The following is a 57,671-nucleotide window of genomic DNA, read 5'->3' on the forward strand; positions in this document are numbered from 1 at the left end:
TGTATTGAAACAATAAGAAAATCATATTTAAATTTCTAGAAATACATTAGATTTCTTGCACAACCTGTTTATTTACGCGATTACTATGTTAGAAGGTTTTCTCCGAGGCTCATTTATTCTATGAAAACTCTGCTCCTCAAAACCCTTGCGCCTTGCATCCAACTAAAATAAACAGGTTATGCGAGAGGCCTATTGTTATCCTTTAACATCGCTGATTCAAATGAACTGCTTGGCTATATATTACTTTACCTAAGTTTAAAATAATTTTTTCCAAAGCTTTAAATTTCTTAATCTTTCCTTAAGGTTTAACCATTATACTCCTAACAACAATTAAAAGGAGTTCTCATGCGAGTGTTAGTTGTTGAGGATAGTACTTTCAATGCGTTTTGCCTAACTCGCTTATTACAAGTGTTGTATACGCAAATCAATGTTACTGTAGTTAATGATAGTTTACAGGCATTAGCTTACTTACAAAATAGCATTCCTACCCTTATTATTTTAGATGGTGATTTAAAAGCATCCGATGGATTAGAGTGTAACGGTCCAGCTTTAGCTCATACGATTTGGTCTAATTATAAATATATTCCTATTATTGCTTGGACAAATTCAGAATCTATGCGTCAGGCATTTGCAGATGTTTTCCGCCAGCATAATAAACCCTTCCATGCTTATCATTGTTGGCAAAAAATTGTAAGTCCTGAACGTATTGCTCGGTCATTATCTTACTTAATTAAAGAAGACCAGAATTTTAGTAAAGAACAGATAAACGTCGATCATTTATATATTTAATATTGATCACCTAGATAGTAGAGCGCATTAAACTTAATGTGCTTCATCCCAATTTTTTCCCATCCCAATTGAAACTTGTAAAGGTACTACAAGCTCGACAGCATGTTCCATTAAGTGGTGAATTTCATTTTTTGCCCATTCTATAGCATCCTGCTGAATCTCAAACACTAATTCATCATGGACTTGCATGATCATACGTACACTTTTAGGATTAGATAGTGATGCGTGCCATTTAAAAACCGCAATCATGGCTTTTTTTATAATATCTGCCGCAGTACCTTGCATAGGCGCATTAATAGCCATACGTTCGGCAGCTCGTTGTCTACCTAAATTCCGTACATTAATATCAGGTAAGTATAAACGGCGGCCAAAAATTGTTTCTACATATCCTTGCGTATGTGCTTGCTGGCGCGTTCTTTCCATATAATCTAAAACGCCTGGATACCGCTGAAAATAACGCTCCATATAAAACTGAGCATCTTGTCGATCAATACCTAGCTGCTTAGCTAAGCCAAAGGCAGACATACCATATATTAATCCAAAGTTAACGGCCTTTGCTCGCCGTCTTTGTTCAGAGGTGACATCATCAAGTTTCACTTGAAAGATTTCACTGGCTGTAGCTGTATGAATATCCCAACCACTTGCAAATGCTTTTAAAAGGTTAGGATCTGCTGATAAATGCGCCATAATACGCAGCTCAATTTGTGAATAATCAGCTGCTAAAATAGTGTATTGCGGTGGCGCTATAAAAGCAGTACGAATTAGACGGCCTTCCTCACTTCTGATTGGAATGTTTTGTAAATTGGGCTCACTCGATGAAAGACGACCTGTTGCTGTAATGGCCTGGTTATAACAGGTATGAACACGCATAGTTTCGAGCTTAACTCGTTTAGGTAATGCATCAATATAAGTCGATACAAGTTTGCTTAAGCTACGATACTCTAAAATAATAGCGGGTAGCTTATAATTGTAAGCAAGTTCCTGTAATACTGATTCAGCTGTTGATGGTTGACCAGTAGGCGTTTTTGCCAGAATTGGTAAATTTAATTCATCGAAAAGAATTTCTTGTAATTGCTTAGGTGAATTTAAATTAAATGTACGCCCAGCAAGTTCAGTCGCTTCTTGTTCTAAAGTGACTAGCCTAGATTTAAGCCGTTGCCCATGTTTCTCTAAAGTAGGGATATCGATAAACACGCCTTGTCGTTCCATCTCAGCAAGTACTTGCAGTAAAGGCATTTCAATATCTTTAAATACAGTATCGAAAGGTGATTCTAATAGGGAACTAAGTTTATTATGAAGCGCTACAATGGTTATAATTTGACTTATTGAATAGGTAGCAGCTTTATTAAGGCTAATATAATTTAGTTGCTGTTGCTTGACTCCTTTCCCTACCACCTCTTCATAAGTAACTGTATTGCAACCTAAATACTTTAAAGCCAAGGTATTCAAATCGTGTTGCCCAATACTATTTAAAATATAGGATGCAAGCATAGTATCGAACTGGATACCGGATAAATGTATTCCATAATTTTTTAAAATATTATAATCATATTTTAAATTGTGCCCAATTTTACTTACTTTTTCATTCTCCAAAATAGATTTTAAAGAATTAAGAGTGGTATGCGGATTTAATTTTATCTCATTATCTTGATGAAGAAAGGGGATATATACGTTTTGCTTTTCATCTATAGCGAGCGATAAACCCACTATATCTGCATGAATAGAATTTGGATCAGTGGTTTCTGTTTTTATGTAAATTTGCGAACTAGATGCTAATAATTTTAAAAAATTATTTAATTCTGTTTCATTGTTAATGATATTTAAATCAGGCTGAAGGGTTTCTTGAGTAGGCTCTTGCAATTCCTTCGTTTCTAATAATTCTTTTAACCAAGATTTAAATTCTAACTCCTGTACCAGGCTAATTAACCTTTCCTTATCTTCTTCTTTAATTTTTAAATCGGTCAAGGTTAAAGGTAATTCTACATCTGTTTTTATAGTGACTAATTGTTTTGATAGAGGTAAGAAATCTAGACTTTTACGTAAATATTCCCCTATTTTACCAGTAATAAGATGGGAGTTTGCACATAAGTTATCTAAGTTTTCATATTGCTCCAGCCATTTAATGGCTGTCTTAGGTCCACATTTGGTAACACCCGGTATATTATCAGAGGTATCACCCACTAAGGTTAAGTAATCGATAAACTGCTCAGGCAGGACGCCAAATTTTTCCTTAATAGCGGCGCTGTCCATGACTTGGTTAGTCATGGTATTTATAATAGTTACATGTTCATTCACTAATTGCGCCATATCTTTATCACTTGTGGAAATGATAACTGGCTGACCTTGCTCTGTAGCTATCCGGGATAAAGTCCCAATAACATCATCAGCTTCAACGCCTTCAATGATTAATAGAGGCAATCCCATGGCGGTTAAAAGCTCAATTAACGGCGCAAATTGAACATATAAGTCAGGCGGCATTGCAATGCGATGCGCCTTGTATTCAGGGTATAAATCATTACGAAACGTTTTACCTTTGGCATCAAAAACAACCGCAACTTGTTCACATTGGTGATCTTTTATCAGGCGCCTAATCATGCTAACAACACCGTAAATAGCACCTGTTGGCTGACCCTTTGAGTTTGTTAAAAGAGGTAAGGCATGAAAAGCGCGAAAAAAGTAAGAAGACCCATCTATTAAAAGCAAAGAACTAGACATTATTCAGCAGCCTCATATTGCTCTAGGCGAGTACTTAGTTCATTTATTTTATCATTAAGTTGACGCAAATTCTTACGCATACTGGCAATACGAGTTACGCCTAATTCGTGTTCAATAGCTTTTTCTTTAGGTCTTGCCGGATTGCCTAAATATACATTACCTGCTTTAAGGTGTTTTTTAGGGGGTACACCAGCGCGTGCGCCGAGTATAACACCATCATCGATATGAACATGATCACTAACACCTACATTAGCTGCAAAAATAACATGATTACCGCTTACTGTACTACCAGCAATACCTGTAAAAGCACATAAAATATTATGTTGGCCAAGTTTAACAGAGTGTGCAACTTGAACAAGATTATCTATCTTTGTTCCTAAACCAATAACTGTTGCACCTAAAGTCGCGCGATCAATGACAGTATTTGCACCAATTTCCACATCATTTTCAATAATAACTTTACCTTTATGAGGAACTTTTAAATGATGGCCATTTATAAAGGTATAACCAAAACCATCTGAACCTACAACACTAGATGCATGAATAGATACACGCTCGCCAATTTCTGTTTCATCATAGATAGTAACATGAGAGTGTATAGTACTATCTTTACCAACAATCACATTTTTTCCAATACTTACATGACTTTTTAAAATACACTGATCACCAATGGTGGTACCTGATTCAATAGTTACATAAGGACCAATAAAAATATCTTTTCCAAGCTTAACATCTGGAGCAATGATGGCAGTAGGATGAATGCTTGCTACAGGTTTAGAATGAGGATAAAAGAAATCTAATAATTGAATAAACGCTTGAAAAGGATGCGCAACCTGAATAATAGGTTTGGCTGAATGTTGAACTTCAGGGTTAGTAAGGATTGCTACTGCTTCAGATTGCTCAGCTCGACGTAAATTATCAAAGCCATCAGCAAAAACGAGTGAGCCAGCAGTAATATTTTCAATTGGTGATAAAGAAGATACAATAATATCCTCACTACCAATAACTCTACCTTGCACTATATTCGCTATTTCATATAGAGAAATACTCATTCATTAACCTTCTAGTTTGCGCAAATGGATCGATTATAACGCGTTGCGGGATGACTTGCGAACCATGTTTTTAGATTTTTGTTTACTACATTAGGTATAAGACGCCTTTGACAGTTTAGAAGGAGGTCTAATGGTCTAATGTAAGAGACCTAATGTGGTTTTTAAATACCTCGCCTTAGTAACAAAGCAACATTAGCGCCTCCGAAAGCAAAATGATTGGATAAGGCTATATCAATTAACTTTCTTCTTGAATAATTAGCAACATAATCTAGATCGCAAGCTGGATCAGTTTCCGTTAAATTAATGGTGGGCAATAGAGTATCGTGTTGCAAACTCAGTGCTGTGGCAATAATTTCCATTGCTCCTGCAGCACCAATAGCGTGCCCTGTCATTGACTTTTGCGCTGTGATTGGAATTTCATAAGCTCGTTGGCCAAATACATTTTTTATTGTTTCTGTTTCTGTTAGATCATTTAATTGCGTCCCAGTGCCATGAGCATTGATATACTGAACATCATTTATTGAGAGTTTGGCATCATCAAGTGCTGAATGGATGGCTCTGACTTGGCCTTGACTACTTGGTGCTGTAACATGATAAGCATCACAGCTTGCTCCAAAGCCAATAATTTCTGCATAAATTTTAGCGCCTCTCGCTTTAGCATGCTTAAATTCTTCTAAGACTAAAACTCCTGCACCATCAGCCATTACCATACCACTGCGATGTTTAGAAAATGGGCTACAAGCGAGCTCTGGTTGCTCATTTTTAACAGACATTACTCGTAACTTACACCACGCTGCCATAATAGCTTCCCACAAAAGTGATTCTGTTCCTCCGCATATTGCAACGGCCATTCGGCCTTGCGCAATATGCTGATAAGCACTACCTATGGCTTCTGCTGAAGAAACACAAGCATTAGATATAGTAGAATTATGGCCACCTAAACCAAAAGCAATTGCAATATGATTTGCAATGGAATTAGGCATAGCACGTAAAACGCTTAAAGCTGGAATTTTTTTCCAACTTTGATTGAAAAAAAAGTCATAAGCCGCTGACTCTATTTCTGGTGTACCACCTAAACTTGTACCTATAAAAGTGCCTGCAGTTTGCAATTCTGTTGGAGTAAGGCCAGCTTGTATAAGGGCATTGTAAGCACAATAAAGAGCATACTGAATAGCTCGTGGATAACGCTTATATTTCTCTAGGGTTTCTATTCCTTCTAAAGAAAAATCAGTAATTTCTCCCCCAATTTGTGTAGGATAGGGGCTGGGATCATACCTCTGAATCCGTTTAATACCAGATTTTCCTTCAATAGCTGATTGCCAGAATGGCTGTAGACCATTGCCAATAGAAGATACAATGTCCATCCCCGTGATTACCACCCTTTTTTTCATTCCTTACCCTTAAGCTATACATGCAAGATAGAGGTTAGTGAGCTTAGCCAAATTAACAAAATAAATACTGCTATTTGGACATAACCTATTTTATTTAGCTCCCATTAAAACGCTTAAGCATTTACGGGCTAATATCCGTTTAATGACATCGTCAAGAGTTCATCTTCTGGATGTCAAAATCAAATTAAATTATGTACTTGCTAGATTTTGAAAGCAATACTCAGCAATTGTAATTACCATTCATTTAATATTTATAACTGCTATCTAAAAATAGACCTCTTTCCAAACTCGCTGCAAAGGCCAATTGCCGGGCTGCGGTAGTGCTCGAATCCTCATGTACTCTGTACACTGCGGTTCTGCGCGCTGGCGCAACCTGACACTTGACTCTCTGCAGCGAGTTTGGAAAGAGGTCTAATGAAATAAGAGGTCTAATAAAGCAAGGAAGGTAACAAATTTTGTAATTTAACTACGCTAATTGCCCAATAATCTTGTTTTTCTTGCACTTTAAAATGATACTTCTGATATAATTTTAGAGCTTTTTGATTACTTGCTTCAACACTTAGATCGATAGTTATTCTTCCCTTACTTAAGGCCTCATTAATACAATGCGCTAGTAATTCACTACCTAGCCCTTTTCTTTGATAAGAGGGAAGAATGGCGATATCTGAGAAATGAGCTATATCTGGCTTCCATTGAATATGTGCTTTGCCTATAGGTGTTTTATTCTTTAAAGCCAGTAATATAGTGTTTTTATTATCATTTAATAAGAGAGTAAAACGCTCAGTCATATTTTGATGGACAGAAAAGCAGGATGCGTCAATCGCACATAAGTCATTTAAGTCTGCTAAAGCTGCTTTACGTATAAATAATCGAGGATTATTAATTGATAGTAATTCATCACTGTGCCTTATCATACCGTATTCACTATGATGATAATTAAATCCTGATGCTTCCAACCATGGGAGTGCTGCAGATGCTGGAAAGGAAATAATAATATCATTCATATTCTTTTGTTTCAGCAATGACATAATTTGAGTGAAAAGCTTCGTTGCTATCCGTTGATTGCGGTAAGCAGGATCAATGAGTAAGCTTGCCTCACAAGCATGCTCATAAAAAAAATATAAAGCTAAAAATCCAATTAATTTATCGTTTTCATATAAAAGAATATTGCTTTCAGTTTCTCTTTTTTTTATTAAAATATCCTGATATAGCGTTGGCAATCCACCATCTTGAATTGCGCAAAGCAGAGCTAATTTATTTACATGTTCTAACTGGGTTGTACTTAGCTGACTATTACGTTTAAGCATAACAACTCTTAATGCAATTTAATTTAATTTAGCCTCTTTATCGAGTTCACGTATAAAAATTACTTTACAGATAACATTCGTTTAGCGACATAAAAGAGTCGTTGTCTCTTTCATGTCGAACTCATGTTAATTATATTTTCTTATTCAAAGATTAGGGGAAGATAATTATAATTTCCAGAAAAAACAGGATTTAATTTAAAAATGAAAATTAAGTACGGCAAAAATTATCTCAATTGTAATAAGTATAATAATAATAATTTCTAGATTATGGGAGTGGCGATTTTCTAAATAACTATTAAACATCTCAAAAATCTCATTGAGGGTATCTAAGCGATGATTAATAGCATTAACTCGGCGTTGAATATGTAAATAACGCTCAAGCATTGTATAATATTCTTCTAGAGTAGGGTGTTGCCAGAAATATTTAGGATGGTATAAAAAGTTGCTAATTAAGTTCATTTCACTTTTAGCACCTAAAATCTCACCAATAATTTGCCGAATCTGCATACGTGGTATTTGCATTTGTCCTGTTGTGGATAATGCTTGAATAACCGGCGAATATTTTTCAATTAATGCCTCAATAATTGTTTCAAAATATTGTAACTTTACTGACTGTGAAAAACCGTAAGATAAACTTAATTTAAGCTCATCACTATCCATATCTGCATCAAGAGATATGCAATCGACATCAAAAAAGCCGTGAGGTTCAATAGACGTTTTATCACTTACCCTGTAAGTAAATTCATCTCGCACCAAAACAGAAATTGGCCTAATTGCAAACTGACGAACCTTATCTAGATAAGGATCAACTTGATAGCGTTTAATCCCCCAAGTAACTACTGTTCCATTCTTAAAAGCGAAAATGGTTGAATTAGGTAGTTTGACTGGAGAAATTCTTAAAACATCTCGTGATCTAGTCGTCGGATAATAATTGGCTGAGGATTTGAAATAATGATCAAGACGAGTTAAATCAATTGAATTGGCAATGCAATAACTTAAGCACTCCATAACGACAAAAACCTTACACAATTTGACTCCTGATAAATACCTATTTATCAGGAGTAGTTTAAACTATCAAAATTATAGCTTAATTTATAATTAGCTACACGCTTTCTTCTTCTCTTACCGAAAAAGCCTTTTTTCTATCGGTAGCACCACTTAACCACTGAGGACAAACTTCTAGTACTTCAGCGATTTTATTTAACTGTTCGGAAGAAGGTAAAATTTGGCCAAAAATCATGCCGTTAGCAAGATGGCGAGTAACACCAAAGACTTTTGCAACTGCTTTTGTCTTTTCTGATATTTCTTCCGGAAAACCTAATAACGATAATTCCCGATTAAATCGCTGCGAGAACACTTTAGTATTCATTATTTCGCTCCATGAAATTAATTAATGATTACATCTACACCGGGTTAGTCCTAAACCGCCAATCCTTGACGTAATTAAAACTGTTATAACTTATTTTTTTTTTTAAGAAAAGGCTTTTCAATAAGCGTCAGTAAATATTTATTTATAGACGAAGAATAGAGAAAGCTACAAATTTAAAATTTAAACTAGTAATTAGCGGTATAATTGGTCGAATAGACTTCTTTCACAACTTTACTGCGAAAGAAGTCTATTATAGCCTAGCCGCTCAATAAAGATTTATTCTTCTTGGTACTATAAGCTAAAATAATTTAAATCTAGCTCTCTAGCTGCCTTAACGTCATCTAATCGTTTAACAGGTAATTGTACTGGTGCTTCTTTTAATAGTTGGGGTTGTTCTTCCGCTTCTCTGCGAATTGTTTTCATGCTGTTAACGAAAGCATCTAACTCTTCTTTGGACTCTGTTTCTGTTGGCTCAATGAGTAAGCATTCAGGTACAAGCAGAGGAAAGTAGGTGGTTGGCGCATGGAATCCATAATCTAATAAGCGCTTTGCCAAATCCATAGCAGTAATATTAAAGGACTTTTTCTCTTGACTTAAAGTTAAGACAAATTCATGGCTAGCTCGTCTTTGAGGATAAGCTGGGTTAAAGCCTACTTTGGTTAATGCTGCTAATAAATAATTAGCATTTAAAGTAGCAAATTCTGATACGCGTAATAATCCTTCTTTACCTAAAAGTCGAATATAAAAATAGGCACGTAGTAAAATACCTGCATTACCCATAAAACATGATAATCTACCAATACTTTGAGGATAATCTGCTTTAGTAGCCCATCGATAAGTTTCATTTTCCTTGATAACGACGGGTTGCGGTAGATAAGGTAATAAACGCTTACTTACTGCGACAGGCCCAGCGCCAGGCCCGCCACTTCCATGAGGGGTTGCGAAGGTTTTATGTAAATTTAAATGCATCACATCAAAACCCATATCGCCTGGACGTACACGCCCTAAAATAGCGTTTAAATTAGCACCGTCATAATAAAGTAAGCCACCTGCCTGATGCACAATCGCAGCAATTTCGGTAATTTGCCGCATAAATAGGCCTAAGGTCGATGGATTTGTTAGCATGATTCCAGCAGTTTTAGGACCAACTTTTTCTTTTAGTTGCTCTAAGTCAATATCACCATCTTTAGCAGTAGGAATTTCAACAATTTTAAAACCGCACATAACCGCTGAGGCTGGATTGGTACCATGTGCTGCATCAGGAATAATCATTTCATTACGCTGAGTATCGCCTCGAGATTGGTGATACGCTTTAATCATAGCAACACCTGCAAACTCGCCTTGTGAACCTGCCATCGGCGTTAAAGAGACACCACTCATGCCTGTAATTTCAAGTAAATAAGATTGCAATTGATAAATAATTCTTAAATAACCTTGACTGTCTTTTTCTGGCGCTAAAGGATGACGATTCACAAATCCTGCGATCGAGGCCGCTTTGTGCACCCCGCGTGGATTATATTTCATTGTGCAAGAGCCTAGCGGAATGAAGGTTGTGTCAATGGCATAATTTTTCTGTGATAAGCCCGTATAATGACGCACAACTTGTAATTCAGAACAACTAGGCAGCCGTGGAGGTGCTTTACGTAAAAACTGTTCTGGTATAGTTAGCGGCTGCTCTGCATTGGGTTTTGGGGCTTGGCTTAGTGCTTGTCGCCCAGCCTGAGAACGTTCAAATATTAACATAATATGCTCTCCGCTTCCTCAATAAATGGTTTCAAGCTTTCGCAATACATGACAGGCGAGAATTCTAAAAATTCATAATCCGCAATTTCAGCTAAATAATAGGGATCTTTCTTAAACACAGATTCAAGGTAGTCTTTGTTATTCGTTGCAGCGATAATAATACCACCTACGCGAGGTTTTATTGGTCCAGAGGCAATTAGCAAGCCTTGTTTATAATAATAATCTAGGAACTCACGGTGTGCTTGAAGATATTTATCAACTTCAGTTAAAGACGTTTTATAAGTTAATTGAATAATAAACATACAGTCTCACTTTAAAATGCTTTTTAATTCATCAATATAAAAATTAATCTCTTGTTCTGTGCGCATTTCTGTAGCACAGACAAGTAAGGTATTATTAAGTTCGGGGTAATGCGCTTGTATAGGATAGCCGCCATCAATACCACACGCTTTTAATTTATCCAGAATATTTTCTACGGGCGATTCAAATTGTAGTAATACCTCATGGAAATAAGGGGCTGTAAAAGCTTGCTTAACACCCTTTATTTGGGTAAGTCCTTTTACTAAGTTTAGGGTATTTCGATGACATTGTTCTGCAACTTGTTGTAGGCCAACAGGTCCAAGTAAACTCATATGAATTGTAGCTGCCGTTACTAATAGACCTTGGTTTGTACAAATATTAGAAGTGGCTTTTGCACGGCGAATGTGTTGCTCTCTAGCTTGTAAAGTTAAGCTAAAGCCTGTATTACCTTCTTTATCTAGTGTTTTACCAATTAAACGTCCTGGCATTTGTCGTACATGTTCAAGTCGAGAGCTAAAGAAGCCAAAATAAGGCCCGCCAGAAGCCATAGGTGCGCCTAAAGGTTGGCCTTCACCACAAACTATATCAACACCATGCGAGCCCCATCGGCCAGGTGGTTTTAAAAGGCCTAAGGAAATCGGGTTAACGCAAGCAATAGTAATAGCCTTATTATTTGCTGCCCAATCAGTTAATTCATCAACAGGCTCAAGACAGCCAAAAAAGTTTGGCTGCATAATAACTAGGGCTGTAATATCTTGATTGGTATATTTATCAACGTTAGCTAAAGATGTAGTACCGATTTTATAATCAAAAGGTAAGTTAATAATTTCAATATGTTGGTTACACGCAATTGTTTCAATAGTTGCTCGATAAAAGGGGTTTAGAGTACCTGCAACTAACACACGATTTGTTTTACTATATTTGTTAAGCCTAACAGCCATTAAAATGGCTTCGGCTACTGCAGTTGCTCCATCATATAAGGAGGCATTTGCTACTTCCATGCCTGTCAGCTCAGCAATCATCGTTTGAAATTCATAAAGCAGCTGCAAGGTACCCTGGCTTGCTTCAGCTTGATAGGGCGTGTAAGCAGTTAGAAATTCACCTCTACTTGCTATATCCCATACAGCGGCCGGAATATGATGGTCATAAGAGCCGGCGCCTAAAAAGCAAATACCGTTTTGATTCGCTTGAGCTAACTGAGATGCCTCTTTAAGCATTTGCATCTCATTGATGCCAGCGGGAAGATCTTTGAACCCTTCAAAGTGGAGTTGCTTAGGTATTTCATCAAATAATTCATCTGTACTAGTCACACCAATGGTTTCTAGCATTAGTTTGACATCTTCTTTTGTATGGGGAATGTAAGGCATAACTAATCTTCCTCAGCGATCTCAGTTTCGTATTGGTCTGCATCAAGTAAGTCACTCAAATCACTATTTTCATTTAAACGAAGTTTTACTAGCCAACCAGCGCCATGTGGATCAGTATTTACCAGAGCTGGATCATTAACGATCGCTTGATTAACCTCAATAACAGTCCCACTAACTGGCGCATAAAAATCGGATGCAGCTTTAACAGATTCTACCACACCTAGTTCGTCTCCAGCGCTAACTTCTGCACCTTCTTTGGGAAGATCAACAAAAACTAAATCGCCTAAAAGCGTTTGTGCATGATCGGTAATACCTATTAAGGCTTCATTGCCATCAATTTGGACCCATTCATGTGTGCGCGTAAATTTTAAATCTGACATCAACCTATCCCCTTAATTATAGAATTTAATTAGTATTTATTTTAGTTTGATATAGGCTTACCATTTCGAATAAATCTTGGTTTCGTTACTTGAGCTGAAACCTGTTTTCCTCGAATATCTACAAAGACTTCTTGTTGCGCTTCTATAGGCACCCGAGCAAGGGCAATGGATTTTCCTAATGTTGGCGAATAAGTACCACTAGTTATAATACCTTCATGCTGTGAATCAGGCATTATTACTCGTTGTCCTGTACGCATAATCCCTTTTTCATCAGTAATTAGGCCAACAAATTTACGTTTTATACCTTGTTGTTTTTGAAATAATAAAGCGCCCATGCCAATAAAATCCCGATCTTCGGGTTGCCATTTCACAGTCCAAGCTAGACCTGATTCAAGCGGTGTGGTTGTCTCGTCCATATCTTGGCCATATAAAAGCATGCCTGCTTCAAGCCTTAATGTATCCCGAGCCCCAAGGCCACAGGGTTTAACACCAACGCTTAATAAATCTGACCATAATTGATTAATTTCAGATGCAAGAACAATAATTTCTAGGCCATCCTCTCCTGTATATCCTGTCCGAGCGAAGAAAGAATTATCAACATCAACACATTCAAAATGAGTAAGCGTTGAAACAGCATCACTTTGCGCAGGACTTAAGACACGCATCGTTTTAGCTATAGCTTCAGGCCCTTGTACTGCGAGCATAGCTAGCTCTGTACGTTCTTGTAATCCTACGGCAAATCCTTCACTTTTCTTACGAATCCAGGCGAGATCTCTTTCTCGAGTTGCAGAATTAAGTACGATTCGGTAATTATCGGGAGCACGTTGATAAGCAATAAGATCATCGATAATGCCACCATGCTCATTACACATACAGCTATATAAAGCGCGGCCACTATGCTCTAATTGATCAACATCATTGGTCAGTAATTTGCGCAAGAACTGTCGTCCGCCTGCGCCTAAAATATCAATAATCGTCATGTGTGAGACATCAAACATGCCTGCGTCCGTGCGAACAATATGGTGCTCTTCTAATTGGGAACCATAATGTAAGGGCATTTCCCAGCCATGAAAATTAACCATTCTAGCCCTCGAATCCAAGTGACTAGCATGCAATGGTGTTTTTGCAATCATTTACTCCCTCGCTTCATACAACTTTTTATATTGATTATACCCTGATAGGTGCTTACTACAAGTGCAACATAAGGCTTATGTTAATCAGCTCACAGTGTTTTATTAAGATTGATAAATATATTTTATACAAAAATTATTGTATTTCCTTTAAGGATTTACCTATTAACTGCATAAAACAAGATTATTTGTATAAAACATTACTTCTTTACCTTCTAAATACGGGTAATTTATAAAAAATTTAATTATTGAAGGCTAAAATAGCTTATACTTTATAAATAACCTAACTTTATTAATAATAATCAAATTTTATGAGCCAGAGGCAGACTAAATGAGGTCATTATATGCAAGAGGTTACCGTAAAGTCTTGGGGAAGTCGTCTTAAGGACTCTCTTGCAGGTATTTTGCTTGGTTTTATTCTGATTGGAATTGCTATTTATCTTATTTTTTGGAATGAAAATCATAGCTTGATTATGGCACGTTCTTTATCAGAAGCATGTAAAGTATTAATCAGTGTTCCACCAAGTCCAATTGATAGCAAAAATAATTTAAGGGTGATTCATGTCTCTGGCCTTGCAACGACAAACAATGCCCTTCAAGATCCATTATTAAATACTAATTTAGTCGCTATTGCTTTAATTAGAAAAGTAGAAATGTATCAATGGCAACAAGAAGAAAAAACAAGAACTGAAAAGCAATTAGGTGGGTCTGAGCGTACTATTAAAAGTTATATCTATAATAAGATATGGTCAGAAAATTTAATTAATAGTTCGCAATTTAAAGAAAGCAATTATCAAAACCCAGGAAATATGCCTGTTCACTCTGCACGACAAGTGGCGTCCCATGTAACCCTAGGGGACTTCACTTTACCACCTGATTTAATAGAAAAAATTACTGCAACCACCCCTGTTGATTTATCTCAAGTTGATCTAGACAAGTTAAAAAAGCAATTTAACAAGCCCGTACAGCTCATTAATAATGAATTATATCTTGGACAGGATATGCAAAATCCACAAATAGGTGATTTACGCATTTCACTTTTAGCAGTTCTTCCGCAAGAGGTAAGTATTATTGCGCAGCAAATAGGTACAACATTACAAGCATATCATGCAAAAGCTGGGGAAGATGTATTACTTTTATCCCGTGGGCAAGTATCTCATGCCGGAATGATTAGAGAAGCTCAAGATGAAAATCGTATGACTATGTGGTCAATTAGATTTGTAACATTAGTTATGGTAGTTATAGGATTTGCTCTATTAATGCGTCCATTAGTTGTTTTAGCAGATGTCATCCCTTTTGTAGGAACTCTAATTGGTTTTGGTACAGGTTTAATTGCCTTAGTATTAGGAATTTGTTTATGGACCATTTTTTTAGCTATAGCTTGGTTTGCAACAAGGCCATTTTTTGCCCTAGGCTTATTAATAATTGTTATGCTTGTAATTTATTTACTTTGGAAATCAAGAGCTAATAAAATAAATGATAATGATAAAGCTAGTTCTGATATAAAATAGGACTTGTCAAATTTGTTAATTTAATCCATTGTATTTGATAAATTTTACAATATTTTTATTGGCATCTTTTTATACGATTATTGAGTTAAATTTCCGCTAGTTCTAAGCAGTAAATTGATTTTTAGTAGGTCCAATTTAAATAATCTATACTTATAAGGTAATTAAAAAAATAGATAGGATTAGTCGTTGTGTTAGGTGAATTCATTTCTTGGCGAGGCGCTGCTGATATTACTTGGTTATTATTATTGCTTCTATTACTTAAGCATTTTTGGCATGATAGGCAAACCCTCTTAAAAGCACGGACTTGGTTTTTAACTAAAGGACGGATTACTCGTTTTCTTTGGACTAGAGATGGTTATCACTTATGGCCCAAAATTGAGTACACCTATCAAGTTTATGATAAAGATTTCTTAGGTGAGTACTTCTTTCTCGATACATCTCATAATAATCCTAATAGTAAGTATTCTCGTAGAGTAGCGTATCGGGCCGCAGTGGCTTTTGAAAAAGATGAAGACATTGACGTTTTTTATAATCCAATTGACCCACAACAAGCAGTTTTAGATGTAAAAATCCCAACTAAGCTGAATTTTATTATTGTTTTATTAGCTTGCCTTATTTTGGTGCATTTGGGGATAATTGCCCGTCAGCTTTTTTAGAAGGCTGACATTCGCAAAGTGGCTCTATAACTTTTGCTTGCAATGCATTAATAGCCAATCCTCTTACACCCTGATTACTAGGAACTTGATTAAAATAAATAGTTACTTCAAGCGTTTGCTTTTGTTGAAATTGTGGATTTTTATAAACAACTAACAAAGGCATGGTTGCTTGCCACTGGTTTGTACTTAGCGCTTTAACTTCTGGCGGCATAGTAGCTACCGCACTAACAAAAAAATTATTTTTCATGACTGTTTCGGGGAGTTTAGATGCATTCAGGGCATCACTGTAAGCAGTCCAGCCTTGTGCTGTAAAATACTGAGCTATTTCACGCTGGCGTTGAATAAAGTTATTAAAGCTATAAGTATAAGTAGCTACAATAGCTTCATTTGCCCATACTGCAAGTTGCGTATTATCTGCATAAGTTATTAAAGGGCATAAAAGTAATAAAGTTTTAACGAATTTAAGAAACCGATACATAACTTAATCCTTGCCTTTAAATAAGAGCAGTTAATCAGCATACTCATACATAGATAATCACCAAGTTATTTGTTGATAATTAACTATTTGTGGTATCCTGCGTAAAAATAAGCAGAAAGTAAAATTATTATTCTTTATAAAGAGTATAATAACTAGGTAAATTGGAATTAACTTTAAAAAGTATTTTTTGTAATTGCAAGCAAAGGTCATTACAAATTAGTCTGAATATAATAATTAAATATAGACTTCTGCGAAAACCATTAGTGATAAGATTAGCCGTCAATGGCAGTTTTCGCAGAAGTCTAGTAAATTACTGCAGGATTAGCCACTATATTTATATATTCTTTATAAATGGCATTAAAATCGCTTTCTGAATTTTTATAAGCTTTATAACTGCTTAGAATGAAATTTGTTTGAATCTAATAACATTTGCAAAAAATCCTTCTTAAGGAAAACCATAATTAAACTTGTGTAATTTTGCAGTAAGTCTGTAAGTTAGAGATAATTTCTGTCTAATAATCAACAAGGGAGAAAAGGTTGGTACGCAATAATAACCCTTTTTATTTTGCTAACCGTGAAAATGTTAGCCGTTTTCTCAATCGCTGGGATCTATTATTACTAATTTTAATTTTATCTATTTTATTTTTATTAGGCTGGACTGGCCAACAGATGGCTGTTCCTTATCAACTTGGCGATCCTTTATCTATTTCATTAAGCCCTACTAAATTGCCATTTTATGCTGCGCGAACAGTGTTGCGTATGTTTATTGCTTTAATTTTGTCAATTTTATTCACTTTTATTGTAGGTACTTTAGCAAGTAAAAATAGAAGAGCTGAGCAAATTATCATTCCTGCTATTGATATTTTACAAGCTGTGCCTGTTTTAAGTTTTTTATCCATTACAGTAACAGGTTTTATCCATCTATTTCCTAATAGTTTATTAGGCCCAGAATGTGCGTCTATCTTTGCTATTTTTACAGCGCAAGTATGGAATATTACCTTTAGTTTTTATCAATCATTAAAGACTTTACCGGAAGATTTAAAAGAAGCAGCAGCAATGTTTCAACTATCTGCTTGGCAGCGATTTTGGAAAGTAGAAGTTCCGTTTTCTATGTCAAGTTTACTTTGGAATATGATGATCTCAATGTCGGCCAGTTGGTTTTTCGTTGTATTATCAGAGGCCATTGTCGTTGCTCATCAACAAATTCGCTTACCCGGCGTAGGATCTTATATTGCTGTCGCCATTGAACAACATAATTTAGCAGCTGTTGGTTATGCCATTTTAACCATGATTATTGTTATTTTCTTATATGATCAAATTCTTTTTAGGCCCCTTATTGCTTGGTCTGAAAAATTTAAAATAGAGCAAAGACCCGACGAAGAAGAGTATCAATCCTGGCTTATTGATTTAATTCGTGGTAGCCAATTAATGAAACGTCTAAGAAACAATGCTTCGATTATAAAAGAAAAATTTGTCAACGCGCGTTGGCTTAGTCAGGGGCCGCCTGTAAGTAAAGAAATTGATCTTCATCATCAAAGACGTCTCGATTGGATATGGAATAGTTTTGTTTTGTTAGGGATAGCGAGTGGCAGCTGGTTTTTATTAGAGTTTATTTTAGCTAAATTAAAATTTAGCGACATTTTATATGTTTTTGCTTTAGGCGCTGCGACAGGTACAAGGGTTATTATCTTAATTGTTTTAAGTTCGCTTATTTGGATTCCTGTTGGTGTATGGATTGGACTTAGGCCAAGAATTGCCCAAAAAATTCAACCAATTATTCAATTTGTGGCAGCATTTCCTGCTAATTTATTCTATCCTTTAATTGTTATTGCTATTGTTCGTTTTAATTTAAGTGTAGAAATTTGGGTAACCCCATTAATGATACTTGGTACTCAATGGTACATTTTATTTAATGTAATCGCAGGTGCTTCAGCTATTCCTCGCGATCTTTATCTTGCTGCAAATAATTTTGGTTTATCTGGTTGGCTTTGGTGGAAGCGATTAGCTTTACCAGGTATTTTCCCATTTTATATTACGGGTGCCATTACAGCAGCTGGCGGTGCTTGGAACGCAAGTATTGTTGCTGAATTAGTTAGTTGGGGCAATACTACTTTAAAAGCGACTGGCCTTGGCGAATATATTCAAGCAAGTACCTTAGCCGGTGATTTTCCTAGAATTGCTTTAGGTACTGGTATGATGTGTTTGTATGTACTTGCATTTAATCATTTATTGTGGCGCCCTTTATATCGTTTAGCACATGAGCGTTTTAATTTTAACTGAGGTTTTAATAGGCTTATGCCAAATGTAATTATTGAGTTAGAAAATTGCCGTAAATCATTTAAAAAAGCATCCAATCAAGAACTTTTAGTCCTTGAAGATGTTAATTTTAAATTGCGCGAAGGAGAAATTGTTGCCTTACTTGGTAAATCAGGTTCAGGTAAATCAACATTATTACGTATTATTGCAGGTTTAGTCCCTCCTTCAGCAGGTCGTGTTACTTATCGAGGCCAACCTGTTATTAAACCTGTTGCTGGAATTGCTATGGTTTTCCAATCCTTTGCGTTAATGCCTTGGTTAACGGTGTTGGAAAATGTAGAGCTAGGCTTAGAAGCACAAGGCGTTAATCGAGAAGAGCGCCGAAGACGTGCAATTGAAGCAATTGATATAATTGGTTTAGATGGTTTTGAATCAGCTTTTCCTAAAGAGTTATCAGGCGGTATGCGGCAAAGAGTGGGGTTTGCTAGAGCGCTAGTTATTAATCCAGATGTTTTATTAATGGACGAACCTTTTTCTGCTCTAGATGTTTTAACAGCAGAAAATTTAAAGTCGGATTTACTTAATTTATGGCAAGAAAAAAAGACTAATACTAATGGAATATTATTGGTTACTCATAATATTGAAGAAGCTGCAACGCTTGCTGATCGTATTATAATTTTTGGTAGTGATCCTGGGTACATTCGAGCAGAATTAAAAGTCTCTTTACCACAGCCACGTAACCCTGAGACTGCTGAATTTCAAGAGTTAGTTGATAAAATTTATACGGTAATGACAACAGGCCTACGTGAAAAAGCCAAACGTGCACAACGAGAACGCCAAATTGGTTTAGGTTACCGCTTACCGGATGTAGATCCATCGGAATTATCGGGGTTAATCGAAACAATGACGTCATTTAGCGAGCGCATTGACTTGCCTGAGCTTGCTGATGAATTAATGATGAATATTGATGATTTATTCCCCTTATTAGAGACATTAGAAATTTTAGGCTTTGCAAGAGTCTCAGACGGCGATATTCAACTGACAGAACTTGGCAGAGATTATGCAAATGCTGATCTGCAAACGCGTAAGAAAATATTTACTAAACGTTTATTAGATAAAGTTCCTCTAGCGCGTTATATTCGCCATGTTTTAGATGAAAAAGTTGGCCACCGGGTATCAGAAGAGCGTTTTCTAACTAAATTAGAAGATTACTTTACTGAAAAAGAAGCTGAGCGTGTTTTACGTACTATGATTGATTGGGGACGTTATGGCGAAATCTTCGCTTATGATTTTAACACCGGCGTTTTAAGCTTAGAGAACCCAGGAATATCTGACGAAAGATCAGAGTCAGTACACTAAAATTTATTTTGATTTGAGATAAAAATGGATGATTATAACCCCGTGGGCTTGTCAAAATTTGAACTTGATACCCCTTGCCTGGTAATAGATAAAAATAAGTTATTGTATAACTTACAGCTTATGCAGCAACATGTTTTAGCGCACAATATTCAAGTAAGACCGCATGTAAAAACACATAAATGCTCAAAATTAGCTACACTTCAGCTGCAATATGGGGCTATTGGTGTTAGTGCTGCCAAAGTTGCTGAAGCTGAGGTATTAATTGCTGCAGGTATTCATTCTATTTTAATTACATCGCCCGTTGTAACACCTAACAAAATAACAAGATTACTTAATTGTGTTAAACAAGCACCTGAAACCATGATTGTCGTTGATAATCAAAATAATGTAGCTACTTTAAATGCAGCAGCTCAAGCTCAGCAAATAAAAATTAATGTGTTAATAGATATTGATCCGGGTATAGGACGAACTGGAATAAAACCTGAAAAAGCGCTTGAATTAGGCAAGTATATTCAATCATGTCAAGGGTTAGAATTAAAAGGCTTACAATGCTATGCTGGTAATTTGCAACATATCAAATCTTATGAAGAGCGACGAAAATCCTCCTTAGAAGTGATGCAAATGGCAAGTAATTTAGTTAAAGAATTTAAGCAAAAAGGTCTACCTTGCGAAATTTTAACCGGTAGTGGCACGGGTACTTATGATATAGACATTGAAGCATCTGAGGTTACAGAAATTCAGCCAGGCTCTTATACCGTGATGGACGTAGATTATACTGTAATTGGTTCAAAAAAAGATCCTAATTGCTTCCATACTTTTCAACCAGCCATGACTTTATTAACTACTGTAATTAGTGCTAACAGAGCAGAACATGTTACTGTGGATGCCGGTACTAAATCTATTTATGTCGATAAGCACCAACCCAAAATTATAGTACCAAAAGGATTAAGTTATGACTGGGGCGGCTTTGGTGATGAGCATGGCAAGATAACAGCAATAGATGGCAAGCTTCCTAAGCTAGGTGACGTATTAGAGCTCATAGTGCCACACTGTGATCCGACTATTAATCTATTTGATAAATTTTTTATTTGTGAAAATGATCTAGTAGTCGATTGTTGGGATATTGATTTAAGAGGTAAGTCTCAGTAATAAGCGTAAGCGCAGGATAAGTAGGTTGGGCTAAGCATAGCGCAGCCCAATAGTTTCAATTATAAGGCATGTAGCCCATTCATAATTTGTTGGGCTACACTTCGTTTAGTCCCAACCTACGTTTGCTATGTAGGTGGAAATCTAGCGGAAACCATTAAGTTTAATAATTTAATATCATATTTTCGTGCTATTAATTATAAATGTTCCCTAATTTTTAAATACTATGAAATATTTTTTATTGTTTACAGGTAGTGATCAAAAATCTTATTTTAAAGAAGAATCTGCTCTGCCAGAAACAGAAGAGCCCTTAGGTTCTTATTCATCTAAAATTGAAGTTGATACCATGCGCTTTAGAACCTATCCGGCTGGAAAAGTTTTTCCTATGCATACAGCCCCAACTAAACAATTTATTATTTATCAAGAAGGTGAAGTTGAAGTAGAAGCAAGTGGTGGTGAAACTAAAATATTTAAAGCAGGTGATGTCTTATTTGCAACTGACACTACAGGTACAGGGCATATCTCACGCACGCTAACAGCAGGTCGAGCTATTATTATCACTGTAAAAGACGAATAGAAAAATAAATCTTTAAGGGCACTTCTATCTATTCCCTCTCCCCAAAAGCTTATCATCACTAATTGAATTTCTTGTGCGGGAGAGGAAGTAAATAGAAGTGCCCTTAAAGATTTTAAGGTAGCGCGTACAAAATAACTTAATAAACGTTATCTAGTTTAGTCTTAAATAAGCTAGCATTCGGCAAAAAGCTACTTTAAAGTAGCTTTAGTAATTTAAGAATTAGCTTTTTTGATTTGTTTGATTAACTAAAAAATTAAGAATTTTGACCAGCCTCTCTTCATTTTGTGCCATTTGCAAATCTGTTTTATATTGGCCATTAACGACAAAGGAAGGTACCACGTTAATATGATAAGCTGCCATTTTCGCATTACCTTTATTAATTTTCATATCGACAGTAGGCGAATGCATAAATGCACTTTCAGCGGTTTCTTTGTCTACCCCTTGCTTAACAAAGAAATTAATCATTGCTTGATTATTATTCAGAGAAGCTTTATCTACTTGAATCGCTTTAAATAAAAGAGGATTTAACTTATCACTTAGATTTAATAGTTCAGCAGTGTAGTAAGCTTTAGCATAATATGACCAGTCTTTATTAAAGACTACAGGTATGCGAATGAAGTGAATTTTACCATTTTGTTGTTTAACCCATTGATCTAAATTTGATTCAATGCGATAGCACCAAGGACAGCCAAAACTAAAAAACTCAGTAACCGTCACTTTAGTATTCTTTGTTGGGGCAGATTTTATAACTTCATAATCTTTCCCTATAACAAAGTTTTCTGCTTGGGCAAGTATAGGAAATAATAAAACAAGAACTAATAAACGTTTTAACATAACTTATTTCTCACTTAAAGTTTAATGTAAACCTTGAATATAGTAAGCAACTGCTTCCATATCCTCTGGGCTCATACGATGGCTAATATCTCTCATAATTTCATTTAAATCATTACTACGCTTACCTTCTTTAAATGCCTGCAATTGTGAAATGGTATATTGAGCATGTTGACCTGATAAAACAGGGAAGTTTGCTTGCGCATTTCCTGTTCCTTTAGGACCGTGACATGCAATACATGCTGTAATATGTTTACTTAAATCGCCACCACGATAAATTGCTTCACCTTGTTTAACATATTTTTGGGGAGTAGCGCCTTGAGTAAGCGGTAATTTAGCATAATAAGTAGATAACTCTTTAATGTCTTGATCAGTTAAAGTTGCTGCAATAGCAGTCATAACAGGTACATTACGAGTCTTTACCTTTTTATAATCATATAATTGTTTTTCTAGATATAAGGCATGTTGGCCAGCAATATTAGGCCAAAGTGGGTTTGTGCTATTTCCTTCTGGGCCATGGCAAGCAACGCAAGTTGCTGCTTTGGCAGGCGCCACTAGCGTCTTATCAGCAGCTTGTACAGCGAATGTAGACATAATAGTAATAGCAAAGACTATTTTTTTCATCCTAACCTCAGAATTATCCTTCATTTAATGGTACACTGCTTAAGCAAAAATCCCAAAATGAAAATGTATAATAATGTTAAATAATCCGTATTCAAAGGCCTATTTTTTACAAAGTGCAGCGCGTGTTTCTCAATTGCCAGCTGATACTGGTTACGAGGTTGCTTTTGCAGGTCGTTCTAATGCTGGTAAATCAAGTGCTTTAAACTGTTTGACAGGGGTTAAGCAATTAGCACGTACTAGTAAAACGCCAGGGCGCACGCAATTAATAAATTTATTTGCTTTGGATGATGAACGGCGTTTAGTTGATTTACCTGGCTATGGTTATGCAAAGGTTGCTCTACAAGTTAAACAAGATTGGCAGAAGAACTTAGCCCATTACTTAGAGGTTAGAGAGTGTCTTTGTGGTTTAATTTTATTGATGGATTGTCGACACCCACTCAAAGATCTTGATCAAATGATGGTAGAGTGGGCTGTAAGTAGACAAATACCTGTACATATTTTATTAACTAAAGCAGATAAAATCAGCCGTAGTGAAGCTAAAAACACAGCTTTAAAGGTACGTAATCATTACCGTTTATTACCCGAATTAATTACCGTTCAACTTTTCTCTTCATTAAAAAAAGAAGGCATTGAGGAATTAATTAAGGTTTTAAATACTTGGTATCAATGGCCAGCTGAAGATGCACTAAGTAGAGAAAATACATAATATCACTGACAATACATTGCAGAAAAATTTATAATTTATTATGTTGTGTCAAAAATTTTCCACATTAAATTAACTGAATTAATAATCTAATTTTGAAATAAATCATCTATTGCTTGTGGGTTAGCAAGTGTTGATAAATCACCTAGCTCGTCAATAGATGTTACCTCTTTACTAGCTATCAACCGCAAGACACGGCGCATGATTTTACCAGAGCGTGTTTTAGGTAAGTCATTAACGAAACGAACAGCTTCAGGCTTGGCAATAGCACCAATAGCTGCTTTCGTATTTTCAAGAAGCTCTTGTTCCAATTTAGCACTAGGTTTATAAATTTCTTTTAAAGTTACAAAGGCATAAATACCTTGACCTTTGATTTCATGAGGTATTCCAACTACTGCAGCTTCGGCGACCTCCGGGTGAGCAACTAATGCACTTTCAATTTCTGCTGTGCCTAAGCGATGGCCAGAAACATTTAAAACATCATCAATTCGACCATTAATCCAATAATCACCGTCTTTATCACGCCGAGCACCGTCACCGGTAATATAGTAGCCATTATGAAAATAACTATTTTGATAACGCGCATGATCGCCTGCTATCGTTCTTGCTATAGAAGGCCAAGGTGACTTGATGGCTAATATACCCTCACTTGGCCCTTCAATCTCATTATATTTTTCATCAAGAATTACAGGGTAAATACCTGGCAAAGGCTTACAAGCGGCACCAGGTTTAAATGATTGAGTCTTGTTATATTGTGGACTAATCATAATACTGCCTGTTTCAGTCTGCCACCAAGTATCTACAATTGGGCAACGTTCTAAACCTACTTTCTCATAATACCATCGCCAAATTTCTGGGTTAATAGGTTCACCAACACTGCCAAGAAGACGCAGGGACTGTCGACTAGTGCTTTTTAACCATTGCTCACCCTCACGAATTAGGGCTCGGATAGCAGTAGGCGCTGTGTAAAATACATTCACTTTGTATTTATCAATTATTTTCCAGCAACGTGACGGATCAGGCCAGGTAGGTACGCCACCAAATATTAAAGTAGTTATGCCATTACAAAGTGGTCCATAAATTAGATAACTGTGGCCTGTTATCCAACCTATATCTGCTGTACACCAAAAGACATCTGTTGATCGACAATCAAAAACTTGCTGAAAGCTGTAAGCAACTTGAACTAAGTATCCTCCGGTTGTATGTATTAATCCTTTAGGTTTACCTGTGCTACCTGAGGTATAAAGAATAAAAAGAGGATCTTCTGCATCCATAATTTCAGGCGGGCATTCTGCATTAACTGTCGTTTTTAGCTCATGCCACCAATAATTTTTTACTGAATCAAAGGGTATCATTTCTTGGCTGTGTTTAATGACTAACGTTTTTATAGTTAAGTTCTTACTAGCTTCATCGGCATTCTCTTTTAAAGAGAAGAGTTTACCTCCACGGTTATAACCGTCACTAGTAATAAGTAACTTACTTTGTGACGCTTCTAAGCGTTGCTTTAAGGCCATCGCTGAGAAGCCGGCAAAAACCACAGTGTGAATTGCGCCTATGCGGGTGCAAGCAAGCATGGCAATAACCGCTTCAGGAATCATAGGAAGATAAATAGCAACACTATCACCTTTTTTGATACCTAATGATTTTAGCCCATTTGCCATTAGACAAACTTCATGATGAAGTTCCGAAAAGGTTAATGATTGTTGTTTATCTTCATTATCACCTTCCCATAAAATAGCTGTTTGATGTGCTTTTGTCGGCAAGTGTTTATCTAAACAATTGGCACTAACATTTAATTTACCATTAAGAAACCATTGAATTTTACCTTGATTAAAATCGCCACTTGACAGGGTACCCCAGGGTGCAATCCAATCTACATATTCTTTAGCAATATTAGCCCAAAAGCTATCTTTTTGTTCTTGCCCAACCATGATTTACCTTTTGATAGTTTTAATGATTGCTGAGAAATCAAGCTGTCCTAAACCTTTTTCATTAAATTGCTGATAAATTGCAGCCGCTTGTTTTCCTAAGGTTGTTTCAATATTAACTTGTTTAGCCGCTTCTTGGCTTAATAATAAATCTTTAAGCATCATGGCTGCTGTAAAACCTGGTTGGTAATCTCGATTGGCTGGAACATCCGGAAGCAGGCCAGGAACAGGTATATAATGACTGGTTGTCCAACATTGGCCAGAAGAGTTATTAACTACTTCAAATAATTTATCAGGCGCAAGCCCTAATTCTTGTGCAAGCACAAAAGCTTCAGAGACTGCAATCATGCTGATTGCTAAAATCATGTTGTTGCAAATTTTTGCGGCTTGTCCACTGCCAGCAGGACCTGTATGAAATAGTTTCTTACCCATTACTGTAAGTAGAGGTTTGGCCCGCTCAAATGCTTCTGTCTCTCCACCTATCATAAATGTTAGCGTTGCTGCTGTAGCACCTTTAACTCCACCTGATACAGGGGCATCAATCATCATTAATTGATATTCTAACGCTTGCTGATAAAGCATCTGACAAGTGGCAACATCAATTGTTGAACAGTCAATATGTAAAGTAGAGGGTGAAGCAGCTGCATAAAGTCCATCATTAAGACAAACTTGTTGTACCTGCTTTCCTGTTTGCAGCATAGTAATAATAACGTCTTGATGGTGCGCCGTTTGTTTTAAATCTAAAGCAGCAATGCCACCAGCACTAGCAAAATATTCTAAAGCCTCTGACTGTAAATCATAACCTGTTACGTGATGACCTGCCTTAACTAAATTAAGTGCCATTGGCAAGCCCATATGTCCTAATCCTACGAATCCAATGCGAGCCATTTTCTCTCCAACTGATCGTTTAACATCCTCACTTAAGTAAGTCTCTTTAGCTTATTAATGAGTCGGCATTATAAAAGCATTAGAGGCATTTTCATGAACCGGCCATTTGCTAGTTACAGTTTTAATTCGAGTATAGAAGTGAATACTCTCTGTCCCATGCATATTGGTATCACCAAAGGAGGAATGTTTCCATCCACCAAAGGGATGACTTGCAACAGGAACAGGAATTGGAATATTAATACCAACCATGCCTACCTGTACACGTTGGCTATATTCACGTGCAAAATAGCCATCTTTAGTAAAGATTGCAGTACCATTCCCATATTGATGTCGATTAACTAAGGAGATAGCCTCATCTAAATCGTTAACTCGTAGTATTACTAAAACAGGGCCGAAGATTTCATTTTGATAAATGGTCATGGATTCTTTAACTTCATCAAAAAGCGTTGGTCCTAAATAAAATCCCTCTGCGTGGATTGGATGCTTGAAAGAACGCCCATCAACAAGTAACTTAGCCCCTTCTTCAATACCTTGATCAATAGCTTGAATAACGCGCCCTCTATGTTCTTTGCTAACTAATGGACCCATATCACAGCCTTGTACATCGCCTGAATCAACTCGAATTGCTTGAATTAAAGGTAATAATTTATCTAATAATTGATCAGCTGTTTTATCACCTACAGTAACAACGACTGAAATAGCCATGCAGCGTTCTCCTGCAGAGCCATAAGCAGCCCCTACAATCGCTTGTGCGGCTTGCGCAAGGTCTGCATCTGGCATAACTACACAGTGGTTTTTAGCACCGCCAAAAGTATGGGCACGCTTACCATTTGTAGTTGCTGTTTTATAAATAAATTCCGCTACTGGTGTTGAAGCAACAGCAGTAAATGCATTGATATCTGGATGTTGTAAAAGATAATTAACAGCATCTTTATCGCCCTGAACACAATTGGCAACCCCTGCAGGTAAACCTGCATCTGTAAGCAATTCTAAAAGGCGAATTGGGGCTGAAGGGTCTTGCTCTGAAGGTTTAAGTATAAATGTATTGCCGCAGGCAATGGCCGGAATCATCATCCAGACAGGTACCATTACAGGAAAATTAAAAGGTGATACACCAGCGCAGACACCTAAGGGTTGCCTTAATGTGTAGCAATCAATATCAGTAGACACTTCAGGTGTAAAATGACCTTGCAGTTGCGACACTAAGCCACAATGAAGTTCAACAACTTCTATTGCGCGGGCAACTGAACCTAATGCATCATCAATTGTTTTACCATGCTCTTGGGTGACAAGCTTTGCTAAATCACGCTGATTTTTTTCTAAGAGATCGCGAAACTTAAATAAAATACGCGCTCGTTTTACAGGCGCAGTATGTGCCCAATCAGACCACGCTTCTTTAGCTGTTTTAACAGCAAGCTCACAAATTTGCTTATCGGCTAAATTTACAGCACCTATCTTTTCACCTGTAGCAGGATTATAGAGCGTACGTTGATTTGCACTATTATCATTATCCAGCTTTTGGCCACCAATATAGTGAGAAACAATATAGACCATCACTAAACTCCTTTTTAGGTAAACGTCTTTCAAAAATGTTTATTGTCAGCTAGACAGCTTAAGCTTTGGCTACGAATTTAAGTCATCTAAGCATCAACAAGTAGTTTTGAAAGAAGCAGCCTTCTATTTATTAATCACAAAATGTAGCCAATGTGACATAATAATGTCTTATGTTATCAGTAAATAAAGAGCTGCGTGATTCAATGACTTCAACATGACTATGTTCTTGGGCTTTTTCAAGCGCATTTAGAATCGCCTCATTAAGGCTTTCTTCCGAAAAGCCTGTATAATCACGTGTTTTTGATATTATCATCCGTTAACTATCCGTTCATTAATTGGAGAAATTTAGTTTAGCACGATAAACTTTGAAGGTCTTGTTATAAATTATTGACAATAAATTGTGAAGTATAAGGATTTATTCAATAATAAATCACCAACGCGAGCAAGGAAACTTAGCTATGGGAAAAACAATATTACGTGTTGCCGAAGGAATTGAACTCACTTCTATACTATTGGCTAATTTAAAAAATATTCTAGGCCAAGATATAACACTAGAAACTTATTCTACCACTCCAAATTTAGAAGATATTTATACGAAGCGCATTCAAGTATTACATCAAGCCTTTCAATTTATTGTTAAATCAATCCCACCGAAAGACAAGGAAAAAGAATTACAAGGATATATTTCTTGGTGCGTGAAGACTTGTTCTCTTTCTTCTGGTAAGACACTTTCGGAATATCAGGATACGTTAGCTCAGTTCGCCGCTTTACTCGTTAATGGATTGTTAGATTATTGGGATGAATTTACCTTTTTAGAAGAAAAGCACGCACAAGAGATTGCTATCGAGATGCTAAATAGAGCAGAGCAATATCTTATTATGAAGGAAGGTCGTCCCAATGTGGCTACTTTAAGTATAGACACGACCTTTAATGAACCAAAATTAATCTTGCAATGGGATCAAACCCTACCACCCTATACAGAAGAAACGCTTAATGAGCTAAAAGCAGTTAAGAATAGTAGTGTTTGGGTTACACCTGAATGGTTTAGGCAACTTCCTCCAATTCTCCAAATTCTTGTGCATGTAAGTGAATCTAAACCACTTAATAAGGAAAGTTTAAAAAAAGATTTAGAAGCATTAGAAACGCTCTGGAAATTTGTAAGAAATAATATGGAGCAAGCAAATTTACTTCAAGATTTAGAAATCATCTCGGAAGACAAATTACCTAAGCCCTCCTGGTTTTCTCGATTAAGTTTAGGCCATCAAAAAATTTTTAGTGAGTTAGCGTCAAAGGTTTTAAAAGAAGGCTTAAATAATATTGAAAATCAGCTAGTAGAGATGTTCAATTTGTTAGATAACCTTGCAATAGATAAAGAGATTAGAGACCTCCCGTACTGGTTTTTAAGACTACCTGCTTATGAACAATTATTTTTAAAAAGGATCCTTGCAGAAACTAATAGTGTGGCTGATGTTGTTTCTTACCTACCTAGCCGCTTACGCTCTTTGCCACTATTAGCAAACTTTGGCAAGCACCAATTAATAATTTTATACCCAGATGGGCAAATAAAAGAATTAGGTCAGGAACGGCTACGTTCTAGTCACTTAAGCTCGAGAGACTTAAAAGATGAACCTGCTATTTTGGGTCAAGAGCATAGTAATCGTAATGTACAGCAAATCCATCATTATTTAGGTAAAAGACGCTCGTTATTTATTCAGACTTTAATTAGCCCTATTGCTTTACCTAGTCAAATACTACCAGACCCAGCCTTAGACAAACATAGGCGCCATGCAGTAGAGCGTTTACGGGCGGAATACAAAGAAATTAAAATTTATACTACCAACCATCCATTTAATATAGCCAAATACTTAATCTATACGAGTTCTTATGATAAAGACTGCTTAGAGGTATTAAATAGTAAGGAAGAAGAATTATCGATACACAATATTAGGGAACTAGCTAAAAATTTAAAAATTGCTGATGATTTTGCGACAAATATGGCCAGCCTCATTGCGTTATCTTACTCCTTTCCTAAAGCATTTAATCAAATTAGACAATTTACAGAAAATCCCAAACTTATAGAGAAAATGGGTACTTCTACTTATGAACGTTTTATTCAGCAGCTTTTTAGTGAAAATAATATTCCTGAGACTTTATGTTCTAGCTTATGGCCAGAAAAAGGATTTAACAAAGATAGCGTCATTAAAAGCATAAGCTATTTTATTTCTTTAAAAGACCAGCAGCCTATAGCATTTAATTTAGCTAAAAGATTAACCGATTTAGCGCAACTTTATTGTGAGTATTCTAAAGTAATTAATTCAGGGTATGGTACAGCGACAATCTTCGATTATCGCTGCCGGGAGCTATGGTTAAGTTCCCTTGAGAATTTAATTATTCTATTTATAGATGGACTTAGTTATGGCTCTTGTGTAAGTGGCAAAGATAGAAAGGCTTTAGAAATAATTCATACTGATGCAATGCTGATTTACCATGAAATTTATGGTGTTTGGCCAAGCTTTTCTGATAATAGAGAAACAAGAGCACATTTTGAACGCATAGTATCTGATTTATATGTTACTTGGCATGCACATGTTCATGCAGGCCGAAATGCTGATGGTGCTCAAGGTATTAAAACACCAGCTAATTATCTGCCAAAAGATATAATAGATGCTATTAAATTAAAAGCAGGTAAACAGGTGTTAGCTATCGATGATAGACTTGCTACTAATAATGAAGTTAGGCGAATCGCTGGAATTACATCTTACATTAAACCTGGTTATGCCCACTGTGTTGCAGCAGCAATGCGACTTTCTGAAGCAAGCTTAGAAAAAATATTAGAAACAATTAAATTGTTAATAGGAGAAAAAGGGTACTGGCAAAAACAGTTAACATATCGTATGTTTGCTACAGCCATCTCACCCAAAGGTATTGGCCAGATCCAGGCAGTATTTGATGATGTGATTGAACCGCAGGGTTTATCTTTAGAAATTAAAATTCGTATGCTCGCTAATATTTATCACATTGTTTTAAATAGGCCTGCAGACTCTGACTTAAGGTTAGGCGGCACCAAGGTAGTCTATAAAAGTATAATGAGCTTATATGAATCAATTAATCCCGAAGCTGAAGTTGACTTGGTTTTGCAAAAGCTGCAAGAGACTAAAACTAAGTCTTTTGAAGATAATATAAAAGAGACAAATCAAGCATTATTAAACTAGCTTAATTTAAAAGAGAGCTTGTAGATATTATAGGGAGGGAAACATGTTAAATGTTAATACAGGTATTATTTGTGATGTCATTTTGAAAGCACGACAATTTCAGGCAAAAGAAGAGGTAAGTTTTCCTGAAATGACAGATGATATGGATGCATCTTATGTTTTAGCTGATTATGCCGACGATATGGTCTATCAAGAAGTTGTTGGCGCAATTAATAACTTAAGACCTGATCAGCAAGCAACACTTGTGGCTTTAATGTATTTAGGTAGAGGTGATTATGTGCCTGAAGAATGGGATGAAGCATTAGCTTTTGCAGTAGAGCGATGGACTGATCATACAGGTGAATATCTACTAGCTAGGCCAACTATGCCTGATGACATAGAAAGAGGCCTAGAGGCTATGGGACTATCATGTGGAGAATAATAAATCTTATAAATGTATCTTAACTCAAACAAGTAAGAGACTAAGAGATAATAGATTCACGGCGAAGATGTCTATATCTTAATGAAGGATTAGGCTAATCATTTATACTAAAAGGTGTTCTAAGCCATAATAGAGCGCCTGTAATTGTATTACTTTTTGACAACAAAGAATAATGCCTGGCATAAAGGACGCTCTATCAATACTATCATGCATAATAGTTAATGTTTCACCTTGATTACCGAAAATAACTTGTTGTCGTGCCATAATGCCAGGTAGACGTACGGAGTGAATAGAAATTCCCTGATATTTACCACCACGAGCGCCTGAAATTAATTCATGACTTCGATCTTCTATCTCTGATGCACTTCGTATAGCAGCAATCATTTCTGCAGTTTTCATGGCCGTCCCTGAGGGAGAATCAAATTTTTGGGGATGATGAGCTTCAATAATTTCTACTTCAGAAAGATAACGTGCTGCAAGTGCTGCAAATTGCATCATTAAAACGGCACTAATTGAAAAGTTAGGCGCAATAATGCCACCTAATTTCTTGTTCTCACATAATGACTCTAAATACTGAATTTGCTCTTGTTTTAAGCCTGAAGTACCAATTACAGGGTGGGCACCACTATCAATAATAGTCAAACAATTATTATACACACAATCAGCACGTGTTAAATCAATCACTATTTGTGCTTTTGTATCAAAAATAGCGGCACTTAAATTATCATGTCGGGATAGAGCGCCAACTAACTTAAAATCCGGGTGATTGGTTATGGTCTCACAAGCAAGCGTGCCCATCTTACCACGCGCACCATTAACGATAACACCAATCGCCATAATTTATCTCCTCACTTGCAATATCTAATTAGTAGACTTCTTACACTCCACTGCAAACGGCCAATGTGCAAGTCGCGGCGGTAGTGCTCGAATCGTCATATACTTTATGTACAGCTATATATACTGACGCAACCTGCAACTTAGCTCTTTGTAGAGAGTTTCAAAAGAAGTTTATTTTTTGCTAAACTTCTTTTTTCCTAGATTCCGATTTTCTCTAACTGTGCGCATAGCCCATAGTGTTGCAGGCGGCCAACCTAATAAAGTGGCTTGCATAAATAATGCTACAACTGCTCCACCTGGATTATCATGAATTAATAATACTAGCCAAGGAAAAGCAAAGGAAAGAAAGGCCCAAAACATTGTCTTTAACATTTCTAGGTACCTACTTAATTAATTTAATTTACTATACACAAAACTTGCTAATTAGTAATACTTTTAATTTAGACCTCATAATATTAGTTTAGTGAACTAAAGAGGCTTCAGCTTTCATATGTCAAAATTACGCTAATTGAAATTTTTTTAAATTATATTATTTCTTTACTTAAAAACTAAAGGTTAATACTACCTGTTTTAGTTAAGTCATTGCATTGAAACAACAAGTATTGTACCTTAACTACGCATTAATAGGCGAATCTCGATTTGTCTACTTTAATTAAAAAGAATTTTTTTTGCATTCTGAGCTAGTTTCGCTTAACATCGCGCAATATTTTCAAACATTGTACTTAAGTTTTTCAATTAAGGTATTAAGCATGAGAAGGTACGAACTTCATCCTTACACTGCTGTAATTAATAAAGCACAAAAAAATCAATCTAAAAAAGCTAAAAGTGATGCTTTAACATGGTTGGCGACCACATTTCCACAAGCTTTTGACAGTACAATGCGTATTCGTCCTTTAAAGGCTGGTATTATGAGTGATATCTTGCAACATGCGGATAAAGCACATTCATTAGGAATTTCTCGTAGTAAGATTCGCGAAGCGGTTGTCTTGTTTACACGCCGATTAGACTACTTAATTTGCTTAAAAGCAAAAGAGATGCGTATTGATTTAGAGGGTAATCCAGTTGAGCCTGTTACGACAGAAGAAGCTGAACGCGCGGCATTAAAAATTAAGAAACGCATTGAAAAAAATATACGAAATACTCGCAGTACTATGATGGTTAATAAGCCAACAGCAAGTATTTTTATAAACCAACCAAATACCAATCATCAAGCTAGCAATTTTAATCTATCTAGCCATCACTCTTCTGATGCCCACTATATTGAAAAACCACCGCTTTTTAGTACAGTCGATAATACTAATACTCTTTCTAAGCCTACAGTAATTGTAAAACGTAAACCTTCGCGTCAGTATGATCCAGGTGCAGTAGCTCGTCTAAAGGAAAGATTAGGTATAGCCCGTAAAAGTGAAGAAGAAGCTTAATAGAGACATTTAATACATCCTATTTAAGTTATTCAGTAGGCTTTAACTTTCTAGGATTCTATTAGTGGTGTCTTAAGAAAAAATATTTAAATGAGTTTATAAAATCTTGATGAGGTATTTTATCTCTTACGTTATCAATGGTAACAGAAAGTATACTTGATTCAGAATTATATATACCTTAACTACGGAAGCATTTGAATTTAGTTGAATAATTTGTAATAGCTTACCTAATGGCGGCAACTTAAGAACAACGCTGTCCTTCCCGCATAGGCGGGAATCCATTTCTATGTAGGCTTAATGCAAGTATGAAAATAGATTTCCGCCTTCGCGGAATGACAAAATGCTTAAATTGGCGCCATTACTTAATCTATTACAATAATTTTTAGAAGCTGGACTGAATAGCTAAATTACAGCTATTCAGCAACAACTTTAATGATTTCCATACAATTTGTTCCGCCAGGTTCACCTATAATTTGACCACGAGTTAATAAAGCTAGAGAGTCAACTTCCAATAACTTTAAGTTAGTTAGATGGTTAATAATGGCCTTTTTTATAAGTTCTACTTGTAAAGGGTGAAAATCATATAAAATAGGAAAAATATTATTTACTAAACTGAGTTTATTCACCGTTCTAGGGTTCGCACTAATCGCATAAATAGGTACTTTACTTTGATGTCGCGACATCCAAATGGCACTCGCGCCTGACTCTGTCAATGCAACAATGGCTTTAATAGGAAAGTGATTGGCTGTATACATGGTTGCCATTGCAATAGCTTGGTCGGCACGGTCATAATGACAGGTGTCTTTCTCAGGTTTGTTATATGAGAAAGAAGCATGTTTTTCAGCACTTAAACAAATTTTATTAACCATTTCAATAACTTTAACAGGATATTGGCCTGTTGCAGTTTCAGCAGACAACATAACAGCATCGGTACCATCAAGAATAGCATTTGCTACATCAGATACTTCAGCCCGAGTTGGCTGTGGTTGATAAATCATTGATTCCATCATTTGCGTTGCAGTAATAACAACTTTATCCAGTCGTCTTGCCTGCTCAATAATTTTCTTTTGAATAGCAGGAACTTCTGCCTCACCTATTTCAACACCTAAATCACCACGAGCTACCATGACAGCATCAGCAACATTAATAATTTCTGCTAAATTCTCTAGCGCTTCTGTTCGCTCTATTTTTGCAATAATAGGTATATCAGGTGCGTTTAAGTTAGCTAGCAGCTGACGCGCCTCTACAATATCTTGGCCATCTTGCACAAAGGACAGTGTTAAGTAGTCAACCGAAATTTCAACGGCTGTACGCATATCATCCTTGTCTTTTTCAGTTAAGGCACGTGCAGCTAATCCGCCACCTTTCCGATTCAAACCTTTGTTATTTTTTAAAATGCCTCCTTCAACAACTCTACAAAAAATACGTGACTTTTCAACTTTAGTCACAGTTAATTCAATAAGGCCATCATTTAATAATAACGTATCGCCAGGTAATACTTCCTGACATAAGGCTGCATAAGTTACACCTACAAAAGTGCTATTCCCTAATTCTTTAGTGGCACAATCAAGAATAAATTCCTGATTAGGAGTAAGAGTAATTTGACCTTCTTGAAATTTGCCAATTCGTAATTTTGGTCCTTGCAAATCAGCCATGACTGCAAGTGGTTGATTTAATTCTTGAGCAATCATCCGAGCTGTTGCAATTGTTTTAAGTACAGATTGATCTGCATGCGAGAAGTTAACTCGTAAAACATCAACACCAGCAGCTAAAATAGCTTTTAAAGTTTCTGGCGAGCTGCAAGCGGGGCCAAGGGTGGCAACAATTTTAGTTCTTCGATGTAGCATGTGCACGTTCTTCCAAGATAGCTACGGCCGGCAAGGTTTTTCCTTCTAGACATTCAAGGAATGCACCACCGCCTGTAGAAATATATGAGATTTGTTCAGTTAAATTATATTGATCAATAGCTGCTAACGTATCTCCGCCACCAGCAATTGAAAAGGCATCACTGTCTGCAATAGCAATGGCTATTGCTCTAGTTCCATAGGAAAATTGGGCAAATTCAAAAACGCCAACAGGGCCATTCCAAATAATCGTTTTAGCCCTATCAACAATATCTAGATATCTACCCACAGTATCTGGGCCAATATCCATAATCATGTCATCGCTAGCTACATTCATAAGTGATTTATTAAAAGCAGGGCAGTTTTCATTAAATGATTTACCAACTACGACATCAGAAGGTAGGAGAACTTGACAATTATGTTGAGTAGCTGTTTCTAAAATTGCTCGTGCTTCATCAAGTAAGTCATCCTCACAAAGTGATAGACCTATTTCAAACCCTTTTGCTCTTAAGAAAGTATTGGCAATACCACCGCCAGGTATAAGGTAATCAACCATCTTAACTAAGTGGTTAAGCAACGATAATTTAGAAGACACTTTGGCGCCACCTACAATAGCAACAATAGGTTTTTCCGGCGCTTTCATTACCGTTTCTACTGCTTCTAGTTCGCGTATTAGTAAAGGGCCTGCTGCTGCAATTGGAGCGAATTTTGCAACACCATAGGTGGAGGCTTGAGCACGATGGGCTGTACCAAATGCGTCCATAATAAAAATGTCACATAATGAGGCTAATTTTTTAGCTAGCTGCTCATCATTGTTTTTTTCACCAGGGTTAAACCGTACATTTTCACAAATGACCACTTCCCCGGGCTTAGCAGATACACCTTCTAAATAATTTGCTGCAAAGTGCACTGGATAACTTAATTGGCTAGCTAAATAACTAGCGACAGGTTCAAGTGAAAAACGTCTTTCAAATTTACCTTCTTCAGGACGGCCTAGATGCGATAGAACAATAACTGCAGCACCTGCTTCAAGTGCTCGCTGTAAAGTGGGTATAGCTGCTTGTAATCGTTGATCGCTGGTAATTATTCCATCTTTAATAGGTACATTTAAATCTTCGCGAATTAAGACACACTTATCACGTAAATCTAATTCACTCATTTTAAGCAAATTCATGATTAAAATCCCTTAACGACTCATCATACAACTAGCAGTATCGAGCATACGATTAGAGAAACCCCATTCATTATCATACCAGGCAACCACTTTAACTAAATTGCCTAAAACTTTGGTTTCGTTAGTATCAAAAATAGAAGATGCAGGGCAATGATTAAAATCACAAGAAACTAAAGGATCTTCATTAATATATAAAATACTACTCTTTGCCCGACGCATAATATCATTAATTTCTAAGGCGCTTGTTTCACGTGAAGCAGTAAATGTTAAATCAATAACAGAAACATTTAATGTTGGTACACGCATTGCAAAGCCATCTAACTTACCATTTAATTCAGGTAGCACAAGACCAACAGCTGAAGCTGCCCCTGTTTTAGTAGGGATAATAGAGTGTGCAGCAGCTCTGGCGCGCCTTAAATCACTATGACTACCATCAAGTAACATTTGATCATTGGTGTAAGCGTGTACAGTATTCACTAAACCCTGTTCAATACCTACTGTTTCATGCAAAGCCTTAACAATAGGCGCTAAGCAGTTTGTAGTGCAAGATGCATTAGAAACAATAATATCACTTGCACGTAAATTTTGATGATTTACACCGTAAACAACTGTTGCATCAACATCTTTAGCCGGTGCTGAAATTAATACTTTTTTGGCACCTGCATCAATATGCTGCATTGCCTTATCACGATTAGTAAATAAACCAGTGCATTCTAAAACCACATCAACGTCTAAATCTTTCCAAGGTAAAGCTTTAGGATCACGTTCAGCGAAAACACGAATCGCATGACCGTTAATAACCAAACTATCTTCTTTAACAGTGACTTCATAACCAAAACGGCCATGGGTAGTGTCATAACGCGTTAAATGAGCATTCGCTTCAAGGCTTGATAAATCATTGATAGCAACAATTTCAAATTCATCTTGTCGATTATATTCGTAAATTGCCCGTAAGATACAACGACCGATCCGCCCATAGCCATTAATTGCAACTCTCAGCGCCATACTTTTCTCCAAAATGAAAGATTCATTATGAATCAATTAAAAGTTATTAATAACATCAATTAAATGTTCTACTGTAATTTTTAAATAAGCATAAGCTTCATCGGCTGGTGCGGATACACCAAAGCGATCTAAGCCAATTACAGCGCCATCTAAACCAACAAAACGATACCAATAATTTGTTGCAGCTGCTTCAATCGCAATGCGCTTGCGTATTTTGTTAGGTAAAACAGATTCCTGATACGCTTTGTCTTGAGCAATGAACTGTTCACAACATGGCATAGAAACGACACGAATTTGTTTGTTTTGTTCCTCATTTAATTGTTTTGCTGCAGTGATTGCTAGATGCAGTTCAGAGCCAGTTGCTATAAGAATAATCTCCGGTTCCTGTTCGCAATCGACAATAGTGTATCCACCACGGCTAATCGCTTCTAAAGCGTTCTCTTGATGAGTTAGAGCAGGTAAATTTTGCCGTGATAATAATAAAGCAGAAGGCCCGATATGATGAGTTAGAGCCTGATACCAGGCAACAGCGGTTTCTGTTGAGTCAGCAGGTCGCCAAACATGCATATTAGGTGTCATTCTTAACATAGCCGCATGTTCAATGGGCTGATGAGTTGGACCATCTTCCCCAAGACCAATGGAGTCATGGGTAAAAACGTAAATAACCCGCTGCTTCATCAGAGCACTTAAGCGAATAGCATTGCGCGCATAATCTGCAAAGACTAAAAATGTTCCCCCATATGGAATAAAGCCACCGTGTAAGGCTAAACCATTCATGATCGCAGCCATACCAAATTCTCGCACACCATAATAAATGTAATTTCCAGAGCAATCTTTTGCTGTAAGCGCTTTACTACCTGACCAATTTGTATTATTTGAGCTAGTTAAATCCGCAGAGCCTCCTAACATTTCCGGCAATATTTTTGCATAATGTTCAATACAAGCTTGAGAGCTTTTACGTGTTGCTATAGCTTTAGTTTGTGTACGACATTCATTATTAATAAATTCTTTGGCTAAATCATGCCAGTTATCCGGTAAATCACCGTTAATACGTCGTAAAAACTCATAATATTGTGCTTTATTTTCTTGCTGATATTGATGGCATAATTGCAACCAAGCATTTTCATCTCTTTTACCTTGTTCAACCTTATTCCACTGATTATAAATAGAATCAGGAATAGTAAATGGTTCATGGGACCAGCCTAGTTTTGCTCTTACTTGCTCAATATTAGTGTTACCAAGAGGTGAACCATGACATTTTTCACTACCGGCAACAGGGGAACCAAAACCAATAATCGTTTTACAAATAATTAAACTAGGTTTATTTGTTTCAGCACGGGCTTGTAAAATAGCCTCTTCAATTGCCTCTGGATTATGGCCATCAACCTCTTCAACAACATGCCATTGATAAGCCTTAAATCGAGTAGCTGTATCATCAGTAAACCAGGCATCAACTTTACCATCAATAGAAATGCCATTATCATCATAAAAAACAATTAATTTTCCTAATTTCAAAGTCCCTGCGAGTGAGCAAACTTCATGTGATAAACCTTCCATTAAACAGCCATCACCTACAAAAACATAAGTAAAATGATTAACAATGTCTAAATTAGGTAAATTAAATTGATGAGCTAATGTTTTTTCAGCAATGGCCATACCTACTGCATTAGCTAAACCTTGCGCAAGCGGGCCAGTCGTTGTTTCAACACCAGGCGTCTCTGCATACTCAGGGTGGCCAGGCGTTTTAGAGTGCAATTGCCTAAAATGTTTCAAATCATCAATAGATAACTTATACCCAGTTAAATGCAGTAAAGAGTAAAGGATCATTGAGCCATGGCCATTTGACAAGATAAATCGATCGCGGTTAAACCAATGAGGATTACTCGGACTGTGTTTTAGAAATTTTTGCCAAAGAACAGTAGCAATATCTGCCATACCTAAAGGCATACCTGGATGGCCTGATTGGGCTTGTTCAACAGCATCAATACTTAAAACGCGAATTGCGTTTGCTAATTCGTTTGTAGAGCTCATTTATTTTCTTAGCTTATCACAGAGAGGGCTATTGTCGCTCAGAAGTTGTGATTCAGCAAGTTAATACAACAGTAAATATTATAGTCGAACTGCCTGTAAAAAGCTCTGGATTGAATTTTATTTAACTATTAGGGCCTTAGTTATTTATTAAAAATGATTGAAATTGCTCAATTAATCGGCTGTTGTTGATTTTATTAACAAAATTAGTAACAATTTGGCATCAAAGCGAAATAAGAGCAACTTTAGGATAAAATATGACTGCTGTAATGCGCCATCTGCAAAAGATAATACCAATGAGCCCTTTAAAAGATAAGCAGTTGTGGCAATTCAGTGAACAACTAAATCATAAAAAAATAGAGTTTTTTCTGCCTTTAATTAAACAGCATAACTTACTTAACCTTGAATATAATGTGCTGTGTACGCAATTGGTACATAATTATACCCGTAAAAATTATGATCCTGAGCAATTAAAAGCAGAGCTTATAACAGCGCTTATGATGGCTGAACTATTAGCCTATTTATATCAACATTATCTTGTAGTCCCGCGTGAAGTTATGCGCTTGCAGAAAGAACAAGAGGTATATCGACATTTACTAATCGATGCAGGTATTAAATTTCCATCAACTAATCTTTTCAATATCGAACCTTCCCATAATTTTACGCAAAAGATTCGCGGTAAAATTGCTCAAGTTAATTGGCTACGCCTCTTTTTAGTTCGTAGTAAGCGAGTATTAAACACCTGTGTACCCCTGGCTAAAGATTTAGAGAAATTTTGTCTTTTTGTTGCCACAGTAGATAAATATGCTAACCCTGTAGTCGCTTATTTAGGATGGGTATTTTTTATTCCACGCTTATCAACTAACTTGTTTTTATTATTTAAGCACTTAATTCCTGGATTTTGGATGGATGAGAAAGAGAAAAGCATAGGTTGGACTACCCGTTTTCATGCTCAATTACAGCGCCGCTGGCCTGAAATTGGTAATGATATTGCTTGGATGACCGGTGGCATTTTAAATTGTTTTATTCTACTTGGACCGTTAGCTCCCTTTAGTGTTTATGTTAACGTTGGTCTTTTTGGTTATGATGTTCTTTTAGCAAGCATAAGAGCGATGCTGGAAATTAAACACCTACATGCTTTGAAAGAAGAATATAATAATTTAGCAAATAGCTTGAAAGACCAAGGTGATAATCAGGAGTTAGTTGAAATTTATGAGTATCAGCAACATTTAGATGCTCAATTAAATTATGAATATAAAAGATTACTATTTGGTGTATGTAATACAACTGCATTGTTGCTTGCTGCTTCCATAACAATACCAATCTTTGTTGCTTCACCCATTGTTCCTTTTATTAGCGCCTTACTTTTAGTATCGATAACAGTTGCGGGCTATCTGATTTGGCAAAATATTGAAAAGAAAAGGCCATCTGAGAAAGTTGAGAAACACTTAAGTTTACCATCGCCTTTAACCGCGAATAGTTTTTTTGCATCTAAGCAAGGCATAAAAAAATCTATCGAAGTAGATATAGAGCCATTAAATTCATCATTAGAATTGAATCAAATGTAAGCGTAGAGTGATTCTTAAGTTAATGCTACAATTTTTCTTTTTGCCGAGAAAATTATGCCACAGACTACGCTGCCTACATTTAGTCAATTTAAGCCAGCTGCTTTTGTTGAGCAGCTTGATGCTTTATTACAGAAAAATTTACAAAAAATTACGGAATTGCTGCAACAACAAAAATCCTTTACATGGAATAATTTAATGCAGCCACTTGAGGATATGGAAGATGCCCTGGAGCGCTTCTGGTCTCCTATGTCTCATTTACATGCAGTTGTTAATTCTAAAGCACTACGTGATTGTTATCAGGCTTGTCTGCCTAAATTATCTGCTTATGAAGCTGCTATAGGACATAATGAAACCTTATATAAAGCGATCGGCTCTATTGATGCAGAAGATTTAAATGTTATTGAGCAAAAAATAGTAGCAGATACACTGAGAGATTTTGAGCTTTCGGGCGTGGCATTATCTAAAGAAAATAAAGCGCGTTTTGAGGCTATTCAAACCAGGCTTTCTGAATTATCAAATCAGTTCGAAAATCATGTACTTGATGCAACGCAAGCTTTCAGCCTACATATTACCGATGCGACTAGATTAAAAGGTTTACCACCGCATGCTTTACAAACAGCTAAAGAGTTAGCTGTTGAAAAGGGTTTAGATGGTTGGGTTTTAAATTTAGAATTCCCAAGTTATTTAGCAATTATTACCTATGCTGACGATCGAAGTTTACGAGAAGCGTTTTATCAAGCTTATGTTACACGAGCCTCTGATAAAGGTCCTTATGCTGGCCAATTTGATAATAGTGCTGTCATTGACGAAATACTTTCTTTACGCCATGAAAAATCGCAACTATTAGGTTTTGCTAATTATGCCGAATTATCTTTAGCAACTAAAATGGCTTCATCAACTAATGAAGTTAGTCATTTTCTTCTTGATTTAGCAGAGCGCGCTCATTCTCAAGCTAAAAAGGATATAGAAAAATTAAAGCAATTTGCCAAAAACGATTATCAGTTAGAGCAAGTTGAACCATGGGATATTGCCTATTTATCTGAGAAAATGCGCCACAAGTATTATGATTTATCTCAGGAAGATTTACGTCCTTATTTTCCATTAGCTAAAGTTATGACTGGGTTATTTACAATTATTGAACGTTTATATGGCATTCGACTAGAAGTGGTACCTAACGTTGATACTTGGCATCAAGATATCACGTGTTATCGTTTAATTGATGAGCATAATATTGAACGCGGGTTCATTTATATGGATTTATTTGCCAGGCAAAATAAACGTGGCGGTGCTTGGATGGATTCATTACAAAGTAGACGACGAGTAAATGGCAAAAGTATTCAACTGCCAATAGCTACGTTAACTTGTAATTTTGCTAAACCAGGTACTAATAAAGTGGCAACATTGTCGCATGATGAGCTTTCTACCTTGTTTCATGAGCTTGGTCATTGTCTACACCATGTTTTGACCCAAGTCGATTATTTAGATGTTTCAGGCATTCACGGCGTTGAGTGGGATGCTGTTGAATTACCAAGTCAGTTCTTTGAAAATTGGTGCTGGGAGAAAAGTGCGCTTGAATTATTGGCAGGTCATGTTGAAACAGACGAACCGTTACCAGAGAGCTTATATCAAAAATTGATTGCTGCTAAGAATTTTCAATCGGCAATGGCTATGATGCGCCAATTAGAATTTTCTTTATTTGATTTTCGTATTCATCAAGAATTTAATGCGGAGCAAAAAGAATTTGTACAGGCAGTTTTAAATCAGGTTAGGGAACAAACCACGGTTGTCCCTATTGTTGACTATAATCGTTTTCAACATAGCTTTTCTCATATTTTTGCTGGTGGTTATGCAGCTGGTTATTATAGTTATAAATGGGCTGAAGTTCTCTCAAGTGATGCATTCGCACGTTTTGAGGAAGAGGGCGTATTTAACCCTAAAACTGGCCGTGATTTTCTCCATTCAATTTTAGAAGTGGGAGGATCAAAAAAAGCGAAAGATGCCTTTATAAGTTTTAGAGGCCGACCTGCTACAATTGATGCTTTACTGCGTCATAATGGTATAAATTAGCCTAAGTTGTTAAAAATTTAATGGGCAGGTTAATTAAGAAACTGTATCCTACGGACTGTTGATCATTGCTATTGCTACCTACTTCCTGTGGACATGCCATAGGAGGTAGGGGAAAGGTGAATTCTCTAGATTAAATGTTCATTTAAAGCCTGCAATATTTAAAAAATATGGTATACTTATAGTGTTCCTAAATGGGGGGCGACTTGGCTTCGACGCGGGTTGCGAAACCTAAGGTGCATGCCGAGAACTTGAGAGAACTCTCGTAAATCAATCTCACTTAAATATAAATGCAAACGATGAAAACTTTGCAGGTGAAGCTATCGCTGCGTAAGCTTTGATAGTGTAACCGCACCGTGCGCTGCCAAAAAACCAGCGCCCCGTTGACCGAGCTTGCTTATCGGTATCGAATCAACGGTCATAGAAGATAAGCTAGCTTCTCTGTTTGTCTCGAATATGGAAGCGAAATTTAGAGACTAGCTGTGTTAAATCCTGCCTGTCGGAGAGAACATAGTGAATACTAAAAGACAAGGCTAAGCATGTAGATCTAAGGGCAGAGGATTTGCGGACGCGGGTTCAATTCCCGCCGCCTCCACCAATTAACTTATTGATTATTATATATTTTTCCATTTAAACTCCCCTTGCGGCTCCATAGCGGATCCAAATTATTCTAAATGCGTACTCCAGTTGTAAACTGGTTTATATCCTGAATAAGTTTTCGTGTCTGGTATCCATCGTCCATAAGTTTTGATTACCATTTCAACATCGACATGACCTAGTTGTTTAGAAACCCACATAATATTTTCTCCTTGCGAGAGCATCATAGATGCATAGGTATGCCGAGTTTGATATGGATTTCTATAACGTACATTTGCTCTTTTAAGTATATGCGTCCATGCTGTGCGTCTGACTTGCTGAGAGGTTTCCCATGGCTGACTGGTTCTTGGGTTATAAAATACCCTGTCATTATTACACTCCGTAAACTGCTTTTGATTTTGCAATGCTTCTTTTGCTGGAGCTAACAAAAGTACATCTCTTATACCTGCTTCTGTTTTAGGGCCTTTAGTGTTTTTTCCAACGATAGTCTCTTCAACTCTAACTAATTCATTGACCCAATCGACGTCCTTCCAGCGCAATCCTATTAATTCTGAAACCCTTAAGCCAGTAAAAAATGCAAATTGAAATAAATTACGCAGTTGCCCTTCACTTGAATTTAAAATGGCATAAATTTCATTTTTATCGAATGGATCAGGTTTATAGTCACTTTTTTTTGTATTTTTATCTAGAAGCTTACTTACTACTATATTGTTTAACGGATTTTCTTTTATATATTGATCAACTAGTGATTGCTCAATAATTGCTCTTAGAGGCGTTAAGATGTTAGATGCTGTTTTGGCTGTACAATTTAAGCCTCTTAACCACTTTCTTAATAGCGCAGGCGTTAAGTCTTGAATAGCAATTTTTGAAAAAGCAGGGTAGAGATGAGCATCACAAATCTTTTTATAACCTTTATAAGTACTTACTTCAGTCGTCGATTTAGATTGCTCTAAAAACTCATCAAGTAATTCTTTAATAGATACTCGGGTTTTAGTGCAGCCAAAAATCTGCGCACGTTTAGAATCAGGGAAATAGTCTAGATAATTAAAACTACCTTTCTCAATTGAATTTAAAATTTCTCCTCTTAATCGCTCAGCATATTTAAGATTTGCAGATGTGGCTTCAAGTTTTAAGGTTTCAAAACAACGGACTCCACGATAATAAAAGCTAATACGTATGGTCGTTTTACCTGAAGTCCATTTTCTAATGGTTACTCCATTCGGAGGGTTTGGATGCTTGCTTTGTTGCCGTTTTCCACCCATCTTTCTACCTCCATCAAATTTACCCATAAATTACCGTCTGGCCCAACTTTGCAATGTAGACCGTCAAGCCACATTCCACGTTTGCGCTTAGAATGTACGGCATTAGCAGAATCCCCTGTTTCTTGACAATATTTCTTTAGTTTTACCCACTTCACTTTTAGACACTCCTGTGGCTGTAAATATTGATTATTTGGTTTTAAAAGTTTCTCTTACGATTTAATTTGAGATTAAACTCAAGAATAATTTGATAAATCTTTATGAGCTTTAATTCCGAGGTAAAACTAGAAGGTAGAATTTCATCCAGGTAGATCAAGCGAATATTTTTTATTGAAGTTTCAGCTATATCAGCAATATCTTTTAAACTATAGGTAGTTGAATCCAATAAGAATTGGATTATTCCTTTATAAATTTGTATTTTACAGTTCTTGTTATACATAATCCTTATCCTTTTAATTTTTTTATACAACTTGAAGACACATAAATGTAACTTTAAGTTGTTAAATTGTAACTAAAAGTTAAAATAATGCAACTCAAAGTTAAAATTATAGATTTATTTGTAGGATTTTGGTTATCTTGAAGACAAAAAACTTTAAATGTATACTGGCGTACCTAACCCATGGGAGAAGGCCTTGGAAAGAGATTATTTTGTTGCTGGCTTTGCGAGAAGATTAACGAATCTCATGAAGCAGGCTAATTTAATTTCTTCAACCGCTAAAGCAGGTGTGAAAATTAGTAAGCTTGCAGAAGTTAGCGGGTGCTCACATCAAATGGCTAGACGTTACGTTCTTGGCGAAGCCCTTCCTGATATAGATATCACTTATAAAATAGCTAAATGGCTTAATGTTTCACCTGGCTGGCTTTTATTTGGCGAGGAAACGGAGATTCCGAATAATCTAAATCAAAAAGACTTAATTCAAATTGAACCTGACTTATTAGAATATATTCTAAGAAAAAGCACCATACTGTTTGATGTAGCGAAAGATAAAGAAGAGTTAGTCCAATTTATTATGGACATTATTAACGATGCTATCCGTATTGAGGCTGATAAAAAAGAAATTTTAAAAATTATAGATATTTCTATAAATTCCGCTTTACGTTTTAATGGAATTAAAAATGAGAGAAAAGTTAAAGTTAGTTAATGCAGTTGATACTAATGAAACTGAAGTAATGCTCCACCCCGACATATTAAATATTTTATTTGAACACCGTCGCCAGATAAGAAATGTCTTCCTGCAGATAAATGGATTTTACGACATTAGCCATTTTAGCTTATCAATTGTCGACCCTTCTAATGAAATGATAATTTTATCAGCAACACCCAATATTGAATACAACCTTATTCAACAAGATTTATGGAAATTTGATTCATGTTTTTCTCCCCTACAGCTTAACAATAACCAACTTTTTTGGTGGAATGAGATTAGTCAGGATGATTCCATTAAAAGTAAAATAGAAAAGATAAAGCTACAAAATAATCATTTTAACTTAGGAATGACTCTTTGCCGTCAAGTAGGCGATTTTTATTTTTTATACTCTTATGCAACCAAATCATTGGAAAAAGATCTGCATAATTACTATTCAGCTAATATTTTTAATTTAATTAATATTGGCGACTATTTTTACAATTCGATCTCATTTATATATACAGGGTATAATAAAACACATAAGCTACCGGAATTAGGTGCCCTTAATAATAAAGCAATCAGTAGGCAGAAATTGCTTAAGCTGGTTATAAATAATACTTAAATCAATAGATAAATTATGAAAGAATATGAAGTAATACAATTAGGTAATCCACTTCTAAGAACTACTTCAGAAGCGATTGAAGACTCTATGTTTGGCTCAGAAGAATTAAAAAATTTAGAAGATGTTCTCTTTAATGCCTTAAAACGTGAAAATGGCTTAGGGTTAGCCGCGCCCCAATTAGGAATCACTAAAAGAGCGCTAGTATTCGGGATGGATAAGCATCCTGTCTATACACAACTTCCAGCCATTCCTTTTACAGTTATATTTAACCCATCCTTTGAGCCTTTATCAGATGTAATGGAAGAAGCTTATGAAGGATGCATAAGTGTAGGTCAGTTGCGTGGTAAAGTGCCTCGCTATAAACATATTGGTTATAGAGGTTATGACGCTCATGGCAAGCTAATTGAGCGAGAAGTCTCTGATCTCCATGCTCGCGTACTACAGCATGAACTTGATCATTTAAATGGAATAATTTTTTTAGATAGGGTAACTAATCATAATTCCTTAGGTTTTCGCCAAGAATTAATTCAATGTGGCGCTTTGCCTGCTTAAAAAGACAATAATTACATGTTTGCTATTTCAAAGAAAACAATTATTGGTGGTGCTATTGGAAATGCCTTAGAAACGTATGATTACGTTATCTGGGGATTATTCTCTGTCTATTTATCAAAAGAATTTCTACCTCCTCAATCTAAATTATCAGATATCTTTTTTCTATTCTTAATTACTTATGTTTTACGTCCCATTGGAGGATTGTTAGGAGGAATTCTTGCTGATCAGATAGGAAGAAAAAAGATGCTAACGTTAAGTATTGTCTTAATGGGAATTTGTACCGGTTTAATTAGCATTCTACCTTCTTACCAAGAAATTGGCGTTATCTCTGTGTTCCTTCTGTTACTTATTCGATTAATTCAGGTTTTTACAGTGAGTAGTGAATATATTAGCTCTATTTCTTTATTGATTGAAAGTTGTGATAAGAAAAGAAAGGGGTATTTCGGCTCATGGGCTGCTTTTGGTGTTAACGCAGGCATGCTTATTTCTTCGCTACTAGGAACACTTTTACTGTATTTAATGGATATTGGCATTCTTCCTAATTGGGGATGGCGAATAGCATTTTGCATTGCTTTTATAACGATGTTAATTGGCTTTTGGATAAGAAACTCACTTCCTGAAAGTCTTGAATTTGTGATGAAAAATGCTAGAAATGAAAGAAGAACCTTTTACGAAATAATCCAAGAATCTGTATCTGTTTTAAGGACACATTTTTTCGAGACGATAATTGTTTTTTTTATAGTATGTTTTGGTGTATCTGCGACTATCCTACTTTTTGTTTATGCTCCAATACATATGATAACGTTTAATAGCCTACACAATACCCAATCCTTTATAATAAATTCAATAAGTTTAGTCTTGTTAACATGTCTAGTTCCTGTCTTTGGGGCTATGTCCGATACATTTGGACGTATAAAGATTCTACTGATAGGCACTGCGACGCTTGTACTGCTTAGTATTCCTTATTTTAAGCTTCTATCATTAGGTACTTTTTCTCAAATCTTATTGATAGATACTCTCATTGCCATTCCCTGCGCGAGTATTTTTGCAGTCACTCCTGTATTAATTGCCGAAATATTTCCATTATCAGTAAGATGTTCCGTAACTAACTTAATCTATTCAATAGCGGCTTGTTTCGGAGGAGGAATAACCCCCCTAATTGCATTTAAATTAGGAAATTATAATCCTTACTTACCTAGTTTGATTTTGGTAATTTTAGGGTTAATTAGCTTAAGTTTATTAAGTCTATTTCTAAAAAAACAGGATAATGTGGATCAATCATTAAAGTTGGTAGGTTACTGAGCTTTAGCTCATAATTTATTATGAGTCATAAGCCAATTTACTAGGCCTATATGTAGTTAAAGATCCCTTTAAAATACTCTATAGAATTATTTACACCAGTACTTATCTGTAGTAGATAAGCATTTTCTTCATCCCACCAAAGAGCATCATGCGGCCCATAATCACTATTAAAGCTTGCAATATATATATTGCTCGAAATCATATTACTTTTGGGATAAAGAACAGTTAAATTAAAATTACTATATCCGCTAAATGTATTCATATTAGGTAATCTTGAACTGGCTGGTTTCTTTATGGGAAGGGAGTCTTTATTAAAAATACGAAACCATGCAATTTGATTTCTCTTTCCATTTTTCGGGAACATAATAAATTGAGTTTCTTCAATTTGACTTTCATTACCATAAATAATTTGACTATCAACAACAAAGTCTAAGTTAAAATAATTTAAATGGTTTAAATAACTGAGATTGATCTCTGACTTACTACCTTTAAGGATATTATGCATTGGCCATCTTATATTCCATATGCTTGAAGGAGGTCTATATTCATTTCTATTAATGCAAGCATTTTCCAGGCAATTGCTGTATCGTGACCAATAAGATAGTTCAAAAAAATTCTTCTTTAAGATTTCATTTGTTAGGGAAACAGGAGTAAATAATTTACAAAGTTCTAAGAACTCTCTATCCTGCAAATCACCTTTAAGTAGGCGCAGTTCAATATTAGTTCCATAAGAATAGAAACTTAATGTTTTAGATTTTGAGTAATCATAACCAAGCCAACAAACCCTTTCCTTATCGAGCACATAAGGTTTCATTTCCCAAACCCAATGGTCATATAAAGCAGCATGGTCTAATGTCGATAGGGGCCCGAAATCGTACAAGAATTGTTTGCATCTTAAGAGAGTATCTTTATATTTAATGAAGAAATAATAAGAGCAGAAATGAGCAGAACACCAAATAGACCATTTTTTAAATTGATATCGACTAGGTTGTTCATTATAAGGAGCATCTTCTTGCCTAAGAATAAAGTTAGATAAAGTAACTTCATTAGTATTTGGTACTAAAATAATAAAATTTACTTTCTCTTGAGCCTTTAAAGGTAATATTTCGTGCAATAAATTCATTTCTTAACTCGAAACAATTTTTTCAGCTACTTTAGTTTGATGAATTTTGTCATTGCTCATAAAAAATCCTGTTACGGAGGCTCTTACATGATTCCCTGCAGCGTTTTCTACTTTCTTTATACAATGCAATATATTATTTCTAAAGATAACTAGCCTATTAGGCTTAGGTACAATATAGTAACCTATCCCATCTCCTATATAGTTATTCAACTTGTTACTGCTTAGGTGAAATCCTACTTTTTTCTTCTTATCATCCATTAAGGTAACTTCAGGATATTCAAAATCTTGCTGGGGTATAGGATTTATTAATAATTCTGCTCCCCAATGCATATCCCAAACAGGATGACAGTAATAGACGTAAGCGCCAGATATTCTATATTTTCCATCAGTATGCCAGGAAAGTCCGGCACCTCGAGGATAAAGATATGGCCTAGCATAGAAAAAGTCCCAATCGCTGCCTTTAACACCTATTAAATGAGAAAATTCTGCAGAATTTGCAAGGAGTTCCGCAATAAATAAATCGATGGTTGTGTTAGTAGGGTATATTTGCTCTGTGGTGCAAGGTTCAGGTCTAGGGTGAGAAATAGTAATATTGCCCCATAAAGGGGCTCCGTCCTCGAGACTAAAGGCATTTACCCATTTAGAGGAGTGAACAAACTTAAATTTTTCAGTTTGAATAAAATTCCAAGTTTTTTCAAAATCAGGTGGGGCCAAAAAGTCATCAATTACAGCAAAAACTTCATTGTTTAAAACTAAGTTCATATAGATGGTAAACTTTCAAAGAGTTTTATATTCCTTGAATTACCAAGGCATATATTCGTCTTTATCTTCATTACTATCAACTCTATCAATGTAAAACTCTTTCATAATATTTCCTTTCGAAAGTGATCTATAACAGGAGTTGATTATAGGTTTATTATTTTACTTAGGCAATAAAATTTGAGCATCATTGATATAATTTAATAAACTTAAATTAATCAAGCATTTATATGTTATATTGAGTTATCATCTATCAGCTCAGGGATACTATGAGTAATATAGGCATAGCCGCTAAATTGGCCGCTATCTGGATCGCGAAGCGAGCCAGTTAAAATGTACCCATTATTTTTTAATTCATTCATAACTCTTCTTGTTGAATCACGGCCGTTTTTTGACTGTTTAACTAAATGCGAAATCCTTATATTACAGTCTTTCGTGCTAAGAATATAAGCATAAAGTCCTTTGGCTTGCCAAGATAAATTAGGATTATGTAAACAAGATTTCAATAAGGTTACTTCAGTCTCATCAAGATGTGTTTTTGTCATTTTACTTAGCCTATATCACATAACGGAAAAATGTTTATATAACACGAAAATATTTGATTTAATCAAACAGGTAATTAAATTGTTTTCGTATCTGTAAGTTCTATGCCTTTCAGTTATTTGCCGGATGGTTTACGCTGTGCTTAAAACCACCCTTTAAGCTCAGGCTTGGGCCGCTCCATCAGTGTCAAGGCTAAACCTTCGGCGCACTCCGTGCGGCCTTGACACTGATTCCACTTAGTTCTTATGATTAAAAATAAAATAATATAAACAAACAACCTCCAATCAAAATGGTTGTGGAATATAACAATACAGACAGGTTATATTTTCGAGCCTGTTTCGCTAAAGTATGAGTTTCCATTAGAGTTTCGGATAATGTTATCTTTATAGTCTGAGCAAAGTGGCTATTAGTTTCTTGTAGTAATCTAGCCATGACTTCTTTACTACCTTCTAATGCTGAATTAAGAACTTTTTCAGCTTTATCCTTAGCGTCATCCTTCCATTGAGAGGCAATATCTTCTATTTCTTCTCTGAACTTTGCCAACATCGCCACTTGTGCCTGTCGATTTTCTTCAATCAATCTTTCGTTCATGGTCTGAAGGACGAGTATAGGATCATCCTTGCTTAAGACCACACCGTGCTTAAGGGCAATCTCTTGAATAGCTTCATCAAATTTATCTGACATCAGATCACCATGGCAGTATCTAACTGGTTGAATAGCTGGTCGCGAACAATTTTTAAGCGTTGGCGAGTCATGATACTTTTTTCTGGCGTATCCAAGACTTCATCAAAAGTTAATTTTTGTTGCAGCATTTCAGTTAGATCTCGACCGTAAGTTTCTTTTTTCAGATCAGGAATTTGAATTAAGGCTGATATTTTGTCTTTGTTATCACGGTAGGCTTTTAGTTGTTCAAATGTTTTTCCTTCATGCTCTATGGCTCCCCAATAGGGATTAAGCCAGACAACAAACTGCGCTTCATTAGAGAACTGATTAACTAGCTGCGCAAAGCCATTAATAGTATCGAATAAGGCTTGGCCGCCGGTAATGACAGTATGCATCACCATTTCATGACCTAATTCCTTTAATAAAGCTGGAACCTGGTTGTTGATGAGGTAATGAGATAGTGGTACAAAAAAACTGGCACCGTTGTCAATAACTACATCATGAGTTGTTGAGGCAATTTTTTCGATGAGAGCATCAAAAAGACGAGGGTTGATTTCATCACCGCTCATAACTTGAATATGATCGACGTTAAGTGCCTTAAAGCCATAAAAGGTTGAATTGATAGGGTCGGTATCAATACACAGTGGGGCTTGGCCTTTATGGTGTTTATATTGCGCCGTTGTTGCTGAAATAAACGATTTGCCGACACCCCCTTTGCCCTGCAGAGTGATATGTATTTTTGCCATTACAAGAGTTCCTCCAAGTTGGGTTTTGGATTAAAAGTAAAGCCGCGAATTTCAGTTTTTGCTTTACTTTTAGCCTTTTCATCTTCCTTGGTTTTTTCCTGCATAGACGACTTTTTTTCTGCAGCAATCAAACGTGCTACATAGCCACAAAATGTTTTATATGAAAATGAGATTTTACCTTCCTCAACTAAGGTTTCCCAGACAAGCTTTATTGACCAGCCGTCAGCCAGCGCTGAAGCTATATCTTTTTTTAGGGCAAGAAAAGCGGCTTTATTTACAGATTTATCAGAGACTTTCTTTTCCATCTGCTTTGCTGCGATTCGTTCGCTGAGGGAGTTTCCCATGTCATACCGTCAATTTATTATTATTCTTTCTGATGTTATGAAATATTGCGTTACTCTACAATATATTATGTTAATTTTTTTCATTTTAGCGTAATTAAACTTCTCGTTAAACGGATAAATATTCAGTTTACCGTAATTATTGGTAATTAAACGTAATTAATAAGGATTTTCACAAAATAACCTTGAAATTACATAAAATTACCTGATAGTATGAAGCCAAGTGAACTTGAAAAGCAGGGCAAGATAGGTGAAGTTAGCTAACCAGCAAGCTGGTCATCAAACTCCCACAAGCCTTATTCGCACCTTCGGTGCTCAACGGAAGTCCTGCGCTTTGAGCTAAAAATTTGATACCCAAAGGATTGCATAACCACTTTGTTAAGAGGTCAGCATCCTTATGGACAATAAGTTTAAAACACCTACCAGAAAAAATGGCCGTCATCTTCGTGTTCCAGTCCTTCCCAACGAAGAAATTCAAATTAAATCTAATGCAGATACTGCAGGCCTTTCTATTGCTGAATACTTAAGACGAGTTAGCTTAGGCTATCAAATCTATAGTGCGATTGATAAAGATTATGTGTTGGAGTTGTCTAAAATTAATGCCGATCTAGGAAGACTTGGGGGCTTGCTAAAATTATGGCTTAGTCATGACAAACGCGTTGCACATTTTGATCGTCAAAAAATAAGAACTTTGTTAAACCGCATCCAAATGACTCAGAAAGTACTGTTGGAAGTGGTTAAGAAGCTATGATTATTCGACACATCCCGATGAAGGCAGCAAGACTGAGTAGTTTTTCTAGCCTTGTCCAATACCTTTGTGATGAACAAAACAAAATGGTGCGTGTGGGTAGGATAAGTATATCAAACTGTAATAGTGATGAACCCATTTGGGCTGTTCAAGAAGTATTAGCAACACAAGCTAAAAACCAGCGAGCTAAAAATGATAAAACTTATCATATGTTGATATCCTTTGCGCCAGGTGAAATTCTTTCAAATGCCGCTTTACAGGGCATAGAAGAACGAGTAGTAGCAGCGATAGGATTTAAAGAACATCAAAGAATTAGCGTCGTTCATCACGACACGGATAATCTCCATATCCATGTTGCCATCAATAAAATCAATCCTATTACTTTTAATATGGTTGAACCTTTTAGAGCATATAAGACATTTGCTGAGATTGGGACTAAGTTAGAAATTGAATTTGGGCTTAAAAAAACTAATCATCAGACTCGCAAAAGTCGCTCAGAAAACCTTGCCGATGATATGGAACAACATTCAGGCATTGAAAGCCTGATTAACTGGATGAAGCAGCATTGCAAAGAAAAAATTGCTGCGGCTAATAGCTGGATAGAAATCCACAACATACTGGCAGAACACGGCTTGGCAATGCAGGTCAGAGCAAATGGATTTGTTTTTTGCAACCATCAAGGACTTACTGTTAAAGCCAGCTCAATTTCCAGAAATTTTTCTAAAAAAAATCTTGAGACCAAACTTGGCGCGTTTGCCTCATCGCCCTTAGAAAATACCGCCCCTACATCTAATGTATATCGTTATGAACCATTAAATAAAAATGTGCTTGGTTCTGAACTTTATACACGATATCAGCATGAAAAAGCACGCAATAAAATCTTTCTTACAAAACAGCTTAAACAGCTACGCGAAGCTAAAATCCTGCTCATTGCAAAAGCCAAAAAACGAGGACGAATGAAGCGAGCGGCTTTTAAATTAATGAAGATTTCCAGGATAAACAAAAGATATCTTTATCAAAAAATTAGCAAAACCCTTATTAAGGATATTACTCAACTACAGGAAAATTACGCAAAAGCACGTAGCCACTTAATAGATAAGCATCAAAATAAAACCTGGGCTGATTGGCTACGCCAAAAAGCACAGGAAGGCGATCAAGATGCCTTAACAGCCTTACGTTATCGTAATCGAAAAAATAAAAATGACTATACGTTATCAGGAAATGGAACTGTTTTTTCCTCTGCCAATATTGAGCAAATTGACTCTGTTACCAAAGAAGGAACCCAGATTTATAAGACAGATAAGGGTGTCATCAGAGATAGTGGAAAAGAAATCAAAATTTATAAAGGTGCTTCTGTCCCCACCTTAAAAAAAGCTATTGAAATGGCAAAACAGAAATATGATAACTGTATCCAAGTGAATGGCTCACCCCTTTTTAAAAAAGTTATTCTTGAGATTACTGTCAAACATAATATCTCAATCACGTTTGCTGACCCAGATATGGAAACTCAGCGTATAAGAATGACTTCAAAACAGGAGATAAACGATGAACGATCACAACGATTTAATGATGGAAGAGGAACTTCAAGAAGCAATGAGATTATTAGAGCAGCCCATAGAGAAAGAAGACAGCAAAATTTTAGAGCGAAGCCCAACGTTATCAGCCTTAGACAAGGCCCGCCAGCCGAAGGTCAAAACAGCTTGCGAGACCTGTCCGAACTCAATATGGTTCAGCTCGCCAGAAGAAGTAAAGTGCTACTGCAGGGTAATGCACATGATAAGCTGGAGCGGCAAAGACTCCAACCTGATAACAATGTGCGATGGAAGGTTTTTAGAATAAAGAAAAAGTCCCAAAAGTACTAATTCAAATAAATGGTGGGTTGATTTGACTAATCGATTTAATTTCCAAACAATCATTATATCGTTAGGGCGTAACTGGTTAATAAATCGTTCTAATTCAGAGCTATATTTTTTTTGCATCAGAAATTTTTTCCTGATAAATGCGACCGCAACTAGTTTCTTTTAAAGCAGTTAACGGTAGCTCTAAATTATGATGATATTACTTTTTTAACAAAATTAAGCTTTCTTTGACCAAGTAAAGCGTGCGGTAATTTGACAAAATACCCTATGGGGTATATACCTATAGGGGTATATTGGAGAAATCGCATGGCAAAACATCCAGACCACTATAATGAATTATCACGCTTAAATCGTGCCATTGGCCAACTTGAAGGGATTAAACGCATGATTGAGGAAAATCGTTATTGTGTCGATATCCTATCGCAACTGCGCGCTAGCCGTAATGCATTAAAAACAATTGAGCTTAGTGTGCTTGAGCGCCATGTTTTAAATTGCTTAAACGAGGCTGCTTGCCATGGCAGTCAAGAGTCAAGACAAGAAAAAATGGATGAAATTATGACTCTTCTTAAAAAATATGATTGAGGTGAGTTATGACTGCTAAACACAATGTGCAACATGACACAAAAGCGCACAGTTGCTGTGCGCAACCTGAAAAAGAGGTTGACTTTCGACCTGCTTCCTCAAATGTTATTTATACCTGCCCCATGCATCCTCAAATACGGCAAGAGAAGCCAGGCACATGTCCTATTTGTGGTATGGCGCTTGAGCCTGAAGAAATAACATTAGAGGCACAAAAAAATCATGAATACTATGATATGTTTTGGCGCTTTATTCTTGCCTGCCTTGCTAGTATTCCTGTGGTGGTGCTCGCGATGGGTGAGCATTGGCTAACGTCTTATATACCCTACTACGTTTCTCTTTGGACGCAAGCACTCCTTGCTACCTTTGTGGTTTGGGTTTGCGGTTGGCCTTTTTTCGTGCGAGGGTGGCAGTCGATTCGAACGCGTCATTTAAATATGTTTACCTTAATTGCCATAGGGACAGGGGTTGCCTGGGTTTACAGTGTCGGGGTTAGTTTATTTCCCCAATTGCTTCCCGCAGCCTTTAAAGAAGGTATGCTGCCTGTCTATTTTGAGGCAGCGGCTGTGATTACAACCTTGGTTCTTCTAGGCCAAGTGTTGGAACTCAAAGCGCGAGAGCGCACGGGGGATGCTATTAGGGCACTGCTTCATCTTAAACCCACCACGGCGCGCCGATTAAATGAACATCGGCAGGAAGAAGAGATTTCACTTGAGGCTGTTAACGTTGGTGATAAATTAAGGGTACGCCCTGGTGAAAAAATTCCAGTGGACGGTGAGGTCATGAGTGGGCAGAGCCATGTGGATGAATCCATGCTAACCGGTGAGCCTATGCCCGTTATTAAAGAGCCGGGTCAAAAAGTCATTGGGGGTACATTAAATCAAGAGGGAAGTTTTATCATGAGGGCTGCTCTCATTGGTAAAGACACGTTACTGGCTCGCATTATTATGCAAGTCAGTGATGCCCAACGCAGTCAGGCCCCCATTCAACGATTAGCTGATAAGGTATCCGCTTGGTTTGTGCCGGTTGTTCTCCTTATCGCGGTTATCGCGTTTATTGTCTGGCTTTTTGTAGGCCCACAGCCTACTTTAGGTTTTGCACTGATGGCGGCAATCTCCGTGCTGATTATTGCCTGTCCCTGTGCATTAGGGCTCGCCACACCGATGTCCATTATGGTTGGTATTGGCGAAGGCGCAAGACGTGGCATTTTAATTAAAGACGCC

53 protein-coding genes and 1 other RNA gene (1 of these 54 running past the window's edge) are annotated in these 57,671 nt (G+C 36.4%); 22 read left to right on the forward strand and 32 right to left on the reverse strand.

Annotation, left to right across the window (positions count from 1 at the left end; genetic code table 11):
- Nucleotides 1-345: 345 nt before the first annotated feature.
- The gene (locus DYH30_RS00820; RefSeq protein ID WP_115329612.1) at nucleotides 346-789 is read left to right on the forward strand and encodes a response regulator; all 444 of its coding nucleotides are present in this window, start codon (nucleotides 346-348) and stop codon (nucleotides 787-789) included.
- Nucleotides 790-822: 33 nt separating this feature from the next.
- On the opposite strand, the gene polA is transcribed toward DYH30_RS00820, so the two are convergent.
- From polA to gcvT, 11 genes are all read right to left on the reverse strand, one after another.
- Nucleotides 823-3,504: a DNA polymerase I gene (polA, locus tag DYH30_RS00825; protein WP_115329615.1), complete on the reverse strand. Its 2,682-nt coding sequence runs from the start codon at nucleotides 3,502-3,504 to the stop codon at nucleotides 823-825.
- Nucleotides 3,504-4,556, reverse strand: coding sequence for a UDP-3-O-(3-hydroxymyristoyl)glucosamine N-acyltransferase (gene lpxD, locus DYH30_RS00830; RefSeq protein ID WP_115329617.1), 1,053 nt, complete (start codon nucleotides 4,554-4,556; stop codon nucleotides 3,504-3,506). Before lpxD ends, polA begins: the two co-directional genes overlap by 1 nt.
- Before the next feature lie 161 nt (nucleotides 4,557-4,717).
- Nucleotides 4,718-5,947 (reverse strand): beta-ketoacyl-[acyl-carrier-protein] synthase family protein, encoded by a 1,230-nt coding sequence (locus tag DYH30_RS00835; protein ID WP_115329619.1) that lies wholly within the window; start codon nucleotides 5,945-5,947, stop codon nucleotides 4,718-4,720.
- A 428-nt stretch (nucleotides 5,948-6,375) separates the two neighbouring features.
- Nucleotides 6,376-7,254, reverse strand: coding sequence for a GNAT family N-acetyltransferase (locus tag DYH30_RS00840; protein WP_115329621.1), 879 nt, complete (start codon nucleotides 7,252-7,254; stop codon nucleotides 6,376-6,378).
- A 195-nt stretch (nucleotides 7,255-7,449) separates the two neighbouring features.
- Complete coding sequence (locus DYH30_RS00845) at nucleotides 7,450-8,283, reverse strand: RMD1 family protein (protein WP_242604695.1); 834 nt, start codon at nucleotides 8,281-8,283, stop codon at nucleotides 7,450-7,452.
- A gap of 73 nt (nucleotides 8,284-8,356) precedes the next feature.
- On the reverse strand, nucleotides 8,357-8,623 hold the full coding sequence (locus tag DYH30_RS00850) for a hypothetical protein (RefSeq protein ID WP_115329625.1): 267 nt from the start codon (nucleotides 8,621-8,623) through the stop codon (nucleotides 8,357-8,359).
- Nucleotides 8,624-8,914: 291 nt separating this feature from the next.
- Entirely contained in the window at nucleotides 8,915-10,366 is a 1,452-nt protein-coding gene (gene gcvPB, locus DYH30_RS00855; RefSeq protein ID WP_115329627.1) for an aminomethyl-transferring glycine dehydrogenase subunit GcvPB, read from the reverse strand.
- The gene (locus DYH30_RS00860; protein ID WP_115329629.1) at nucleotides 10,360-10,668 is read right to left on the reverse strand and encodes a YciI family protein; all 309 of its coding nucleotides are present in this window, start codon (nucleotides 10,666-10,668) and stop codon (nucleotides 10,360-10,362) included. Before DYH30_RS00860 ends, gcvPB begins: the two co-directional genes overlap by 7 nt.
- A gap of 6 nt (nucleotides 10,669-10,674) precedes the next feature.
- On the reverse strand, nucleotides 10,675-12,033 hold the full coding sequence (gene gcvPA, locus DYH30_RS00865; protein WP_115329630.1) for an aminomethyl-transferring glycine dehydrogenase subunit GcvPA: 1,359 nt from the start codon (nucleotides 12,031-12,033) through the stop codon (nucleotides 10,675-10,677).
- Nucleotides 12,034-12,035: 2 nt separating this feature from the next.
- Nucleotides 12,036-12,413, reverse strand: a complete 378-nt coding sequence (gcvH, locus tag DYH30_RS00870; protein WP_115329632.1) for a glycine cleavage system protein GcvH — start codon at nucleotides 12,411-12,413, stop codon at nucleotides 12,036-12,038.
- Between the two features lie 41 nt (nucleotides 12,414-12,454).
- Entirely contained in the window at nucleotides 12,455-13,546 is a 1,092-nt protein-coding gene (gene gcvT, locus DYH30_RS00875) for a glycine cleavage system aminomethyltransferase GcvT (protein ID WP_115329634.1), read from the reverse strand.
- Between the two features lie 341 nt (nucleotides 13,547-13,887).
- On the opposite strand from gcvT, the gene DYH30_RS00880 reads away from it, so the two are divergent.
- Together DYH30_RS00880 and DYH30_RS00885 are read left to right on the forward strand one after the other, a co-directional pair.
- Nucleotides 13,888-15,054 (forward strand): TMEM43 family protein, encoded by a 1,167-nt coding sequence (locus DYH30_RS00880; protein ID WP_115329636.1) that lies wholly within the window; start codon nucleotides 13,888-13,890, stop codon nucleotides 15,052-15,054.
- Between the two features lie 188 nt (nucleotides 15,055-15,242).
- The gene (locus tag DYH30_RS00885) at nucleotides 15,243-15,710 is read left to right on the forward strand and encodes a DUF3592 domain-containing protein (protein ID WP_242604696.1); all 468 of its coding nucleotides are present in this window, start codon (nucleotides 15,243-15,245) and stop codon (nucleotides 15,708-15,710) included.
- On the opposite strand, the gene DYH30_RS00890 is transcribed toward DYH30_RS00885, so the two are convergent.
- Complete coding sequence (locus DYH30_RS00890) at nucleotides 15,667-16,188, reverse strand: DotI/IcmL family type IV secretion protein (RefSeq protein WP_115329638.1); 522 nt, start codon at nucleotides 16,186-16,188, stop codon at nucleotides 15,667-15,669. The two genes, DYH30_RS00885 and DYH30_RS00890, sit on opposite strands and share 44 nt — an antisense overlap.
- A gap of 669 nt (nucleotides 16,189-16,857) precedes the next feature.
- Here DYH30_RS00890 and DYH30_RS00895 point away from each other — a divergent pair.
- The 4 genes from DYH30_RS00895 (at nucleotide 16,858) to DYH30_RS00910 (ending at nucleotide 21,526) form a co-directional block, all read left to right on the forward strand.
- Nucleotides 16,858-18,468 (forward strand): ABC transporter permease, encoded by a 1,611-nt coding sequence (locus tag DYH30_RS00895; protein WP_423202825.1) that lies wholly within the window; start codon nucleotides 16,858-16,860, stop codon nucleotides 18,466-18,468.
- A gap of 15 nt (nucleotides 18,469-18,483) precedes the next feature.
- The gene (locus DYH30_RS00900; protein WP_115329643.1) at nucleotides 18,484-19,803 is read left to right on the forward strand and encodes an ABC transporter ATP-binding protein; all 1,320 of its coding nucleotides are present in this window, start codon (nucleotides 18,484-18,486) and stop codon (nucleotides 19,801-19,803) included.
- A 24-nt stretch (nucleotides 19,804-19,827) separates the two neighbouring features.
- The gene (locus DYH30_RS00905) at nucleotides 19,828-20,952 is read left to right on the forward strand and encodes a DSD1 family PLP-dependent enzyme (protein ID WP_115329645.1); all 1,125 of its coding nucleotides are present in this window, start codon (nucleotides 19,828-19,830) and stop codon (nucleotides 20,950-20,952) included.
- Nucleotides 20,953-21,175: 223 nt separating this feature from the next.
- The gene (locus DYH30_RS00910) at nucleotides 21,176-21,526 is read left to right on the forward strand and encodes a cupin domain-containing protein (RefSeq protein WP_115329646.1); all 351 of its coding nucleotides are present in this window, start codon (nucleotides 21,176-21,178) and stop codon (nucleotides 21,524-21,526) included.
- A 219-nt stretch (nucleotides 21,527-21,745) separates the two neighbouring features.
- Here DYH30_RS00910 and DYH30_RS00915 read toward each other — a convergent pair whose 3' ends face one another.
- Nucleotides 21,746-22,360 (reverse strand): thiol:disulfide interchange protein DsbA/DsbL, encoded by a 615-nt coding sequence (locus DYH30_RS00915; RefSeq protein WP_115329649.1) that lies wholly within the window; start codon nucleotides 22,358-22,360, stop codon nucleotides 21,746-21,748.
- Nucleotides 22,361-22,381: 21 nt separating this feature from the next.
- Entirely contained in the window at nucleotides 22,382-22,951 is a 570-nt protein-coding gene (locus DYH30_RS00920; protein ID WP_242604703.1) for a c-type cytochrome, read from the reverse strand.
- Between the two features lie 103 nt (nucleotides 22,952-23,054).
- On the opposite strand from DYH30_RS00920, the gene yihA reads away from it, so the two are divergent.
- Entirely contained in the window at nucleotides 23,055-23,687 is a 633-nt protein-coding gene (yihA, locus tag DYH30_RS00925; RefSeq protein ID WP_115329652.1) for a ribosome biogenesis GTP-binding protein YihA/YsxC, read from the forward strand.
- Between the two features lie 86 nt (nucleotides 23,688-23,773).
- Here the strand turns inward: yihA and acs are convergent, their stop codons facing one another.
- From acs to DYH30_RS00945, 4 genes are all read right to left on the reverse strand, one after another.
- A complete protein-coding gene (gene acs / locus DYH30_RS00930; protein ID WP_115329654.1) occupies nucleotides 23,774-25,615 on the reverse strand; it encodes an acetate--CoA ligase in 1,842 nt (613 codons plus the stop codon).
- Nucleotides 25,616-25,618: 3 nt separating this feature from the next.
- On the reverse strand, nucleotides 25,619-26,500 hold the full coding sequence (gene mmsB / locus DYH30_RS00935) for a 3-hydroxyisobutyrate dehydrogenase (protein WP_115329656.1): 882 nt from the start codon (nucleotides 26,498-26,500) through the stop codon (nucleotides 25,619-25,621).
- Between the two features lie 54 nt (nucleotides 26,501-26,554).
- Entirely contained in the window at nucleotides 26,555-28,054 is a 1,500-nt protein-coding gene (locus DYH30_RS00940; protein WP_115329658.1) for a CoA-acylating methylmalonate-semialdehyde dehydrogenase, read from the reverse strand.
- A 130-nt stretch (nucleotides 28,055-28,184) separates the two neighbouring features.
- Nucleotides 28,185-28,367 carry a dodecin domain-containing protein gene (locus DYH30_RS00945; RefSeq protein WP_115329660.1) on the reverse strand — a complete coding sequence of 61 codons (183 nt, stop codon included), beginning with the start codon at nucleotides 28,365-28,367 and terminating at the stop codon, nucleotides 28,185-28,187.
- Between the two features lie 145 nt (nucleotides 28,368-28,512).
- Here DYH30_RS00945 and sidP point away from each other — a divergent pair, with 145 nt between their 5' ends.
- Together sidP and DYH30_RS00955 are read left to right on the forward strand one after the other, a co-directional pair.
- Nucleotides 28,513-31,266: a Dot/Icm T4SS effector PI-3-phosphatase SidP gene (gene sidP, locus DYH30_RS00950; protein ID WP_115329662.1), complete on the forward strand. Its 2,754-nt coding sequence runs from the start codon at nucleotides 28,513-28,515 to the stop codon at nucleotides 31,264-31,266.
- Between the two features lie 43 nt (nucleotides 31,267-31,309).
- Complete coding sequence (locus DYH30_RS00955) at nucleotides 31,310-31,687, forward strand: DUF3775 domain-containing protein (protein WP_115329664.1); 378 nt, start codon at nucleotides 31,310-31,312, stop codon at nucleotides 31,685-31,687.
- Nucleotides 31,688-31,789: 102 nt separating this feature from the next.
- Here the strand turns inward: DYH30_RS00955 and dapB are convergent, their stop codons facing one another.
- Nucleotides 31,790-32,524, reverse strand: coding sequence for a 4-hydroxy-tetrahydrodipicolinate reductase (gene dapB, locus DYH30_RS00960; protein WP_115329666.1), 735 nt, complete (start codon nucleotides 32,522-32,524; stop codon nucleotides 31,790-31,792).
- Nucleotides 32,525-32,695: 171 nt separating this feature from the next.
- Entirely contained in the window at nucleotides 32,696-32,896 is a 201-nt protein-coding gene (locus DYH30_RS00965; RefSeq protein WP_165482129.1) for a hypothetical protein, read from the reverse strand.
- 377 nt (nucleotides 32,897-33,273) lie between these two features.
- Here DYH30_RS00965 and DYH30_RS00970 point away from each other — a divergent pair, with 377 nt between their 5' ends.
- On the forward strand, nucleotides 33,274-33,945 hold the full coding sequence (locus DYH30_RS00970; RefSeq protein ID WP_115329668.1) for a ProQ/FinO family protein: 672 nt from the start codon (nucleotides 33,274-33,276) through the stop codon (nucleotides 33,943-33,945).
- A gap of 413 nt (nucleotides 33,946-34,358) precedes the next feature.
- Here DYH30_RS00970 and pyk read toward each other — a convergent pair whose 3' ends face one another.
- From pyk to tkt, 4 genes are read right to left on the reverse strand one after another with little or no spacing between them, the layout of a single operon-like run.
- Nucleotides 34,359-35,792 carry a pyruvate kinase gene (pyk, locus tag DYH30_RS00975; protein ID WP_115329670.1) on the reverse strand — a complete coding sequence of 478 codons (1,434 nt, stop codon included), beginning with the start codon at nucleotides 35,790-35,792 and terminating at the stop codon, nucleotides 34,359-34,361.
- Entirely contained in the window at nucleotides 35,773-36,963 is a 1,191-nt protein-coding gene (locus DYH30_RS00980) for a phosphoglycerate kinase (protein ID WP_115329671.1), read from the reverse strand. Before DYH30_RS00980 ends, pyk begins: the two co-directional genes overlap by 20 nt.
- Before the next feature lie 12 nt (nucleotides 36,964-36,975).
- On the reverse strand, nucleotides 36,976-37,968 hold the full coding sequence (gene gap / locus DYH30_RS00985; protein ID WP_115329673.1) for a type I glyceraldehyde-3-phosphate dehydrogenase: 993 nt from the start codon (nucleotides 37,966-37,968) through the stop codon (nucleotides 36,976-36,978).
- A 36-nt stretch (nucleotides 37,969-38,004) separates the two neighbouring features.
- The gene (gene tkt, locus DYH30_RS00990) at nucleotides 38,005-39,999 is read right to left on the reverse strand and encodes a transketolase (RefSeq protein WP_115329675.1); all 1,995 of its coding nucleotides are present in this window, start codon (nucleotides 39,997-39,999) and stop codon (nucleotides 38,005-38,007) included.
- A gap of 254 nt (nucleotides 40,000-40,253) precedes the next feature.
- Between tkt and DYH30_RS00995 the strand changes: the two genes are divergently transcribed.
- The 3 genes from DYH30_RS00995 (at nucleotide 40,254) to ssrA (ending at nucleotide 44,226) form a co-directional block, all read left to right on the forward strand.
- A complete protein-coding gene (locus DYH30_RS00995; protein ID WP_115329677.1) occupies nucleotides 40,254-41,564 on the forward strand; it encodes a hypothetical protein in 1,311 nt (436 codons plus the stop codon).
- A gap of 54 nt (nucleotides 41,565-41,618) precedes the next feature.
- On the forward strand, nucleotides 41,619-43,631 hold the full coding sequence (locus tag DYH30_RS01000) for a M3 family metallopeptidase (RefSeq protein ID WP_115329678.1): 2,013 nt from the start codon (nucleotides 41,619-41,621) through the stop codon (nucleotides 43,629-43,631).
- A 194-nt stretch (nucleotides 43,632-43,825) separates the two neighbouring features.
- Nucleotides 43,826-44,226: a transfer-messenger RNA gene (gene ssrA / locus DYH30_RS01005) on the forward strand.
- A 67-nt stretch (nucleotides 44,227-44,293) separates the two neighbouring features.
- On the opposite strand, the gene DYH30_RS01010 is transcribed toward ssrA, so the two are convergent.
- On the reverse strand, nucleotides 44,294-45,487 hold the full coding sequence (locus tag DYH30_RS01010) for a site-specific integrase (protein ID WP_115329680.1): 1,194 nt from the start codon (nucleotides 45,485-45,487) through the stop codon (nucleotides 44,294-44,296).
- 196 nt (nucleotides 45,488-45,683) lie between these two features.
- Nucleotides 45,684-45,923 (reverse strand): hypothetical protein, encoded by a 240-nt coding sequence (locus DYH30_RS01020; RefSeq protein ID WP_115329684.1) that lies wholly within the window; start codon nucleotides 45,921-45,923, stop codon nucleotides 45,684-45,686.
- A gap of 193 nt (nucleotides 45,924-46,116) precedes the next feature.
- On the opposite strand from DYH30_RS01020, the gene DYH30_RS01025 reads away from it, so the two are divergent.
- Genes DYH30_RS01025 through DYH30_RS01040 form a run of 4 tightly spaced genes read left to right on the forward strand, consistent with a single transcriptional unit; the run spans nucleotide 46,117 to nucleotide 49,087 of the window.
- On the forward strand, nucleotides 46,117-46,626 hold the full coding sequence (locus tag DYH30_RS01025) for a helix-turn-helix domain-containing protein (protein ID WP_160116133.1): 510 nt from the start codon (nucleotides 46,117-46,119) through the stop codon (nucleotides 46,624-46,626).
- On the forward strand, nucleotides 46,601-47,233 hold the full coding sequence (locus DYH30_RS01030) for a hypothetical protein (protein ID WP_115329687.1): 633 nt from the start codon (nucleotides 46,601-46,603) through the stop codon (nucleotides 47,231-47,233). The genes DYH30_RS01025 and DYH30_RS01030 overlap by 26 nt, the downstream gene beginning before the upstream one ends.
- Nucleotides 47,234-47,248: 15 nt before the next feature.
- A complete protein-coding gene (def, locus tag DYH30_RS01035) occupies nucleotides 47,249-47,785 on the forward strand; it encodes a peptide deformylase (RefSeq protein WP_115329689.1) in 537 nt (178 codons plus the stop codon).
- A 15-nt stretch (nucleotides 47,786-47,800) separates the two neighbouring features.
- Nucleotides 47,801-49,087, forward strand: a complete 1,287-nt coding sequence (locus tag DYH30_RS01040) for an MFS transporter (protein ID WP_115329691.1) — start codon at nucleotides 47,801-47,803, stop codon at nucleotides 49,085-49,087.
- A gap of 46 nt (nucleotides 49,088-49,133) precedes the next feature.
- On the opposite strand, the gene DYH30_RS01045 is transcribed toward DYH30_RS01040, so the two are convergent.
- From DYH30_RS01045 to DYH30_RS01070, 6 genes are all read right to left on the reverse strand, one after another.
- Nucleotides 49,134-50,210, reverse strand: coding sequence for a hypothetical protein (locus DYH30_RS01045; protein ID WP_115329693.1), 1,077 nt, complete (start codon nucleotides 50,208-50,210; stop codon nucleotides 49,134-49,136).
- 3 nt (nucleotides 50,211-50,213) lie between these two features.
- Entirely contained in the window at nucleotides 50,214-50,972 is a 759-nt protein-coding gene (locus DYH30_RS01050; RefSeq protein WP_115329695.1) for a 2OG-Fe(II) oxygenase, read from the reverse strand.
- Nucleotides 50,973-51,202: 230 nt separating this feature from the next.
- The gene (locus DYH30_RS01055; RefSeq protein ID WP_115329696.1) at nucleotides 51,203-51,514 is read right to left on the reverse strand and encodes a hypothetical protein; all 312 of its coding nucleotides are present in this window, start codon (nucleotides 51,512-51,514) and stop codon (nucleotides 51,203-51,205) included.
- Nucleotides 51,515-51,761: 247 nt separating this feature from the next.
- Nucleotides 51,762-52,196, reverse strand: a complete 435-nt coding sequence (locus tag DYH30_RS01060) for a conjugal transfer protein TraM (protein ID WP_115329698.1) — start codon at nucleotides 52,194-52,196, stop codon at nucleotides 51,762-51,764.
- Complete coding sequence (locus DYH30_RS01065) at nucleotides 52,196-52,921, reverse strand: ArsA-related P-loop ATPase (RefSeq protein WP_115329700.1); 726 nt, start codon at nucleotides 52,919-52,921, stop codon at nucleotides 52,196-52,198. The genes DYH30_RS01060 and DYH30_RS01065 overlap by 1 nt, the downstream gene beginning before the upstream one ends.
- A complete protein-coding gene (locus DYH30_RS01070) occupies nucleotides 52,921-53,265 on the reverse strand; it encodes a TraK family protein (RefSeq protein ID WP_115329702.1) in 345 nt (114 codons plus the stop codon). Before DYH30_RS01070 ends, DYH30_RS01065 begins: the two co-directional genes overlap by 1 nt.
- 394 nt (nucleotides 53,266-53,659) lie before the next feature.
- Between DYH30_RS01070 and traJ the strand changes: the two genes are divergently transcribed.
- The 4 genes from traJ to DYH30_RS01090 form a co-directional block, all read left to right on the forward strand.
- Nucleotides 53,660-54,013: a conjugal transfer transcriptional regulator TraJ gene (traJ, locus tag DYH30_RS01075; protein ID WP_115329703.1), complete on the forward strand. Its 354-nt coding sequence runs from the start codon at nucleotides 53,660-53,662 to the stop codon at nucleotides 54,011-54,013.
- Nucleotides 54,010-55,872: a TraI/MobA(P) family conjugative relaxase gene (traI, locus tag DYH30_RS01080; RefSeq protein WP_115329705.1), complete on the forward strand. Its 1,863-nt coding sequence runs from the start codon at nucleotides 54,010-54,012 to the stop codon at nucleotides 55,870-55,872. The genes traJ and traI overlap by 4 nt, the downstream gene beginning before the upstream one ends.
- 303 nt (nucleotides 55,873-56,175) lie before the next feature.
- Nucleotides 56,176-56,451 (forward strand): metal-sensitive transcriptional regulator, encoded by a 276-nt coding sequence (locus DYH30_RS01085; RefSeq protein ID WP_115329707.1) that lies wholly within the window; start codon nucleotides 56,176-56,178, stop codon nucleotides 56,449-56,451.
- Between the two features lie 8 nt (nucleotides 56,452-56,459).
- Nucleotides 56,460-57,671 carry the 5' portion of a copper-transporting P-type ATPase gene (locus DYH30_RS01090; RefSeq protein ID WP_115329709.1) on the forward strand. It continues 972 nt past the right edge of the window, so only the first 1,212 of its 2,184 coding nucleotides appear in the window; it begins with the start codon at nucleotides 56,460-56,462; its stop codon lies beyond the right edge, outside the window.

This window comes from Legionella busanensis (assembly GCF_900461525.1).
Lineage (GTDB): Bacteria > Pseudomonadota > Gammaproteobacteria > Legionellales > Legionellaceae > Legionella_C > Legionella_C busanensis.

What these genes read in the sequence shown, in the direction of transcription:
- DYH30_RS00840 (WP_115329621.1), bottom strand. Translation starts at nt 7,254, where the DNA reads ATGCTTAAACGTAATAGTCAGCTAAGTACAACCCAGTTAGAACATGTA.
- DYH30_RS00910 (WP_115329646.1), top strand. Translation starts at nt 21,176, where the DNA reads ATGAAATATTTTTTATTGTTTACAGGTAGTGATCAAAAATCTTATTTT.
- DYH30_RS00880 (WP_115329636.1), top strand. Translation starts at nt 13,888, where the DNA reads ATGCAAGAGGTTACCGTAAAGTCTTGGGGAAGTCGTCTTAAGGACTCT.
- DYH30_RS00890 (WP_115329638.1), bottom strand. Translation starts at nt 16,188, where the DNA reads ATGTATCGGTTTCTTAAATTCGTTAAAACTTTATTACTTTTATGCCCT.
- def (WP_115329689.1), top strand. Translation starts at nt 47,249, where the DNA reads ATGAAAGAATATGAAGTAATACAATTAGGTAATCCACTTCTAAGAACT.
- gcvPA (WP_115329630.1), bottom strand. Translation starts at nt 12,033, where the DNA reads ATGCCTTACATTCCCCATACAAAAGAAGATGTCAAACTAATGCTAGAA.
- DYH30_RS01030 (WP_115329687.1), top strand. Translation starts at nt 46,601, where the DNA reads ATGAGAGAAAAGTTAAAGTTAGTTAATGCAGTTGATACTAATGAAACT.
- DYH30_RS00970 (WP_115329668.1), top strand. Translation starts at nt 33,274, where the DNA reads ATGAGAAGGTACGAACTTCATCCTTACACTGCTGTAATTAATAAAGCA.
- DYH30_RS00820 (WP_115329612.1), top strand. Translation starts at nt 346, where the DNA reads ATGCGAGTGTTAGTTGTTGAGGATAGTACTTTCAATGCGTTTTGCCTA.
- mmsB (WP_115329656.1), bottom strand. Translation starts at nt 26,500, where the DNA reads ATGGCTCGCATTGGATTCGTAGGATTAGGACATATGGGCTTGCCAATG.
- DYH30_RS00995 (WP_115329677.1), top strand. Translation starts at nt 40,254, where the DNA reads ATGACTGCTGTAATGCGCCATCTGCAAAAGATAATACCAATGAGCCCT.
- DYH30_RS00940 (WP_115329658.1), bottom strand. Translation starts at nt 28,054, where the DNA reads ATGGTCTATATTGTTTCTCACTATATTGGTGGCCAAAAGCTGGATAAT.
- DYH30_RS00835 (WP_115329619.1), bottom strand. Translation starts at nt 5,947, where the DNA reads ATGAAAAAAAGGGTGGTAATCACGGGGATGGACATTGTATCTTCTATT.
- sidP (WP_115329662.1), top strand. Translation starts at nt 28,513, where the DNA reads ATGGGAAAAACAATATTACGTGTTGCCGAAGGAATTGAACTCACTTCT.
- traJ (WP_115329703.1), top strand. Translation starts at nt 53,660, where the DNA reads ATGGACAATAAGTTTAAAACACCTACCAGAAAAAATGGCCGTCATCTT.
- gcvT (WP_115329634.1), bottom strand. Translation starts at nt 13,546, where the DNA reads ATGATTGCAAAAACACCATTGCATGCTAGTCACTTGGATTCGAGGGCT.
- DYH30_RS01020 (WP_115329684.1), bottom strand. Translation starts at nt 45,923, where the DNA reads ATGTATAACAAGAACTGTAAAATACAAATTTATAAAGGAATAATCCAA.
- DYH30_RS00895 (WP_423202825.1), top strand. Translation starts at nt 16,858, where the DNA reads ATGGCTGTTCCTTATCAACTTGGCGATCCTTTATCTATTTCATTAAGC.
- DYH30_RS00900 (WP_115329643.1), top strand. Translation starts at nt 18,484, where the DNA reads ATGCCAAATGTAATTATTGAGTTAGAAAATTGCCGTAAATCATTTAAA.
- DYH30_RS01045 (WP_115329693.1), bottom strand. Translation starts at nt 50,210, where the DNA reads ATGAATTTATTGCACGAAATATTACCTTTAAAGGCTCAAGAGAAAGTA.
- dapB (WP_115329666.1), bottom strand. Translation starts at nt 32,524, where the DNA reads ATGGCGATTGGTGTTATCGTTAATGGTGCGCGTGGTAAGATGGGCACG.
- DYH30_RS00920 (WP_242604703.1), bottom strand. Translation starts at nt 22,951, where the DNA reads ATGTCTACATTCGCTGTACAAGCTGCTGATAAGACGCTAGTGGCGCCT.
- DYH30_RS01060 (WP_115329698.1), bottom strand. Translation starts at nt 52,196, where the DNA reads ATGTCAGATAAATTTGATGAAGCTATTCAAGAGATTGCCCTTAAGCAC.
- polA (WP_115329615.1), bottom strand. Translation starts at nt 3,504, where the DNA reads ATGTCTAGTTCTTTGCTTTTAATAGATGGGTCTTCTTACTTTTTTCGC.
- DYH30_RS01070 (WP_115329702.1), bottom strand. Translation starts at nt 53,265, where the DNA reads ATGGGAAACTCCCTCAGCGAACGAATCGCAGCAAAGCAGATGGAAAAG.
- traI (WP_115329705.1), top strand. Translation starts at nt 54,010, where the DNA reads ATGATTATTCGACACATCCCGATGAAGGCAGCAAGACTGAGTAGTTTT.
- DYH30_RS00945 (WP_115329660.1), bottom strand. Translation starts at nt 28,367, where the DNA reads ATGATAATATCAAAAACACGTGATTATACAGGCTTTTCGGAAGAAAGC.
- pyk (WP_115329670.1), bottom strand. Translation starts at nt 35,792, where the DNA reads ATGCTACATCGAAGAACTAAAATTGTTGCCACCCTTGGCCCCGCTTGC.
- acs (WP_115329654.1), bottom strand. Translation starts at nt 25,615, where the DNA reads ATGGTTGGGCAAGAACAAAAAGATAGCTTTTGGGCTAATATTGCTAAA.
- DYH30_RS01000 (WP_115329678.1), top strand. Translation starts at nt 41,619, where the DNA reads ATGCCACAGACTACGCTGCCTACATTTAGTCAATTTAAGCCAGCTGCT.
- DYH30_RS00850 (WP_115329625.1), bottom strand. Translation starts at nt 8,623, where the DNA reads ATGAATACTAAAGTGTTCTCGCAGCGATTTAATCGGGAATTATCGTTA.
- DYH30_RS00965 (WP_165482129.1), bottom strand. Translation starts at nt 32,896, where the DNA reads ATGTTAAAGACAATGTTTTGGGCCTTTCTTTCCTTTGCTTTTCCTTGG.
- DYH30_RS01010 (WP_115329680.1), bottom strand. Translation starts at nt 45,487, where the DNA reads ATGGGTGGAAAACGGCAACAAAGCAAGCATCCAAACCCTCCGAATGGA.
- DYH30_RS00955 (WP_115329664.1), top strand. Translation starts at nt 31,310, where the DNA reads ATGTTAAATGTTAATACAGGTATTATTTGTGATGTCATTTTGAAAGCA.
- DYH30_RS00980 (WP_115329671.1), bottom strand. Translation starts at nt 36,963, where the DNA reads ATGAATTTGCTTAAAATGAGTGAATTAGATTTACGTGATAAGTGTGTC.
- DYH30_RS00905 (WP_115329645.1), top strand. Translation starts at nt 19,828, where the DNA reads ATGGATGATTATAACCCCGTGGGCTTGTCAAAATTTGAACTTGATACC.
- tkt (WP_115329675.1), bottom strand. Translation starts at nt 39,999, where the DNA reads ATGAGCTCTACAAACGAATTAGCAAACGCAATTCGCGTTTTAAGTATT.
- gcvH (WP_115329632.1), bottom strand. Translation starts at nt 12,413, where the DNA reads ATGTCAGATTTAAAATTTACGCGCACACATGAATGGGTCCAAATTGAT.
- DYH30_RS01085 (WP_115329707.1), top strand. Translation starts at nt 56,176, where the DNA reads ATGGCAAAACATCCAGACCACTATAATGAATTATCACGCTTAAATCGT.
- DYH30_RS01055 (WP_115329696.1), bottom strand. Translation starts at nt 51,514, where the DNA reads ATGACAAAAACACATCTTGATGAGACTGAAGTAACCTTATTGAAATCT.
- DYH30_RS00860 (WP_115329629.1), bottom strand. Translation starts at nt 10,668, where the DNA reads ATGTTTATTATTCAATTAACTTATAAAACGTCTTTAACTGAAGTTGAT.
- lpxD (WP_115329617.1), bottom strand. Translation starts at nt 4,556, where the DNA reads ATGAGTATTTCTCTATATGAAATAGCGAATATAGTGCAAGGTAGAGTT.
- DYH30_RS01040 (WP_115329691.1), top strand. Translation starts at nt 47,801, where the DNA reads ATGTTTGCTATTTCAAAGAAAACAATTATTGGTGGTGCTATTGGAAAT.
- gcvPB (WP_115329627.1), bottom strand. Translation starts at nt 10,366, where the DNA reads ATGTTAATATTTGAACGTTCTCAGGCTGGGCGACAAGCACTAAGCCAA.
- gap (WP_115329673.1), bottom strand. Translation starts at nt 37,968, where the DNA reads ATGGCGCTGAGAGTTGCAATTAATGGCTATGGGCGGATCGGTCGTTGT.
- DYH30_RS01050 (WP_115329695.1), bottom strand. Translation starts at nt 50,972, where the DNA reads ATGAACTTAGTTTTAAACAATGAAGTTTTTGCTGTAATTGATGACTTT.
- DYH30_RS00915 (WP_115329649.1), bottom strand. Translation starts at nt 22,360, where the DNA reads ATGTTAAAACGTTTATTAGTTCTTGTTTTATTATTTCCTATACTTGCC.
- DYH30_RS01065 (WP_115329700.1), bottom strand. Translation starts at nt 52,921, where the DNA reads ATGGCAAAAATACATATCACTCTGCAGGGCAAAGGGGGTGTCGGCAAA.
- yihA (WP_115329652.1), top strand. Translation starts at nt 23,055, where the DNA reads ATGTTAAATAATCCGTATTCAAAGGCCTATTTTTTACAAAGTGCAGCG.